Origin of the sequence: Bacillus ndiopicus, from assembly GCF_000612805.1 — a bacterium.
In the GTDB taxonomy this organism is placed as follows: domain Bacteria; phylum Bacillota; class Bacilli; order Bacillales_A; family Planococcaceae; genus Metasolibacillus; species Metasolibacillus ndiopicus.
On the sequence record NZ_HG964404.1, the window covers coordinates 1 to 57,671 of the forward strand.

The window sequence follows — 57,671 nt, forward strand, 5'->3', positions numbered from 1 at the left end:
CATGAGTGGCATGAAAACGGAAATGCACGGCATGAAAGTAGACATACAAGAACTAAAAATCGAACAGAAGAAAACGAATGAACGATTAGATGGTATAGAGGCGAAGCAGCATATTGTCTATGAACAAACTGGTAAATTGACAGAGTATTATACAGAAATTATGGCTCGCTTTGATCAACTAGCAACGAAGGAAGATTTAGATTACTTCGATCAAAAGATTGCAAAGCATGAACGTGAGATTTTTAAATTAAAAAATAGAGCTTAATTTGGTATAGTTAAAGGGTAATGATTCATAAAAAATTAGTTGTATTTCTACTGCTATTTTTCTCATTTTTAGTTTGGTTATTTTTGTCCATCTATTACTCGTCTGAATTAGATGGTGGACAGCTAGGACATATAGACAAACTAGTCATGATACGTTTGTAAGTAATGTATCAGCGTTAAAGGTGTTAATTGGGATTCTAGCCTTTAGTCTTATTGGGATTATTCTTTATAAATGGATTAGACAAAAATAAGTTCTATCGAACGAGCAATAACTACCTATACAGAGGTTGTTATTGCTCGTTTTTTTAATTCACTCATATTTGTAATTGTATAACTACGCCCTCGTTTTTCCAGCAAGCCTTGCTCGCAAAACTGTGCTAAGACATACAGTAAATGTCGATAGGAGACACCTAAATAATCACATACCTCTGTATGCTTTTCTTTATAAATATTGTTATGCGCTGAAAGTACGATAAATTCAGCAAGCCGATTTTCAAGTGGGTAGGCAAGGCTTTTTGAAAATTGGGCAGTCATTAAGGACGTTTTATTGCCTAGAAAGGTGCATAAATAGCGTAAAAAAACGACATCAGATAATAACTCTTCCTTACATTTCAATATAGGCAAGGCTAAACAAATGGTCGTTGTCATCGTTTGCACGCCTTTTGAATAATATTCCTCATCTAAAAGCTCTAATTCTCCAATAAAAGCATTTGGTTGGGCAAAGCTAATTAATGCCACTTTACCATTTTCCTGTGTCATATAAACCTTTGCTTTTCCCTCAATTAAAAAATATAAGTATTGTGGAAAGTTACCTTCTTTAATAATCCATTCACCGCGCTCAAAATGATGCACTTCCACTAAACTCATAATATCGAATGAAAATAAATGCTGAATTGGATAGAGCTCTAAATAATATTTTTTCTCTTCGTTTTGTAAATTTTGCATGGAAAACCACCTAAATATGAGATATCTCACATTATTTTAAAAGAAAGCATGCTATGATGCAAGACAGATGGAGGGGTTAATCATGAATAATCAACGATGGATGTCGCAAAACTTCTTTACTTTTTATATGACTTGGGGCATCTTTTTACCATATTGGACTGGATTTTTAATAGAGGCAAAGGGCTTAACTGTTGGTCAAGCAAGCTTAATTATGAGCTTTGGCTTAGCGGTAAGAGGGATATCGACAATGTTTGCCTTTCCTTATATTTCACGCAAAAGGAGCAGTAAGCGCGTATTAGATATATTGGCCATTGCGTCACTTATAACTGTTTTATTTTTTATTCCAGCAAGCTCCTTCAATAGCTTGTTCATAGTAACATTATTATTTAGCTTCTTTTTCCCTGCATTAATGCCAGCGCTAGATAGCGTTGCAGGTATATTAGTGCAGCACGGGCAATTGCATTACGGTAAAAGCCGATCTTACGGCTCGCTTGGCTTTGTTGTGATGGTATTGATTGTTAGTGTGATTACAGGGAAATTTGGCGATGTAACAATTGTTTGGTTGTTATTAGGCGGGTTAATTATGCTTGTAATATTAAATACAAGACCAGCACCAGCAATATTGCTAGAAAAGGCTAAAGAAAAACATTCTAATAAGTTCTCGTTGAAGCAACTATTGCAAACACCGAACTTTTTAATCGTCATAATTATCGCGGTTTTACTACAAGGTGCACATGCTTCTTACTATAACTATGGCTATATTTATTTGCAGGAGCTTGAAGTTCCGAAATATTATATAGGGCTAATTATAAATATAGGTGTATTTTTTGAAATTATATTCTTTGCTAAATCAGATCGATTAGTCGGTCACTTGAAGCCAGTCACTTTATTAATAATAGCAGCAATTGGCTCAACTATGCGTTGGTTAATGGTATCTCTTGTACCCACTATTCCAATATTTATCATATCGCAATCACTGCATGCAGTATCATTTGCGCTAGCACATTTTGCGGTTATCTTGTTTTTCACACAGCATTTGAAAAAGGAACAAATCCCAACTGCACAAGGGATGTACAATGCCTTTGCAATGAGCTGGAGTACGGCAGCGTTAACATTGCTTGGTGGCTATTTATACGAAATTGAACCGCGTTTTGCTTTTTTAGGTATGGTTATTTGTACAGTGCCAGCATTATTTCTGGCCCTTTATTTAAAAAAGCGCGATTATCAACAAAGTTTGGATTTGTAAATTAGTTGTTTTTTAGTTTAGAATATATTATAGTAGTTAAGATTATTAAAATTAGAAGGGAGGCAATCAGCGATGGAAACTGTATTCACAAATGTTGAGTTAACAAAAGAAGCGAAATCATATTTGCTACTTGGAGGAGTGCTTGTAACGGGACCAGTCTGTCCTTTTTTAAGCAAACTTCATATAGAAAACAGTGACCGGAAGCTATTGCATCCATAATTTGGGATATTATATTGAGATGATACTGTGAAATTTCATCACAGCTATATAATTATTAAGGCGCCGGCTCTGTTTGGCGTCTTTTTGTATATTTTACAAATTGTAAAGTATACCTTTATACTTTTTAAATTTAGCAGGAGTATTATGCACTTTTAGGCGCCAATTTTATTGGCGCCTTTTTTGTGTTTTAAAGGAGAGTGTTAAGATGAACATCTTTTTGTGGATTCCAGGTTAGCGGGATACATTGAAAATAAAAATAGATACGTAATTAAGGAAGGATGATTGACATGTTATTGCATGTAAATAATATTAGTAAAAGTTACGCAGGTGAACCTGTACTTTCAAATATATCATTGAAAATTGAAGCAGGTGAACGTATTGGATTAGTAGGTGTTAATGGCGCAGGAAAATCGACTCTATTACAAATTATCGCAGGAGATCTCCCTTCTGACAGTGGAACTATTTATGTAGGAAAAGAAAAGAAAATTGGTTATTTGCGTCAAAATAGTGGTTTGCAAATGAATAATACAATTCGCAATGAAATGTTAAGTGTTTTTTCGAACCTTCTACAAGTTGAAAAAGAACTTAGAGAGATTGAGAAAAAAATGGGGGATTCTTCTCTAATTGATAACCCAAGGGAATATGATAAAGTGTTAAATCGCTATGCAGAAAAATCTGACTGGTTCATGCAACATGGTGGTTATGAAATTGAATCAAAAATTCGTAGTATTCTTTACGGAATGGGGTTTAAAGAAATTCCAGAGGAAATGCTTATTGAGAATTTAAGTGGAGGGCAAAAAACTAGACTTGCTTTAGCGAAAATACTGCTTGAAGAACCAGATTTACTCATGCTAGACGAGCCTACAAACCATTTGGATTTTACTACATTATCTTGGTTAGAAAATTATTTAAGTTCATATTCTGGAGCAATTTTAGTTGTCTCTCATGATCGTTATTTTTTAGACTCACTAATCACAGGAATTTATGAAATTGAACGTACAGTGGCCCAGCGATATACAGGTAACTATTCAAAATATGTTGAGAGTAAAGAAAAAAATCGCGAGCTACATGCTAAAAAATATGTTATGCAACAAGCTCAAATTGCAAAAATGGAAGACTATATTCAGCGTAACATTACTATGGCAACATCTTCAAAAAGTGCTAAAAACAAACGGAAGCAGCTTGAGAGGATTGAACGTTTAGATAAACCACAACAAGATTTGAAGAGAACACAAATGGCATTTTCAATAGAAAAATCATCTCACAAAGAAGTATTGCAAGTTAAAGATATTAATATTGCTATAAACGAAGAAAATAATCAAAGGCTACTATTAAAAAATATTAATTTCCGTTTATATCGAGGTGAAAAGGTTGCGTTAATTGGCTCAAATGGTGTTGGTAAATCCACACTACTTAAGACCTTATTAGGAGATTATTCAATAGAGAGTGGTGTGGTTAATTGGGGAAACGATGTTACTATCGGTTATTACGATCAAGAACAGGCTACTTTACATCCCAATAACACGATATTAAATGAAGTATGGAATGCATTTCCACATATTGAGGAGGCTAGAATACGTGCTGTGCTTGGAAATTTCCTATTTACGGGTGAAGACGTATTGAAAAAGATTTCTTCACTTAGTGGTGGTGAAAAAGCACGTGTTGCCCTATCTAAGCTGATGTTACAAAAAGCTAACGTTTTAGTTATCGATGAACCTACAAATCACCTAGATTTATTTAGTAAAGAGGTGTTAGAAACGGCGCTTATAGATTATGAGGGTACAATCTTATTTATTTCTCATGACCGTTATTTTCTTAATAAGTTGGCCGACAGAATATTAGAGTTAACTCCAGCTGCAATGAATGTGTACACTGGTAACTATGCTGACTATATTGAAGCTAAATCAAAAGGAGCGAGCAACGCAGAGTAAATATAAAATATTAAAGCCTAATTCCCCAGTTTTAAAACCTGAGGAGTTAGGCTTTTCTTCAATTGTGGAACGTAGTAATATCTATAAAAATTCGCATGTTTGCATAAAGGATGGATATTACATGGAGGGAGGTCATCGTCAAATTTTTATTAATTATTACCACTCTTTTTTCGTGTTGTTATCACTGAAGGGTAAAAAAACTTAATAACTGGGGCTCAACCATATCATAGAAGCTTCGCATGAAAAAGTATGAAATAATAGAAAAGTCTGAATCAGGATGGATATTATCTCCAATGTACGTTACAATAGACTTGTTTGTTTTAAGTATAAATACACATAAAAGGAGCAGTACTATGAAAAATCTAATCAAAATTAGTACATTATTTATCTTTATCTTAGGTTTTGTTGTATCGTTCAATGCCTCATCTGTATTTGCGGCAAAAGAACTAGTTTCTGAAACATACAGCATAGGATCCGAATATAGGAAGTTCCCAATAAAGCTACCTAATGGATTAACAATTCAAGCGCTGAAGTATCCATCGTACATAGAGCTACCCGATAAAGAAATTGAATTAAATAATAATGGCTCAGGTTATATCCCGGCGGTATTTAAAGGACAGAAATTGATAATAGCCTTATTAAATACCGAAGTAGATGGAAATATACAATTTACGGTTACTAAAGATAACGATACATTTATATATTATAAGGATTTTGGTAACGGGATGAATGAACTAAACCTAGTTGGAATCCATCCGAATGGGGAAGTTTTTTTAAATAAGCACTTTGCTGGGGTTGGTGAAATAACATATCTTGGAAGTTTCTTTTCTGGACCTCATATTTATTCAGAATTTCATTCGGCTGATGTAATTGAGATAGGTATGGAAAGATATAGCTACGACGATATTGAATTTGAAGAAAAGCATTCAGAAATTTATAATTCGGTATTTTATTCACTTTCTAAAGATGGAAAAATGAAGGTTATAGATTATATTGATAAAGATTTTGCAAACCTAGCTAAAAAAGGGCAATTAAAATGGGTTCCTGGTAGCTTAGGAATGACTTTAGAATCTTTAAGAAAAAAAGCAGAAGGTGATTTTGAATCTGTTAAATTTGCAGAATTTTTATCAAAAACATCTTCGTATCTATTCTCTTCTGTAAATATCAATGACATTAATAAGAATAGCAAGGTTAACGCCATCTATAGAAAGAATCCAATAAGTGGATCAGAGAAAGAGTTAACTCAAAAAATGCAAACACACTTCGGCAATCCTGTAGCAAAAAACAAAACTAAAGACGGCTATGCTTATATGTATAAAGCTGGAGAATATTATGTAGTAATACAAGGGAAAGATGGAGTGGCTAATTTTTATATCGGTACAAAGTATGGCATAAATGCATTTTCTAAGAAAACTGGCGTAAGTATAAAATAGTATCGATTTATCTTGATTCAGTGCGTGGACAAACACGCACTGAAATAGAGGAACTCAGTCTAAATGCGCCACATCCTTGTGGTAACGACTTAGTGACCGACATCGGATGTCACAGATTTTGGAAGAGGAGCGCTCGAAAAAAATCTGGACGCAATTACGCCAAGGCGTAATTGATAAGATAAATACCTAAAGAGGAGAAGTAATTTGAAAAATATAATTAAGGTTATTATTTTGTTTGTTTTCATTGTTGCTTTTATTATGCCAGCTACTAGTTTATCAGCAAAGGCTGCCAAGGAAGAAGTATCCAAAATATATCATTTTAATGCTGAACATAAAAAATTCCCTATGAAGCTATCTAGCGGACTTACAATTGGAAAACATAATGTTGGAGATGAGTATATTCCGTTAGTATATAAAGGAAAAGCAACGACGAACAGTTATTATTGGTGTGCTAGTTCGGGTGGACAAATACAATTCACGATAACTAAGCACAATAGTACATTTATAAGCTGTATGGATGGAGCTAATAGTGGAGTCAGCCTGAGTGGAATCAGTCCCAATGGAACGGACTTTTTAGATGAATATATCAATAACGAACCTTCTAAAATAAAAGCAGATTTCCTTTCTCCTACTGTAATTGAAATAGAGATAGAGGAACTTGGTCGTAACTACACATCCAAGTCAAGCGACCATATCGGCAACTATAATTCAACATTTTTTCAGCTTTCTGGAGATGGAAAAAAGAAAGAGTTAGACTATATTGATAAGGATTTTGCTGATCTAGCTAAAAAAGGTCGATTAAAGTGGGTTCCTGGTAGTATAGGAATGAATGATAAAGGCTTAAGCGATAGAACTAAAGGGGAATTTGAGTTCATTGAAGTCCCGTTATATGATGCAACAAAGGCGCAGTATTACTTCAACGCTGACTTTTCGAAGGGGAAAGTTCATGCTATATCTAAGAAAAGTTTAATCATTGGAACAGAAAGTAATCTAACCAAAAAAATGAAGAAATATTTTGGTGATCCAATTAAAAAGACAAATTCAGGAAATAATTATGCATACATCTATAAAGCTGGAGAGTACTATGTATCAATCATCGGAAAAAACAAAACAGCGAAAGTTCAAATTGGAACAAAAGAGGGCATTGACACAGCAATTCTTTATGCGGAAATGATGCTGAAATAATAACAAGGTTTAAAAACATACTAAAACAAATGGGTTAACTAAAGGCTCAGAAGTTTTAGTGTGTTTTTCATTGCGCAGAAACTATTAAAATAGAAAAGAAGGGATTGGGGATGGGAAAGCTGCAATTAGAAAGGTTTAAAGGTTATTCGTTAGAGCGTTTTCGAAAAGATCTTTTATCTGGACTCATTGTAGGTATAGTCGCGATTCCGCTTGCAATGTCCTTTGCCATTGCGTCGGGAGTTAAGCCGGAATACGGTATTTACACAACATTTATTGCTGGTATTATTATTTCATTATTTGGGGGCTCTAAATATCAAATTGGCGGTCCAACGGGTGCATTTGTTCCTATTTTATTAGGGATTGTTATCACTTACGGCTATAAGGATTTATTGCTTGCTGGTTTGATGGCAGGACTACTTCTTTGTTTAATGGGCTTGTTTAAATTGGGCTCTTTAATACAATTTATTCCGCGCCCTGTTACAATCGGCTTTACCTCAGGTATTGCCGTTATTATTTTTACGGGGCAGATAGCAAGCTTTTTAGGATTAACAGATATCGAAAAGCATGAAAAATTTATAGCAAATATAAATGAGCTGTTCGCCAATATTGACTCGATAAACATGTATAATGTTGTGATTGCGTTACTTTGTTTGCTAATAATTTTAATAACGCCAAAAGTTTTACCGAAAGTACCTGGCTCATTAGCTGGTATCATTATTTCAACAATTGTAGCGATCATCTTTTTTTCGGGTCAAGTTCCTACAATTGGTTCGACATATGGCGCAATTCCGAATACGTTGCCTCAGTTTCAAATTCCAGAAATATCATGGGAACGCATAGAGCGATTAATTGGACCCGCTTTTGTTATTGCAATGCTTGGTGGAATTGAATCGCTTTTATCTGCCGTTGTAGCAGATGGGATGACAAATACTAGGCATAATAGCAATAAAGAATTGCTAGGGCAAGGGTTAGCAAATATTATAACGCCGTTGTTTGGTGGAATTCCAGCAACGGGAGCAATCGCTCGCACTGCTACAAATATTAAAAGTGGTGCTACCTCGCAAATGTCAGGTGTGATTCATGGCATTTTTGTTTTGCTAGTGCTTTTGTTATTTGCTCCTTACGCTTCGCATATTCCACTTGCCAGCATGGCACCAATTTTAATGGTTGTAGCCTGGAATATGAGTGAACGCCAGCATTTTGTGCATATTTTGAAATTAAAATCAGAGGATTCACTTGTTTTAATTGTAACATTTTTATTGACCGTATTTACTAGTTTGACGCTAGCTGTTGAAGTTGGGTTAGTGCTAGCTCTCGTCTTATTCACGAAACAAATGATAAATGCACCTGCGATTTTTAAAGTATTACCAGATCATTCGAGAAAAAATGCAAAAGTGCAGCCTTATATAGTGAATGTCAAACGTAATTGCCCGCAAATTAGTATTTATACAATAGAAGGGCCGTTATTTTTTGGTGCAGCACAAACTTTCGAACAAACGATTTTATCAGATATCACTTCAAAACCAAATGTGTTAATTTTGCGTATGAGTAAAGTGCCGTTTATTGATACAACTGGCGAGTCTTACTTCCTTAATGTTGTGCAGCAATTTAAAAAACAGGGTGGTACGATTCTTGTCACAGGTCTACAGCCTCGCCTAAAGTTAGCAATGAAGAAAAGTGGACTGTACAAAGAAATTGGCCCTGAAAATTTCTTTGAGCATACGGGACAAACAATCGATGTAGCTCTTAGCTATTTAGATAAAAATAAATGTCTTGGCTGCCAGCATTTTGCCTTTAGAGAATGTGCTACTTTCTCTCGAACAAAACAAGAGTATAATAGTGAATAAGGGGGAGAAGCTATGTACAAATGTATAATATTTGATGTTGATGGGACGATTTTAGATACGGAAATGGCTATGCTAAAATCACTGCAAAAAGTGCTTTTAGAGGAAATAGGACAAGAACATAAGCTAGAGAGTTTACGTTTTATTTTAGGTATTCCTGGTAGAGAATCATTAAAGCAATTAGAAATCAATGATGTCGAACGAATGCTTGATATTTGGTCACGAAAAGTGTTGGAATTTTCAGATGAGGTATCCGTATTTTCTGGCTTAGCTGAAGTAATTCAAAAACTGACGCAAAGCTCTGTTAAAATCGGAATTGTAACGTCTAAAACAAGACAACAAATGCTTGATGAATTTGATCATTTTGGGCTTAGTCATTTTTTCGAAGTAATCATTTGTGCTGATGATACAGAAAAACATAAGCCAAACCCAGAGCCTTTGTTAGCGTGTTTAGAAAAGCTTAGAATGAATCCGCAGCACACGATCTATATTGGTGATTCTATTTACGATATGCAATGTGCCAAAAATGCTGGCGCGCATTTTGGACTTGCACTTTGGGGCTCGAAAACAACTGAAGGATTTACGGCAGAGCATATTTTGACAAAGCCAACAGATATATTAAAGCTAATATAAATTGAATCGACTCTTCATAACGGAAGAGTCGATTTTCTGTTAGAAGATTTTTTTAAGCAGCTGATAAAATAAACCTTTATACACAATATCGAGCACTGCTGCAATTGATAAAATAATAGCAGCTATAGAAATTGTTCGCTTCCTCATGTTGAAAACTCCTTTCGATGCACAACTGTTTCTATTTTAGCATGAAAAAATAATATGTATCTTATAAAATATAGGATTATTTAATTTGAACAGGAGGTTAAAACATGTTAAAGGAGACAATCGTTATTTTTGTTGGCAATACTTATTTTATTGGGATGTAATTCGCCAAAAAGCTCAAATATTGAAACGAATAAATCGCTTCATAACTGTGATAATGAGATGCTTGTTATTGCTTTGAAGAAACATTCGGAATTCCCAAAGCTTAATCCTAATGAGACCGTTACTATTGAAAGTATTAATGAAACAGTGATCTACTCTTCACAAATAGAATATATCCCTAGTAAAACAGTGAATAATGAAAATACGGAAGTGGAAGCATCTAGCGCACAATATTTCATTACTTTAATTAAGGAATCGGAAGGAGATAAAGTTAAGAGTTATTGGAAGTATCAATATTTCCCTTTGACAAATAAAATTATTTTAATTGAAAGTGAAGGGGATTCTCTTGAATAGATGTTTTACATATTTGAATGATAAAATTAGGGAAAATCAACGTAATTGTCTATTTTTAAAAACGCTCTCAGACGAAGTGAGGTGTACCATTGTATATATATAAGATTTTCACTGCGTTAAAATGCGATTTTACAAATAAAGAACATATGTTCTTTTGGGGGGTGAGAGGAAAATGAAAATTATCGAACATCATTTTGATTTTATTGAGTTAATTCGTTCTTTGAGGTTTGTGGAGGAAAGTAAATTACGTAAGCCTATTGCTGAAGGAAAGTGGTCTGTTGTGGAAATTGTTGGTCATTTTATTGCGTGGGATCAATTTGTATTGCGCGATAGAATCCCGTATTTCTTTACTGAAAATATTTTTCCGGCGGGACCGAATGTGAATGTTTTGAATGAGCAAGCCGCTAGAAATGCTAGGGAAGAGGAAGTGTCTTTTGTGCTTGATGCCTTTTTAAGTACTCGGGGGCAAATAGTAGAGAAAATAATTGAAATACCAGAGGAGCTTTGGTTCGCTGAAATTAAAATCAATCAATCTGAGTTAACGTTGTACAGCTATTTTGAAGGGCTAATGGAACATGATTTGCATCATATTGAGCAAATAAAAGAAGCGATTAAATAATGAACTAAAAAAGTTCCCAAATTCATATTTGGGAACTTTTTAGAACCTCTTTTTAGAGAAAACAAAGATAGCTAATAACTATTTTCGTTACAGCATCGTTTAATTTTAAAAATATAAACAAGCATAACCCCGTTCTAATTTCGAACGGGGTTAAAATACAGATAATGAATTAATAAAGTCGTTTAAAAAACTAAGTTCTTTTAACAATCACACTTTGATCCCTGTTGTAACCATTTCTATTTTTGTCTAAAATGTTGATCGACAAGCTTTTCGTATTGAGTAATGGTAGCATGAGTTACATCCATTAAATTCTCCCCTAAGAGAATTTTAGGTTTTGATAATAAAGGTATCTCGATTACTCCAATATAGGCGTGAGAACCTCTATAAATCTTAAAGTTAAATTCTCTTGGCTCTGGGTAAAGGTCTTTATAATAATCTTTATTGAGTATTTCATTTAAAATACTCAATTCCTTTAAATTTGGTCGCCACGAAGATATGTACTCTGGATGAGACTCTCCATATTCATTAAGGCTTTTTCTTAAATTTTCATTTAGTCTTCTAGCAGCAGCTTTTTTACGGCTTTTCTTTTTTTTATCGTGTACAGAGTATTTGAAGTAACAACTTTCAACAGCTATATTGAATCCACTAAGCTTCATATCATCTTTGAGTTTCTTGAGATTATTACTATCGTTTTCTATTGTTATTCTCTTTTTTATTTTACGATAGCGAATAACATTAATGAGCGTTCGAAGCGGGAATGCGTCCCTTGTATACTGATAGCTAAAATTTGTAGCCATTTCATGTATTAATAGCTTATAAGGGTTAGCAGATGATGCTATAAATGAATTTCCTAAGTATGTAAACGCTCCAATGAGTAAAGCAAGTATAATTCCAATGATTAACCCCCATACATTTTCAGGCAGATAGTCTAATGAGAATATAAAAGCTATGACGCTGGACATTGCGATTATTAAATAAGAGAAAAGTGGAATAAAGCCATATAAGATACCTAATAAATAAGTAAGAATTAAAGTACCTAATAACATAAAATACCAAACGGGTTGTTCTATATCAACCAATGCTAGTATGTACTTGATAATTAAATAATTTTCGATTAATAAAGTTAATGGAATTAATAGCATTAACCAGTTTAGCCCTTCATGTTCAGTTCTGCTTCGTTCTCTAAGGTCTTCAGCTAATACTTCGTTTCCGTCTTTATCATTTAGTAAAACAAATCTTTTCAGGAAATTCACCTTCTTTAAATATATAATAAATAACTATTGAAAAAACATAGGGAGCAGCATTGTATAAGATTTTTTTCGCTAGTTTGATTTGATGATTATAGAAACTAGCATATTTAATGATTTTCTTTTTTAGAATAGAGATAACTCAAAGTTGTAGCACAGTTATCGGCTCATTATCGCAAAATTCGCCGTTGTCACGAAAACCGAAGCTTTCATATAGCTTTTTAGCAGCGACGTTATCAGTGCTATAAGGGATCCAGCAATAACGAGCAGGCCCTGCTGGAAAGGTGCGTATAAATTCCAAGATTTTCACCATGGCTTGTCGACCGTAGCCATGACCCTGGTATTGCTTGTCAATCATCAGTCGTAAAATGCAATAGCTATCATCCGCGATGGAGGGGAGCTCGTATCCCGTAATTCCATAAGTCAACATAACAAAACCGACTGGCTGCTCATCTGCATATATAGCAAAAGGAAACGGATGCCCTCCATTGGTTGCAAGAACATAGCTTGACGCTACACTTGACAAATTAGACGCAACAAAGCGGCGTTGTTCCTCTGAAACCTCTAGGTTAAATATAGCGCGGCGGTTGTCTAATGTAATTTTTCTAAGTGTAATCATGTGAAATTTCCCCCTCCATTACCTAAATCTTAAGATGCATTTTTCTGTTACCATATTACATTTTACTTGCTTTCCTTTATTTTAGCAAAATACATAATCACACCAAGCCTTAAATTTAAGATAATCATCTATTTAATTTCAATAAATTAATACTCTTTTGTTAAATATAAATCATCTGTAGAAGTTTATAGGAAAAGCTTGTGGACAATAGGAACGCAACTATGCTAGAATCAGTGAAATACAATGAAGAGAAGAGTAGGTTTAAGGAAGCCTTAACAGAGAGCTCGGGTAGGTGCAAGCGGGCAGGCGGATAAAAACTGAAGCAAGGCTTGGAGTAGCACATCGGATTATATATGATGATGTGACGGGATCTCCCGTTATAGAGAAACAGTATGTTTGTACTGATAGAGGCATATTTAGCGATAATTATGCGAAATAGGGTGGCAACACGTGTCGAAAAGTCGATTCCGTCCCTAAGATGAAAATCTTAGGAGGTGGAATTTTTTTATTTTAAAATAAGGAGGCGGCTTGATGACACGGATGAAAGTCTATTTACTAATCAGTTTATTTATTGCTAATATCGGGGAATGGGTTTATTTTATAGCATTAAATTTGATTGTCTTGGCAATTACAAATTCTCCAACGAGCATCACCATTCTTTATATGTTCGTTCCAATTGCTATGCTATTAACGAATAGTTGGGCAGGCTCTTTAGTTGACCGAGTAAATATAAGGCGGCTTCTTATTTATCTGCATCTTGCAAGGGCTGCGCTAATGCTTATTTTAGTAACAACTACTCATATGATGACAATCTATGTAATAACATTATTCATTCAAATATTTACAGCGATCTATTCAAATGCAGTATTTGTTTATTCAACGAAAATTATTTCTGAAAGTGAGCAGCAACGCTTTAATGCCTGGAGGAGTATGACACAATCCTCAGGCTTTATATTGGGCCCAATGATTGCTGGCTGGTTTTTCTTTATTGGCACAGCGAATCTAGCCATTATTGCGAATGTCATTTCGTTAATTATTGCTGTATTTTTACTTAGCAAATGCCCAAATACAATAACTAATAATAAAACGGGGCGTGAGCGAATAACGTTTAACACAGTTAAAGCTGATTGGAATGTTGTGTATTTATATGCCCAAAAGCATCTTTACATTAGTTTAATTTTCGTTATGAATGGCTTTTTTATTGTATGCTTAACTGCAATTGATTCACTGGAAGCAGCCTTTGCAACAAGAGCTTTACATTTATCAGAAAGTACCTATGGGTTGCTTGTTAGTTTGGCTGGAATAGGATTTATTGCTGGTTCGATTTGTAATATAAAGTGGTTACTAAAGCCAATATCAGCGATGTTTTATGGAGTTTTATTTTGTAGTACAGGCTACTTAATATACGGACTAGCAAATAATTGGTGGGTAGTGGGAGCTGGATTTTTCATTTTATCATTTGCTAACAGCTTTGTGAATGTTGGTTTTACTACATATATTCAAAAAGCGTTACCAACTGCTATTTTAGGAAGATTTACAGCCATTTTTAGTTTAATTGAAGCGATTGTTACAATTGCTGTATTGCTACTGTTTAGTATAGGTACACAGTTAGTATCATTACGCGCCTTAGTGTTAATTGGTATCTCCTTATTGTGGGGATTAACATTTTTCTATGGGGCTTATTACGTGAAGCATCGAAAGAATAAACTAAATCGAGTGATTAACTGAGCCAAGTATTCTCGGAGAATTTTGGTATACTAAAGTATGAGGTGAAAATTGTGCGAGTACAGTTACCAAAACTATTAAAAGATTTTTTAGTATATTTAACAACCATTACAGGAAAATCACAGCGAACGCGTAAAGAATATGAATACGACCTCATATTATTTTTTAGATTTTTAAAGGCAATCGAGCAGGATATTCCTATAGCGGATTTACAAAAAGTAGACATTTCTGATGTCACAGTTGAAACGATAAAGGAAATAACGCTTGAAGACTTATATTTATTTATGGAATATTGTGAAGTGCAACGAGGGAATTCGCCGGCTGCACGTGCACGTAAAGTGGCGACATTAAAATCCTTTTTCAAATATTTAAAAGGCAAGCGTCGTCTAATAGAAGATAACCCCGCAGATGAATTAGAAACACCGAAAATCGGTAAAAGAACACCTGTCTATTTGAATTTACAAGAGGCGCAGCAGCTAATTGCAGCAACGACAGCACAGCATTATAGCGAGCGAGATTACTGTATTGTGATGTTTTTCTTAAACCTAGGTATTCGAGTAACAGAGCTTTGTTCGTTGAATTTACAGTCTATTCAGGGGCAAAATATTACGGTTATTGGGAAGGGCAATAAGGAAAGAACAGTGTTTATGAATGAGCGTTGCTATGAAGCGCTTCAGCAATATTTACCGACACGCCATAAATATAAGGGAAATGATGCTGAGCCACTTTTTGTATCCCAGAAGGGGACACGCTTTGCAAGGCAATCTATCGCGAAAATAATTAAACAATTGAATGCAACAACATTGAATAAAGAAAAGCTTTCGCCGCATAAGCTGCGTCACACGTCCGCAACACTAATGTACCGCGCTGGAGCAGATATTCGTAGCTTGCAGCATATATTAGGACATTCAAGTGTAGCAACGACACAAATTTATACGCATATTGAGGACGAACAAATTCAAGAGGTTATGAAAAAACATCCATTAAATGATTTAAGCTAACAAAAAACAAACTTTATGAATCGGTCATAAAGTTTGTTTTATTTTTGCTCTAAGACGGCGGGATTATTCATATTAATTACCCGCTCGCACTGTGCGTGCCTGTTCCGCGAATGAAACTAACTGTTCTTGAGATAACTGCATTACGTAAAAATGAAAATTAACAGGTTCAATCCCAAATTGCTCACATTTCTCTAAGTAATGCTCATAACCTTCACGATACATTGACATAAATAACACTCCTTTGTATTATAACAGCGTAAACTTTATAAAATTAATATAGTACAGATAAATTACCTTGTCAACAAAAATTATCGGAAAATTCACAGGAATAAATAAGTTTACATAATATAATTATCGTAATATTAGTGCTCGATATTTTTTCGAACTCTATGTTTTGTAGGTTTATCACCAAAAGCATTGGCTGGTAGAATATAATGTTATTTAAAGAGAGAAATATGCTCATTTGCTCAGACTTTCTATAAAAAATGAAGCCTCAGTGAATTGCGTTGCGATTGACTCACTTTCCACGGGACATAGATTTGCGATAAGTAATCGCGGAAACACACGATTCATCTTCACTACAATCAACTGTAGAAAGCCTAATAATCAAGGAGTGTAACTAAAAAATACGCACATAAAACTTATTTTTTACCATGATCTATCTAAGAAAATTTATTTGATTAATAGTTAACATTACATATACCTCTCTTTTTGTTGAAGAGAGAAAGCCTTGTTTGTAGATTGTTCCACAATAAAAGAATTGAATTATTTCAAATCTTAAAAGGTTGAATCATGTATTTCGTTGCATAGAAGTTTTTTCTAGTTGATTGGAGTGGCGAATGCTCCTGCGATTACTCGTCGCAAAGCAAAGCCTTCCAGCAGGAACAGCACGAGCTAAAAATCCATTTATTTCGGCCGTAGCCGAAATAAATTAGTTGAAGCCGTGCCTGCGGAAAGCGTCCACCCGCCACGGAAATCAACGGCTTTTTTGCCTTTTCTATAAATAAAGAGGTAACGCCTCAAGATTGATTAAAATCAACTCAAAGTTACGATGTTGAACCATTTTGTATGCACAATCTACAATTTGTTACAAATATGAAAAGTCCAGTATTACAGTCGTGTTTTCCGTCTTGAAATCGCTATTGAATAGTAGAAAGGCAATAGATTATACTTATATATAGTGTATTTTGTCTTAATCTCGATTTTGGAGTAACTTATGAACGGGGAGAAACTTATAATGATGAATGACTCTCATATTTTAACGAATATGGAGCTTACTTATGAGGAGCTTAAAGATATAAAAGCGGCACTAGATCAATCAGCAATCCTTGCTGTTACAGATGGCAAAGGCATCATCACAAACGTGAATGAGCAATTTTGCCAAATTTCCAAATATAGTCGTTCTGAACTAATTGGACAAGATCACCGTATTTTAAATTCTGGACATCATTCGAAAGCTTTTTTTAAAGACTTATGGCGCACGATTGGCAAAGGGGAAACTTGGAGCGGGGAAGTTTGTAACCGTGCTAAAGACGGTACACTTTACTGGGTACAAACGACGATTGTGCCATTTTTAAACGACAAGGGGAAGCCGTATCAATATATTTCTATACGTACGGATATAACAGCTCAAAAAAACATAAAAAAATATACGCATTTTGCTTTCCATGATGATTTAACGGGGCTACCAAACCGCCGAAGTCTATTGAAAACTTTGGAAAAGGAAATGAAAATTGCTGAAAGAGATCAAACTCAATTCGCATTATTTTTTATTGATATAAATCGCTTTAAAAATATAAATGATGGGCTTGGACATAAAGTTGGAGACATGTTCTTACAAGCTTTTGCAAAGCGCTTAATAAATATTGATGAAGAAAAAGATGCTGTTTTTCGACTGAATGGTGATGAATTTGTCTACATTTTAAAAGATGTTTCACAAATTAAACAAACAGCACAAAAAATTGTGAATATTTGCAAAGAGAGCTTTAGTTTTTACGACTATGAGTTTTACATTAGTGTTAGCATGGGAATAAGTATATTCCCGGATCATGGTAACACAATCTCCAAACTGCTGCGCTGCGCAGATATTGCGATGTATGCTGCAAAGCAAAAGAGCAGAAATAGCTATGTGCTATTTGAAGCAAATATGAAGGGTATCGATGATCGGTGGCTGCATCTTGAAACAAAAATGCATCAAGCAATACGGGACGATGCCTTTGAGCTTCATTATCAACCGAAATATAATATTCAGGATAATTCAATGATAGGAATGGAAGCATTAATTCGCTGGAATGATGAAGAATTAGGCTTTATGCCACCAGATCAATTTATTCCATTTGCAGAGCATTGTGGTTTAATATCAGCTATTGGTGAATGGGTATTACGTCAAGCAACTGCTCAAATTAAAAAATGGAATGAAACATACAATAGCAATCTACGTGTTGCAGTTAATATTTCGCCAATTCATATTGCAGAAACAACTTTTATTTCACGATTAGAGGAAATATTAGAAGAAACACAAGCAAATCCACAGCATTTAGAAATCGAAATTACAGAAATGTCGATGATGGATTATACAGACGAGTTAATCGAAAAAATAAAAGAAATGAAAAAGATGGGCATTGAAATATCGCTTGATGATTTTGGGACAGGCTATGCATCATTAAGCTATTTGCGCCAATTCCCATTCGATGCATTAAAAATCGATCGTACATTTATTCAAAATATCCGAACAACTCAATCAGGTGAATCGATGGTAGCAGCAATCATTTCATTAGCACATGCATTGAATTTAAATGTTGTCGCTGAAGGTGTTGAACAGTCCGAAGAGTTAGCTGTACTTAAAAAACATAATTGTGAATCTGTCCAAGGTTATTATTTTAGCAAGCCGTTAACAGTAGAAAACTTAACGAAATTATTAGAAGCTATGCAATAAAATAAAAACGATGAGCACAGTGCTCATCGTTTTTTCTTATTCCATCAGTAATTTTTGAAGTTGCTGAAGTTCCTCTTCAGCAATAGAAGTACTGTATTCATGTAACAGTTGTAAATCTACTTTAATCGTGTCTTTATATGCTTCGTATAGAGGCACTGTTAAATGACGCAACACAAGTGGCACAGGATTTTTATGATTAAAGCGGTTCATATACTTCAACATGAAATCTTCAGACAACTGGCAGCTTGTATGCTCGCCAAGTGCTTCAAAATCAATAAATTTTATATGTGCTATTATAAAATCCTCTGCTAAATAAGGGTTGTATCGGCAAATTTTTGTCCAGTTTAATTTATTGCGATAGCGATGTAGCCAATGAGGCTCTAAAACAGCGCATAGCAAATCTAGTTGTTCCTGGCTTAATGAAGCGATTACGTCATCCATTTCTTTATTTGTTTTTCGTTTAAAGCCGTATTGATCATATTTTTGACAAGCTAATGATGGAATGCCTTTTACTAAATGCTCGCTGCCACTCCATTTATTTGGCCCAACATCATATTCGAAAAATTGTAAATCCATTTCTTCTTCAAACTCATCAAACTCGAAATAATTAACTTCTTCATGCAAATAGAAATTGTCATCTGTAATAAACTCTTCCACATTATGTGCAAAATCTTCATTTAACGGCACTTTACGTTGCTGTAAAAAATCAATCAAATATTGCTTAAAGGAGCTCGATAAACGATTTAACACAGGGTAATTATATTGCAATGTTGGCGCTAGCTGATCTAAATGTTCGATTAAATATTGCTCTGTTAAATATGGATTTGTTAAACAGAGATGCTCAAAGCTAATCGCATGTAAATAGGGTTCTAAATCATTTAAATGCATTTGTGCCGCGCGAGAACGCCATCCTATATACTGCCTAATAAAACGTTTGCTAAAGTGTGGATGCTGCTGCTGAATTTCAAGTACTTGCTTCATCGTTATTTGCTTGAGCGTAGGTTCAATAGTTGCCGGATTAAAATTTTCCGGAAAAGCTAATGCTTCAAATTCTTTTTGAATATCGTATTTTCGACGATTTACATGCGTAGGGAAGCTATACGAGCCAATCGAGCCACGTTCTTCTAATAATATATAAGCGAGCTCTTGTTTCTGATCACGCGTCAGTCGCACATGCTTTGGAAATTTCACTGAAGCAAAATACGTGACATTGGCCATATCATAAAAAAACTTATAATCACCTTCAGATGTATATTCATTATCCGAGGTATTGCGTCGCCAATATAACAATGCACCGTTTATAGGCTCATAATTTGAAAAAGTAATATTTGCGATAGAAAAAATATTATGTGACATCGAGTCATCATAAACAGCTTTTATAAAATCAATTTGTTTAATTTTTAGCATAACGAACCTCCTCTTCTTATTATATACATGAACTGTAAAAGGCATAGGGAAAAGCACTTATTTTTTATGAAAAAGGGCTACACTGAAAAAATAGATTTTTTACTGTAACTTAGGATTAGTTTAATAAAGCGCATGGTTTTTCAGCCTTTGTTTATATAAAAGACAAATAAGCCGTTGATTTCCGTTATGGGTGGACGCTTTCCGCAGGCACGGCTTCAACTAATTTATTTCGGCTACAGCCGAAATAAATGGATTTTCAGCTCGAGGCCAACACGATGTTGGTCATGGAGGCGTTGCCACAGGACGTGGCGACTTTAGCCTCCGTTCTTTTATTCATGGAGTCGCCACCCGCCACTCCAATCAACTAGAGATAGTTTTTATTCAATGAGATAGCTTAAAACACATCATTTAATAGCGGATACGTGAAAATAATAGCATCACATCTATCTCCTTTTAAGATTTGAAACAAATCAATCTTTTATTGTGGAATAATCTATATAGGAAATTTATCCTTTTCAATAAAAGGTGAACTATATGTAAGTTAACTATTGATATTGATTAAAAAGTTTTTCTTAGATAAGTCATGGTAAACAACTGATTTTTATATGCGTGTTTATAGTTAAATGCTTTGTTTACAAGATTTTTACCAGTTGATTGCAGTGAAGATGGCTCGAGTGCTCCTGCGGTTACTCGTCGCAAAGCAAAGCCTTCCTACGGAAAAGGCATAGCGGAAAATCCATTATTTTTCGGCGAGGAGCCGAAAAATAATTAGTTGGAGCTATGCCCCGTGGAAAGCGAGCCAATCGTAACGGAAATCAACTGGGTTTTAGCTTTATATAGAAAATCTAAGCAAATGAGCATTTAATCTCTTTAACCAAAATTGTATCAACCCGAACTTTTGGTATGTACTAAAAAAATAGATTAACAGGAAAAGCAAAAAAATATATGATAACATCATAGAATGAAAACCGATGATTAGTCAAAATTTCATTGTATAGTTTGCGTGCTAATAAGAACAAGGAGGAATGCGAGCGTGTTTAAACTATTTAAGTATTTAAAACCTAGAGAATGGACGCTTATTTCTATCAGTATCGTCTTAATCGTGGGACAAGTGTGGCTTGATTTGAAGCTACCAGATTACATGGCTAAAATTACAACACTTGTGCAAACACCAGGAAGTGCAACAAATGAAATATGGCGAGCTGGGGGCATGATGCTGTTATGTGCTCTGAGCAGTACAATACTAGCCATTATTGTCGGTTATTTTTCTGCGATGGTTGCTACATCTCTTTCAAAAACATTGAGAAAAACCTTGTTTGAAAAAACTTTATCCTTTTCAATGCAGGAAATAAATCGTTTTTCAACAGCAAGCTTGATTACACGCTCCACAAATGATATTGCACAAATCCAGCAAACGGTTGCTATTGGGCTGCAAGTCATGATAAAAGCACCTATTCTTGCAGCTTGGGCAATTGGTAAGATTGCCGGTAAGAATTGGCATTGGTCTATTGCAACAGCAGTAGCCGTGATTGTCCTACTAATTATGATTAGTACACTGATTATCTTCGTTTTACCGAAGTTTAAAATTGTCCAAAGATTAACGGATAATTTAAATCGTGTGACAAGGGAGAGCTTAATGGGCATCCATGTTGTGCGTGCTTATAATGCAAAGCAGTATCAGGGAGAAAAATTTGCTGCGGCTAACACACAATTAACGAATACCAACTTATTAGTAAACCGATTAATGGCGATTATGCAGCCTGGGATGGGACTGATTATGTCTGGGCTCACGCTGTCGATTTATTGGATTGGAGCGCATTTAATTATGGATGCGGCGCAAGGGGAGAGAATTGGTTTATTTAGTGATATGGTCGTTTTCTCAGCCTATGCCATGCAGGTTGTCATGGCCTTCATGATGCTTGCCATGACCTTTATTTTAATTCCGCGGGCCTCTGTATCTGCAGGACGTATAAATGAAGTGCTATTAACACCTTTCTCGATTACAGATGGCGATATGGAGACATCTCCTAACGGCCAAAAGGGAGAAATTGAGCTACGCAATGTTAGCTTTAAGTATCCAAACGCAGAGGACTATGTTTTAAAGGATATTAGCTTTACCATACATAAAGGGGAAACGGTTGCCTTTATAGGCTCTACAGGCAGTGGTAAAAGCACACTAATCAATTTGATTCCTCGTTTTTATGATGTAACAGATGGTGAAGTATTAATAGATGGAATCAATATTAAAAACTATACGCTTGAAGCGCTTCACAATAAGCTAGGCTATGTTTCTCAAAAGGCAGTCCTTTTCTCAGGGACAGTAAAATCTAATGTAGCATATGGCAGCACAGCTAGTAGTGAAGGTATCGAGAAGGCGATTGACATTGCGCAAGGGAAAGAATTCGTTGAAAAAATGGAAGGTACCTATGATGCATCGATAGCACAAGGGGGGACAAATCTTTCTGGTGGTCAAAAGCAACGTCTTTCTATTGCAAGGGCAGTAAATAGAAAGCCTGAAATTTTTATTTTTGATGATTCGTTTTCAGCACTAGATTATCGAACAGATCGTCAGCTACGCTCCACTTTAAAAAAGGAAACAGCAGGAGTGACAACGCTTATCGTTGCACAGCGTATCGGTACAATTAAAGACTGTGATAAAATTATCGTCTTGGATGAAGGGAAAATCGTTGGAATGGGCAAGCATGAAGAGCTATTACACTCTTGCAAAACATATCAGGAAATTGCCTATTCGCAGCTGTCGAAGGAGGAGCTAGAAAATGACTAAAAGAAAAGCGAAAAATAGTTCTGAAGAGCAGCAAAAGCATTTTAAGCAAGCTTGGGGTCAGTTAATTGCCTATTGTAAACCTTATTTACCTGCCATCTTCTTTGCACTTATTTTGGCGGTTATCGGTACGATTTTCACGATTATAGGTCCTGAGAAGCTAAGTGATATCACAGATTTAATCGTAGACGGAATGATGGGCAAGATGGATATTGAGGCCATCGGAAAAATTGGCGTTTTTCTTGCAATTTTGTATGGCCTAAGCTTTGTTTTTAATTATATTCAGTCCTTTATTATGGCGACAATTACACAGCGCATTTCGAAAAAATTGCGCAATGAAATTTCACATAAAATCGATAAATTGCCACTAAAATATTTTGACTCCACAACGTATGGTGATGTGTTAAGCCGTGTCACAAACGATGTGGATACGATTGGTCAAACATTAAATCAGAGCATCGGCTCATTAGTAACGGCCTCTGTAATGTTTTTTGGCACATTAATTATGATGTTTTCCATTAATGTGACGATGACCGTATCGGCCGTTTTAGCGACTATTGTAGGCTTTGTGCTGATGATTTTTATCATTTCTAAATCACAAAAATATTTTATGCGTCAACAGGAGGATTTGGGTAAAATTAATGGCCATATTGAAGAAATGTATTCTGGTCATGATGTAGTAAAGGTGTATAATGGCGAAAAAGAAGCAAAAGAAACATTTAACGAAATTAATGAAAGATTGTTTAACAGTGCTTGGAAATCGCAATTTATGTCAGGTATGATGATGCCACTCATGATGTTTATTGGAAATTTCGGCTATGTTGTTGTTTGTGTGGTAGGTGCTGCGCTCGTAGTAAAAGGCTCTATCACATTTGGCGTTATCGTTTCCTTTATGGTGTATATTCGCTTATTTACACAGCCTTTATCGCAATTGGCTCAAGCTGCCACAAGCTTACAAGCAACTGCCGCAGCAAGCAAGCGTGTTTTTGAGTTTTTAGGGGAGGCAGAGCTAGAGGATGAGAGTCACAAAAATGCTTACTTAGAAGCGAAGAATGTAAAAGGCAATGTGGAGTTTAAAAATGTTCAGTTTGGTTATAGCGCTGACAAGCTAGTAATTAAAGATTTTTCGATTGCTATTCAAGCAGGGCAAAAGGTCGCTATTGTAGGTCCGACAGGTGCTGGGAAAACAACCCTTGTGAATTTATTAATGCGCTTCTATGAAATCAATAGCGGAGCCATTATGATTGATGATGTACCAATACAATCCATTACACGCGAAAATGTACATGAGCTATTTTGTATGGTGCTACAGGATACATGGTTATTTGAAGGAACGATTAAAGAGAATATTATTTATAACAAGGAAAATGTTACAGATGAAGAGGTCATCGCAGCGTGTAAGGCAGTTGGCTTAAATCACTTTATTAAAACATTGCCTGATGGCTATGATACGGTATTAAACGATAAGGCAAGCCTATCTGTTGGACAAAAACAGCTACTGACTATTGCAAGAGCTATCGTCAAAAAAGCACCGTTACTAATTTTGGATGAAGCAACAAGCTCAGTAGACACACGCACAGAGGTGCTTATCCAAGAAGCGATGGATAAATTAATGGTTGGAAAAACCTCCTTTGTTATCGCACACCGACTTTCTACAATTAAAAATGCAGACTTAATTTTAGTGATGAAAGACGGCGACATTATTGAAAGTGGTAATCACGAAGAGCTACTAGCACAAAAAGGCTTCTATGCAGATTTGTACAATAGTCAGTTCGAGGATGCCTCATAACATGCTGTAGGGCTGTTCGAAATCTACATTTTCGGACAGCCGTTATATTTGAAGGAGTAGATTACTATGCAAGCAAAATATTTAGCATTCAGTGAATTTGGGGAGCCTAAAGAAGTATTGAAGATCCACAATACAATGATTGAGCCACCTGAAAGCAATGAAGTTTTAGTACGCATGTTAGCAAGACCGATTAATCCTTCCGATTTAATACCAATTAGAGGTTCTTATGCACATCGAATCCCTTTACCTTTTATTCCTGGCTATGAAGGTGTGGGTATCGTAGAGGCGGTAGGAGCTTCAGTATCTCAAAACCTTATCGGCAAGCGTGTTTTACCTTTAAGAGGAGAGGGAACTTGGCAAGAATATGTCAAAACTTCTGCAAATTTAGCCATTCCTATCCCAAGTACGATAGATGATTTTACAGCGGCACAAATGTATATAAATCCAGTAACCGCATGGGTGATTTGTACAGAAACTTTAAAGCTTAAATCGACAGATGTGTTATTAGTAAATGCTTGTGGCTCGGCCATTGGACATGTTTTTGCGCAATTATCGAAAGTATTAGGCTTTCGTTTAATTGCCATTACGCGTAATAATACATATACAAAGCAATTATTAAAATTAGGTGCTACATATGTGATTAACACTTCTGAAAACCGCTTACATGAAACGGTTATGGCTTTAACTAATGGTCGAGGGGCAGATGCGGCGATTGATTCAATTGGTGGCGTGCCTGGTACAGAATTAGCATTTTGCTTACGACCGGATGGACAATTTTTAACAATCGGGCTACTATCAGGCATTCAAGTAGACTGGGGAAAAATTGCGAAGGAAGCGCAAGCAACAGCTGCAATATTCCATTTACGTCATTGGAATAAAGGTATATCCATTAACCACTGGCAAAACACTTTCCAGCAGTTGATTTCATTAGTGGAAAGAGAACAATTATCTATGATGCCAGCAATCGCCACGTATGATTTGACACAAGTAAAAGAGGCTGTACATCATGTAGAAACTGCACAAAATCGTATGGGGAAAGTTTTTTTAGTTTAAGATAAATAAAACAAGACTGTTCAGAAAGTCGAAAATGTCTTTAAATATCGTGAAATCTCTTTTTAAAAGTGAATGCAAAGACGTTAAATCCAGTGTTTTCAACATACGCAAAAGAAATCATTACTTTTTTAAAGGGTGAGTATTTCAACAAAAAGCACAAAGTTGTCTGAAAAGTGGGGGGAGGCTACTTTTCAGACAACCTCATTTTAGTTGAATAATTTAACTCATTCTAAGCTTGAGAATTTGGCTAAATCATTGCTCTTTCCTATCGTAATTAGCAAATCTTCATTTTTTAATAATTCATTTGGGGAAGGGGGAACAACAATTTCACCATCTCTAATTATTGCAATAATACTTACATTGTATTTAGCTCGAATATCAAGGTCTTTTAGATTTTTCCCTATCATTTTTGAAGGAATCAAGATTTCTTCGATATTGTAATCCTTTGATAATTTAATGTAATCAAGTACATTGGGGGAAAGCAATTGATTGGCAACCCGTTCGCCCATATCTCTCTCAGGATAAATAATCCAATGTGTCCCAATTGCTTCTAATACTTGACCATGTCTTTTACTCACCGCTTTTGCTATGATTTTTTTTATACCTAGATTTTTAAGCAGCATAACTGTTAAAATACTCGCCTGCAAATCATTACCAATGGAAACAATCACACAGTCAAAATTTTTAATACCTAAAGAAGTTAGTGCTTTTTCTTCAGTAGAATCTGCAATCGCTCCATGTGTTACATAAGGCTCTGCATCTTCAACACTCTCTTCGTTAATGTCGATGCCTAACACTTCTTGTCCTGCTTCATGCAATCTTCTTGCTATACTTGTGCCGAATCTCCCTAAACCAATTACAGCATATTGTGTTGTAGCCATACTATATTCACTCCTAATTTAAAAATTAACCAATCATTATATTGCCCTTTGGACGTTTGAATGCATCCTTTCTTTGGTTTTTAGAGATAGCAAATCCGAGAGTTAAAGGACCTAATCTGCCTATAAACATTGTCAAAATAATAAAAATACGGCCTATAGGGGAAAGCTCAGGTGTTAGTCCCATTGAGAGGCCAACTGTCCCAAATGCTGAAGTTGCTTCAAACAGATACATTATAAATGCATGACCATGTTCTGTTATGCTTAGTAAAAATGTCACTATTACAACAATCATTAAGCCACTTATAACAACTGTTAACGCTTTTAATATCGTTGCTATGACAATGCGATGTCTAAATATCACCACTTCTTCTTTCCCTTGTAGTTGCGAAAGGGCCGTTACCATTAAAACTGCAAAAGTAGAAAGCTTAATACCGCCAGCAGTTGAACCTGAGCCACCACCAATAAACATAAGGAAGATGGTTAAGAACAATGTTGCGTGTGTTAAATCAGAAATCGATAATGTATTAGCGCCTGCTGTTCTTGGTGATACACTATGAAACAATGCACCAAGGGCTTTTCCTACAGCAGATAAAGGTCCTAATGTTTTGTCATTTCCGTACTCAAATAAGAAAATTAAAAAGGATGCACCGACTACAAGAATAAGCGTTGTACTCAATATAATTTTTGTGTGGACAGATAGCCTTTTAGTCTGACGATATTCATATAGTTCATTTACGACAATAAAGCCTAGTCCACCTAATAGTATAAGCACACATATAGTCAGTACTACTATTGGATCATCCACGTAATTCGTAAGACTTTTGAATTCGCCCATTAAATCGAAGCCTGCATTATTAAAAACTGAAATAGCATGGAAAATGCCATAATAAATTGCTTGTTTCACAGGCATATCAAATGAGAAACGAACCGCTAAAAGGGTAGCACCAATTGATTCAGTTAATGCAGTAAAAATCAAAATTCTCTTCACTAGTGTTGCCAAATCTTCCGTGGAAGTGGTATTAAAAGCCTCTTTCAGTAACAGTCTATCTTTTAAAGAAATTTTCTTACCTAAAATGATAAATATAAATGTTGCAAAGGTCATAAAACCTAAACCACCAAGTTGAATTAGTGATAAAATCACAATCTCCCCAAATGTGGAAAATGTATCTCCAGTATCCACAACGACAAGCCCGGTAACACACGTAGCAGAAGTAGCTGTAAATAATGCATCTAAAAATGGAAGACTTTCCCCCGTCTCTGTTGCGATAGGTAATGTTAATAAAATAGTGCCAATTAAAATTAATACGGCGAAGCCTATAACAAGAATTTTTGATGGATTAGGACTTTTATTACGATTTTTCATCATGTTCTCCTTTGTGTTCAATAAAGCTGATTTTCCAATGCTGTATTTATCCTGTATTAACAGGCTGTACTTTTGCGACGAGTAACCGCAGGAGCAGATATTTTTTGCGACGAGTAACCGCAGGAGCACCAGACCTCAACTCTAAAGCATCACATAAAATCAAGATATTTAAGTAAGGGATCGACAGCCTGTAAAAATCCGATTGGTAGTTTCACTTTATTTGATTATTCCCCCTGAATTCTCTGCTTATCCTTTTTACAGTGATAATCTAAATAAAAAACACTAAGGCAAGCATTACTCAACAACAATAGCAATGCTTGCCTTAGTGGTCTTTAGGATAACATCCCCTCTACGTATATAGAATTAATCCAAAAAAAATGGTTCCTCCGTTCTCAGACAACTGAGATTAGATATTAAATTTCTGAAATACAGGAGTTATTCTATTTCACTCATTTTCATTAATAAAAATAGTAATTTCTTCAAGGCAAAATCCACAAATACTTTATATTCCCTCTTGATACATGGTCAAAATTTCTTCAGCCTGCTTGCGCAAGCCATCTATTAATTCCCTCGGTTCTATAATTCGTGCATGACCACCGAGTCTAAAAAATAGTGGTGTTATAAATCCAAGTTCGCCCTCATCAATAATAGTATCGATATATCCTGTTTCATCTTTTTGTGTGATGACGAAACCGTCAAAATACGGAACGCTTTTACATTGGCGCACGCCTTCCATTGTTAAGTGTACATGTAAGCGAATAGGCTTTTTTATTTCACGATAATCAAACCATTCCTCTAAATTCATGAATTCCTCTTCGCTATTTTCAGTTGATAGAATTGCATGAATGCGATCTACCCGATGCAATAGTATTTTGTTCTTATCATAATCGTAAGCAGGCAAATACCATAATCCATCATGAGCATAGACACCGATAGGGCGAATATGCTTTGTTTTCAAACCCGATTTCGATTCATATTGAATGTGTAAAGTTCTATTCTTGATGGAATGCTCTAAAATATCTTTTAATAATGGCGCATCAAGTGTTCTTTTAGGGTTCCAAAAAGCAATATAGGAGCGAATTTTATCTACTTTTACTTTAGCTTCACTTGGAAGTGAGCTATATAATTTATGTGCAACTGAGGCAGCTTCAGTATCAAAGGGCAAATTGCGATAGTACTTTAAAGATTGAAAGGCAAAGAAGATGGAAACAGCTTCTTCCTCCGTAAATAAAATAGGCGGGAGAAGTCTGCTTGTTAATACCGTATAGCCCCCGTTTCGCCCCTGCTCAGCATAAATAGGCAATCCCATATCACATAAATCTAAAATATATCTGTGTACGGTACGCACAGATATACGAAATTCATCTGCTATTTCCTGTGCTGTAAATTTTCTTTTAGCAGAAGCAAATATAAGGATATCTAAGAGACGTTTTGCTTTTGACATTTTTCTCACCTTTTTTATTTAATCATGACATTACTTGTCATGTTTTATAGTTAGTATAGTTTATACCTTATAATATTATCAATAAGGAAATTTATAAAAGGAGATGGACGTATGGCGCGTGAAATTATTTTATATATTGCTGCGAGCTTAGATGGGTTTATTGCAAAAGAAAATGATGATTTACAATGGCTAGAGGAGACACAAGGGGAAGGTGACGCAGGTTATGCAGAAATGTATCAATCCATTGATACGGTCATTATGGGGAAAAGAACTTATGATTACGTATTGGAACATATAGATGTCTTTCCATATTCAGATAAAAAATGCTATGTCTTCTCCACTTCTGAAGAAGGTTCTAATGAATATGTAGATTTTGTCAATGAAGACATAATAGAGTTTACAAAAAAGCTTAAAGAACAAGAAGGCTCTAAAATATGGATGGTTGGTGGTTCAAATATACTTGATTCGTTTATTAAAGAAAATTTAATTGATGAGTATATTATTACTGTTACACCACATATACTAGGCTCTGGCATTCCTATGTTTAAAGAAAAAAACCCTGAAATAAATTTAGTTTTACTAGAAACTAAGCGTTATGGGCAGTTTGTGCAAATGCATTATAAAAGAACCTAAAAAATGTAGAGCTGAAATAAATAGATAAAAGACTTTATGAAGATATCCTCATAAAGTCTTTTGGTTTTTCTGGATTAATATGTGATTTAGGTCTACATCAGTGCTCAAATAAAAAGCTCAAAGTTCATATTATTTGATGCTTTGAAGAAGAGCACGGCTATTATTCTGACATGATAAATTTATGTTGCAAATGCAACAAAATTAAATTATAGTGACTATATAGTATTTTGTTGCATTTACAACAAAAAATCATAAGGGAGGTTGACGATGGCAGAAATTCTTCGTGAAATTGGCATGATTGCTAGAGCATTAGATTCCATCAGCAATATCGAATTCAAAGAATATAACTTAACTAAAGGCCAGTATTTATACCTTGTGAGAATATGTGAAAACTCGGGCATCATTCAGGAGAAGCTAGCTGAGATGATTAAGGTAGACCGAACAACAGCAGCCCGTGCTATTCAAAAATTAGAAATGAATGGCTTTATAGAAAAAAGAAACGATGAGCAAAACAAAAAAATAAAAAGGCTTTTTCCAACCGACAAAGGAAAATCGGTTTTTCCTATCATTAAAAGAGAAAATGATTATTCAAACAGTGTAGCATTAACAGATTTTTCTGAGGAGGAAGCAGCACTTATTTTCCAGCTCCTTAAAAGGGTACGAAAAAACATAGAGGTTGACTGGGAACTTGTCAAGAAGGGCTATAAGAGAAACTACTAACGATAAAGGGGAAGCATTATGACAATCAAAATTGAAAAGTGCAAACAAGATGATTTAAAAAAGCTACAGAGCGTGAGTATTGAAACGTTTTATGAAACATTTAAAGATCAAAATAGCGCTGAAAATATGGAGGCATATTTAGCAAAAGCGTTTAACGAGGAGCAGCTAAAAAAGGAGTTGGCTAACCAATTATCAACGTTTTACTTCATTTATGTTGATGGAGAAGTTGCAGGATATTTAAAGGTTAATATCAATGAAGCACAGTCGGAACAAATGGGCGATGCATTTCTTGAAGTTGAACGAATCTATATTCAGAATCGCTATCAGGGGCAAGGTCTCGGCAAATCATTGATGGATAAAGTAATAGAGCTGGCTACAACACAAAATAAAAAAAGTATTTGGCTAGGTGTTTGGGAAAAAAATGAGCCTGCAATTAGCTTTTACAAAAAAATAGGCTTCGTTCAGACCGGCGCACATTCCTTTTATATGGGCGACGATAAGCAGACAGATTGGATTATGACTAAAGTGCTTGAATAGAGCAAAGAAAAGGGATTTTCTTATTAAGAATAGTGATGTGAGTAATCACAAAAATAGCTGTAATCATGATTGTTCCACTAAAAAATAATCACCTAATAGCTAAAATAGGTGATTACTCTTTTCACTTCTAATCATTCTTTTTTTGAAAAGTACTTGGCATTAGGACAAGTACTATTGTACCTTTTGCACAAAGAGTATCCTCTGCGTAAACTTCTGTATCAACCTTCCACCTTTTCGGATGAATTTCCTCAACTGTCCCAACAGCTTTTAATGGAACTTGCTGCGGTGTTGGTTTCAGAAAATCTACATTGAGGCTAGCCGTTACAAAACGTGGTGCTGCTGTACCATCACCAATTTCATGCCCATTTTTACGATGCAGGGCAAGTGCAGCGGAGCCTGTACCATGGCAATCTATTAAGGATGCGATTAACCCACCATATATAAAGCCAGGAATACCCATGTATTTTGATTCAGGTGTAAAGATTGTCACCGTCTTTTCCCCTTGCCAGCCAGTTCGCAGGTGGTGCCCGTCTTCATTTAGTCGCCCACAGCCATAACACCAAGCGAAGTCATCCGGATAAATATCTTGAATTGCTTTTTCTACTACAAACTCTTCCATTCTTCCTTTTCCTCCTAAACAATCATGTTACGTTCTCTAATTAATTATTCTCTGTTTATCAGTAAAAGTCAAAATATTCTTTTAATCAATTATCACAACTATATTCAGGTTGTTGAAATACAAATTAATGTGAAACTGCAACAAGGAAAATAACGCCCGAGAAAATATAAAGTATCACTGATTTAAAAGGCTTTAGATTTTTACTTTTCATTCAAAAACATGTTGTGCTACATGCAGAAATTCCTTTACTGCGGGAGAAGCATTTTCAATGGATGGGCATGCGAGTGCAACTTCGCGGTTGTTTCGGATATTTAGCTGGCTAATTTTGATGTTTTGCTGCGTCTTTAAAAATAGTTCTGGTCCAATAGTGACACCAAGTCCTTCCTGTACCATATTGGCAATTGTAGTACAATCATGCACCTCAAAACGGATAGACGGCTTCATTTGTGCTTCTTCGAATAACGCTTCTACATGAGATTGATACATTCCCGTTGGCATAATAAAAGATTCCTCTAGTAAATCATCCATATCTACCGTTTCTTTGACACAAAATCGATGCTCTGGATGGTAAGCTACCACCATATTGTCTTTTATTAAAGGAACCAAATCGAAGTCTGGATTTGATTTTCCTACTACGACAAACTCAATATCGATAATTCCTGAGCTAAGCCATTCTGTAATTTCTTCGTAAGTTCCTTCGTAAAACTTAAATTCTATTTTAGGATGCTTCTTTTGAAATCTAGCAAGTAACTTAGGTAATAAGCAGGATGAGGCACTGGCAAACGTACCAATTCGGATGACACCACTTTCTAAATTGGTTGCCAATGCAATTTCTTGATTGATGCTTTCCATTCTTTTTAATATTTCTCTAATATGCGGCAGGACTTTTTGCCCCACTTCTGTAAGGGCTATCCCTTTTTTGCGGTCGCGTATTAATAGTGGCACATCTAATTCAGATTCTAAACTTGCCACAGCATGACTTACTGCCGATTGCGTCATATTTAATTTTTCAGCTGTTTTTGTAAAGCTTCCAAGTTCAACTACTTTCGTGATAATTTCAAAACGCACAAAGCTCATGAGTAATTACTCATCTCCTTAATTAAAAATATCAATTTTACTTATGTTAACACGGGTCTTACAATAAATACAATGTTCGGTTAAGGAGAGGGGAAACAAAATGAAAAACAATATAAATCAACTTACGATAATACTTTTAGCTCTCGGGGCTTTTGTAACAGGAACAGCGGAGTTTGTTGTTTCGGGAATTTTAGAACTAATCTCTTTTGAATTGGATGTCTCTATTTCAATAGCTGGTCAGTTAATCACGATTTATTCTCTATCTTACGCGATTGGCGCACTGGTACTAGTTTTGTTAACATCTAAATTCAATCGCAAGAAAGTAATTTTATATGCTATCTTCACATTTATTTTAGGCAATTTAGTTGCATTTTTCAGCTATAATTTTGCTGTTCTTATGTTATCGAGAGTTATTATGGCTATGAGTGGGGGACTGTATATTGTTGTTGCCACTAACTATGCTGCTCAAATTGCAGCTCCAGAAAAAAGGGGTGGTGCTATGGCAACTGTTATTACAGGTTTTACTGTTTCATTAGTACTTGGTGTGCCTATCGGGACATTTTTAGCTAGCTATTTTGACTGGTATTACATTTTCCTTATTATTGCACTCGGTACAGCGCTGTTGTTAGTAGGGCTTTATAAATTATTACCAGCTATTGATAGCAATGAGTCACTGCCATTTAAACAACAGCTACAAATGATAAAAGATAAACGAGTTCTTGCTGGTTTAATGACAACGATTTTTTGGATTTTAGGATATACTATGGTATTTGCCTACATTGCTCCATTATTAAGTACTACTGCTGATTTTTCTATAAAGATGACGAGTATCGCATTGTTTGTTTTAGGTTCATTTGCTTTTATTGGTTCACGCTTTGGGGGTTATGCAGTAGATAAATGGGGACCAAATCGAACGATATCTATTAGCCTGTCTGTTCACATCGCTGCTTTACTTTTACTAACATTCACGCAGTACTCAACCTTAGGTGTATTTATCACATTGGCTATTTGGGGAATAGCAACATGGACAACGACACCAGCAAAGCAATTTTATTTAATATCATTAAAGCCGCAGTCATCTGAAACGGTGTTGAGCTTTAATACCGCATTAATGAATGTTGGAATGATGTTGGGGTCAGCTTTGGGAGGAATTATTATCCAATATATGAACATTGTTCACTTAAGCTGGATTGCTGGAATATTTGTAGCAATCGCGCTTATCTTTATCAGATACTCATTCTACTTGAATAGTATTCGAAATTAATTGTTGACTGTTTGGTACAAAAAATATATTCTATTAATGAAAGGAGGGGGGAAGATTGAGTAAACGTGGTAGACCAAGGGAGTTTAATTATTCCTCCATTGTTGATGTTGCAATGAAAACGTTTTGGATAAAAGGGTATGAAGCTTGCTCTACACAAGATTTGTGCAGTGATACAGGGCTTGGGAAAGGAAGTTTATACAATACTTTCGGCAGTAAGCATGAACTGTATCAACAAGTATTAGAGCGCTACCATGAAATTGGGATTAGGGAACAAACGGAATTATTAGAAGCCCCAACTCCAGTGAAAGAACGGTTAAGTAATTTTTTTCAATGGGCATTGAAAGAGGACTTTGAGAATATTGACCAAAAAGGGTGTTTATTAATCAATGCTGGCGTGGAGCGAGCAAATAACGATTCAATGGTTCAAGAAGTTTTTTCTAGACATGTTGAATTCCTTAACCAAGCTATAAAAAAAGTAATGGAGGAAGGATTGGAAACTGGTGAAATTGCTAAAAAGCAACCAGCCGAGGAATTAGCTAGTTTATTTTTAAGCAGTTATTATGGTTTCCGTGTGCTGAATACTTCGATGCAAAATCGGATGCTGGCTGAACAAATTATGAACGGAACGTTAGAATCTATTTTCGGCGCTTAATGCGCTCTTTTTTAGAAAGGTTTTTGTACCGATTGTTACAATAATAAATTTAGGAGATTTTTTATGCCATCAATTATTTATTTACTAGCTTTAGCGATTTTTTCTATGACTACTTCAGAGTTTATGGTTGCAGGTATGATGAACGAGCTTGCCCTTGCATTTCAGGTTTCTGTTTCATCTATTGGCTATTTAATTACAGCTTATGCAGGGGCAATGGTGATAGGAGGACCTATTTTAACTGCCATTCTCTTACGAATACGCAGTAAACAAGCATTATTGCTTTTAATATTTGTATTTTTAATTGGTCAATCACTTGGGGCTATTGCTTGGAATTATGATATTATGATGATTTCACGTATTATAACGGGTATCGCTTCATCTTCAGCTTTTGGGGTTGCGATTTCCTATTCTGCATCATTGGTGCCTCCTAATTCAGGGGGGAAAGCGGCATCGATTGTACTTGCAGGTTTAATGATCGCAACTGTAATAGGTTTACCTATAACAACTGTTATTTCGCAATATTTTGGCTGGCGGACGAGTTTTTGGGCTGTTGCTATTTTAGTTCTTGTTTCAGGGATTATGATTCAATGGTTGCTACCATCATCATCCATTAAAGAGCAACTTAATTGGAAAGACGAGCTGATACATTTTAAGAATAGACATCTTTGGGCAGCGTACATAACAAGTATGTTTATCATTGGCGCTACATTTGCAGCATTTAGTTATTTCACGCCTATTTTTACAAATGTCACGGGCTTTTCAAGTGCGAGTATTCCATATTTACTTGCCCTCTATGGGAGTGCCACGGTAATTGGCAATATAGTAATTGGTAAGTTTGCAGATAAATTTACAATGAAAATACTGACGGGTGGATTGACCATATTAATAATAGCTATGTCTTTATTTGCTTTAGGTGCAGAAAATAAATATATTGCGGTTATTTCTACTGTTTTTATTGGTTTAACTGGAGTAGCATTGAATCCAGCCATGATTGCCCGAGTTATGAAAACAGTTAAAAACGGAGCGATGATAAATACTGTTCATAGTTCTTTTATTACGCTTGGTGTTGTTATTGGCTCGTCACTAGGTGGACTAGGAATTAGTAAAGGATACGGCTTTGTATCTCCACTATGGATTGGCGTTTGTTTAGCTATCCTAGGGTTAATTTCATTAATTCCATATTTACGCAAAGAAAAGGCATGATAAGAGATTTAAATAAGGGGAGAGAAGGTCGCTCTATATAATTTTCGAGTGACAATTTCGACCTTTTTTCATGTAGAAACGATGGTTGATTGGGATAGCTTTTTAGTCGAAGTTCATTATCATTACTTTTTCAAATATGAAATAATTAAAGTATAATAGGTGAAGGTTGCGCAAAGATTATTTCAAATGGTTTAGATGAAGGATGATTTTAAACATGTATATTACTAGAGAGAAGTTAGAAAATCGGCAAATTTGGCTATACGCTATTTCTCTATTATTTGGAGGAGTTTTAGGTATTACAAATAAGGAATTTGGATCAAGCTTAGATTGGATTATTTCGCCACTTATAGCCATTCTTATGTATGCGATGTTTGCTCAAATACCATTTTTAAAACTGCGTGAGGCAATGAAAAATTTCAGATTTATGATGGCATTGCTAATAGGGAATTTTATCGCCGTCCCTATCATTGTCTGGATTTTGACGATGATATTCCCGCAATCTCCAGCCATTTTATTAGGTGTTTGTTTAGTTTTACTTACACCATGTATTGATTATGTCATCGTCTTTACTCAACTTGGTAAAGGTAACGAAAAATTAATGTTAGCCTCTACACCTATTTTGTTCGTCGTACAAATGATTTTACTTCCATTGTATTTATGGCTATTTATCGGTGAGGAAATGGTAGCGATTGTTCATATAGGGCCATTCTTAGAAGCTTTTTTATTATTAATCGTTATGCCACTAATAGTAGCTTTGCTTACTCAATTATGGGCTAACAAGAAAGCAATAGGTGAGAAGGTACTGGATTTCACTACATGGTTACCCGTTCCATTTATGGCTATCGTGTTAATTGTGGTAGTTGCTTCTCAAATTGGTAAAGTATATCGCGATTTCGAGATAATTGTTGGTGTAATTCCAATCTATATTTTATTTTTAATTATTACTCCGTTTGTATCACGTTTTATCGCATATGCGTTCAAATTAGATACGGGTGCAGGCAGGGCATTAATTTTTAGTACAGGAACAAGAAATTCCCTTGTCGTTCTTCCTTTAGCGCTAGCTTTACCAGAAGGGTGGGCAATGCTTGCCGCAGCGGTCATCGTCACGCAAACCATTGTGGAGCTGATAGGAGAGCTATTCTATATCAAGGTTATACCTGGGCTACTAATGAAAGGGTAAAAGAAGGATTATTTCTCCTTATTAGAGAATTAATAGGGTGAGGAGAGTGAATAAAGTGGAATTACATATTGAAAAGATAAATAGAGAGATGGCTAGCGACATACTTAGTTGGGCGTATGAAAAGCCCTATGATTTTTACAATAACGAAGTAACGGATGAAGGGTTAGAGGAGCTACTCGATGGTTCTTACTATGCGCTTGTTGATGAATCGAAGGAATTAATTGGATTCTTTTGCATCGGAAAGGGTGCCCAAGTGCCTGCTGGGAATCGCTTTGGTGTTTACGCAGATGATTTTGTCGATATGGGGCTGGGTATGAATCCCAATCTTGTAGGTAAAGGAAATGGCTTTGAGTTTTGCTCATATATTGTTAAATATATTGAACAACATTATAATGGCATCCCCATCCGATTAACTGTAGCAACATTCAATCAAAGAGCCATCCATCTATATGAAAAGCTCGGTTTTGTGTTAGCAGGTGAATTTAGTAGCGATATTGGGGAATTTATAACAATGATTAAAAAAGTCTAAAAAAATCACCTAACTGTTTTCTAGTCAGTTGGGTGATTTTTTAGATTCGATTTAAACAGCTTACGCGTCTTCTTTTCCTACTAACCCAGAAGCAGCCATATCTTTGTCAGCGTGTCCTACATTAAGTGCACGTTGGAATCTTTGTAGTCCAGCATTTGTTATATCTACTTGTAATCCTTGCTGTTCTGCGGCTGTTACAACCAATTTTGCATCTTTTACTGCATTTGCAATTGAAAAACTGGTTGTATAATCATTTGTCAAAATAGCTTGTGCTTTTTGCTGAAAGAATGGGCTATCCATTGGTCCACCTGTTACTACATCTATAACTAATGCTGGATCAATTCCTAATTCTTTGGCAAGGCTTAAGCTCTCGGCAACGCCATTTGTCAAAGCGAAAACCCAACTATTTAATGCTAATTTCAAGCGACTGCTGGCTCCTGGTTCTTCAGAAACCCATACAGTGCGTTTTCCAATAGCATCAAAGATTGGTTCAATCAATTTTCTGTGTTGCGTTGAACCCGAAGCCAAAATAACAAGCTGACCTTGTTCTGCTGGCTGTTTTGTTCCTTGAACTGGGGCATCATAGAAAATTAACTCCTGATGATGGGCAAATGATGCTAATTCATCAATATTCACTCCAACTGTACTCATCTGAATCCAGATGGTCCCTTTTGATAAACTTTCCTTTACAGATTGCATTACTTCTAATACTACGGGGCCGTCTTTCAAAAGACTTATAATTACATCCGTGTCTTGAACTGCTTCCTGTGGAGAATCACATACAGTAACACCCATGGATTGGAGCTTATCAGATTTTGAACGTGTCCGATTCCAGACTCGTACATCAAACGCCTGCTTTTGTAAATTTGCGGCGACAGGAGCACCGATAATTCCTGTACCAAGCACAGCGATTGTTTTTGTTTCTTTACGATTAACCATTTGTATACCTCCTATGCGCTAGGTACGCTTTTTACATTGACTAAAACAACGCCTAAAATAATAATGATTGCACCAATGATATGAAAATAATAGAATGGCTCGTTTAAAATTAGCACGCCAGAAAGAATGGTAATCAAAGTGGCCACATTATTAAACACGCTTACTTGAATAACTGGTAATTTGGATACGGCATAAATAGACAGTAAAGAAGTGCCGAATGTAGATAGAACACCTAAAAATAAAATCGACAGTAGGTAGGGAACCTCTGTCAGAGAATCCACATATTCGCTTGCAGACCCACCGTTGATAAAATACACAGCGTTAAAGAACAAGAAGCCAATAAACATGGTATATAGCGTGATTTGGATTGGCGCCACCGTTTTTGTTGCACTTCTTGAGAGTATTTGCCAGATGGCAGTTGCGAGAATAGATACGATAATCAACAAGTTGCCAATTAGATGAAATTCATAGCCTCCCGAGCTATTCATTAGCTGTAAGAAAACAACACCAATAATACTTAAAGTGATTCCTATCCCTTGTATTTTTTGAATTTTTTCTTTCAGGAATATGCTTGCTAGTAGAACCGTTATAGCAGGAGCGATTGCTTGAATAATTCCTGCGTCTGTCACGGTTATTTGATTAAGTCCAAGTATCTGACTACTGAAAAAAAGAAGTGGATAAAATAGCGAGATAATCAAAACTAACATCACTTCTTTTCTATTTAACCTTAAGCTAACTGGTCTTATTGCTAGAAATAGAAGCAATCCGAGAAAGGCGAATGTAAATCGTTGTGCCAATATAAGTAATTGCCCTTCATATGTTAAAGAAATTTTAACAAACATAAAAGACAGTCCAATAATGATGGAAAAAGCTACGGCTGCTAATAAAGCGCTATGTTTTTTCATGCGTTCCCCCTCCTTCTTTTTTAGAATAAAGAAAGAATATCATAAATAATGAATTATTTTTTATTTGTGTATCGATACACATCAAATAAAGTGAAGCGTGGCTAGAATGGATTCATGGTAATCTATAGTTAGAGGAGGGATGACATGAGGAAGCATCAATTGGTTGCCAATAAAATTCTAGAAAATATCGAACGAGGGGAATATACGGAGCGCCTCCCATCTGTAAGAAAAATGATGGATGTCTTTGCGGTAAGTCAAGCTACAATGACGCAGGCACTGCAACATCTTGTTGATATGAATAAGATATACGCTCAGCCCAATGTAGGCTATTTTATTATTTCGAGAAAAACAGAGTCACCTGTTTTTAATGGGGTCTATGATTTTTCCACTGCCTCTACTTCATGGACAGATTTCCCGTTAGATAGCTATTCACAATGTTTGGAAACCGCTATTCACAATGAAAAAACAGAATTATTCACCTATGGACCAACAACTGGTAATGAGGAACTGAAAAGCTTATTTCAAAAATTATTAGCAGAAGATCAGATTTTCACTAAAAAAGAACAAATCATGGTAACAAGCGGTACACAGCAGGCTTTGCATATTCTTGCTTTAATGATAATGACTAAAAAGGAATCCATTCTAATAGAACAGCCAACCTATCATCAAATAATAAATTTGATTGAACGACTTCATTTGGATTATGTCACTTGCTATCGGGATTTAGACAGGATAGATTTAGGGGAAATGGAGGAAACCATTAAAAGTAAGCGTCCTAACTATGTTTATTTGATGCCACGGCTTCATAATCCGCTTGGTACTACTTTGGGAGAAGAGGAAAAATATATACTTTTAAACTATGCGAAAACGTACGATTTTTATATTATAGAAGATGATTATTTAGGTGATTTTGAAGGAAGCAATAGTTACAAGACGCTTTATGAAATGGATATGAATCAGCGGGTTATTTATTTAAAGAGCTTTTCTAAAATTATGTTCCCCGGTCAGCGATTAGGTATTGCAGTCTTGCCAGAAAAATTGATTGAGCCTTTTCACAGCTTTAAAGAAATTATTGATATTCATACAAATTCTTTAAGTCAAGTGATTATGCAGACGTTTATGGAAAGCGGACTATACGCACACCATAAAGATAAAATCGTGTTTAGGCATCAACAGAAAGCCAAAATGCTACGTAACGCACTAAAAACTTACTTTTCTAATTACCAATTTAACGATAATCACCAAATGCATACAGTAATCAAGCTTCCGAAACAAATAAATATGAATAAACTTCAGGAAGAACTAGCTAAGCGACATGTTTTAGTAGACGATTACAAAACAAATTATGTAGTCGGATATAAACAAAACCATAAGTTTCTCAAATTAAACACAACAAGTATCCCTGAGAATAAGATTAATGAAGGCGTTCAATTAATTCAGGAAGCGATAGAAGCAAGTAAAATACTTTGATATTGCATTAAAAAGCGAGGGGTTTTATGTCTATGCCAGTATTTGGAGAAAAGAAAAAGGCACAAGAGTACGTAAAAAGAAGCGCTGTATATTCAATAATATTTGATAAGTTAAAAGAGAATATTGCTATTATTGTGATAAACAGAGAGGATTATTTCCTTCCAGGTGGTGGAATTGAAGACAAGGAAGATCATCGCATGTGTATAAAACGGGAAGCTTTAGAAGAAATGGGAATGACAATTGAGCCCGTTAAGTATTTAGGGGATGCACACCAATATTTTTATTCCCAAAACGACTCAGAATATTACCTGAATGAAGGGCATTTTTATCTATGCGAGCAAGGCCATTATATTAGTGAACCTTTAGAAAAGGATCATGCTCTAATATGGATAAAGCCTTCTCTAACTATAGCAAAAATGGTTCATGAACATCAGGCTTGGGCGATAAAGAAAGCTATTGACGCATTAAATCTTGAAGCAAATCGAGCATTTAAAAAGACCACCTAGTATAATAGGCAGTCTACAGTCTGAGGTTGAGAAATTATTTTCTCAACCTTTTTATTCGGTGTTTTTTTTATTTTCACTCAATATTTTCTACATTTAAACACTTAGTTTCACAGTAATAGCCTTTGCCGCCAACATAAACTTTTTCTATTTCATTCTTGCTATTGGTTGCTAATTTAACTAATATTTCGGAAGGCGAATGTAAAGAATAACCTTGTTCAAATACATAGACTTCTTTTTGCGAGTAGTGCTGTTCATAAAGGTAGCAAGCTAATGCAGCGTTTGAAGTTCCAGTCGCTGCTTCTTCATTGATGTCATACAGTGGAGCAAAATTTCTGCATATAATTCGATTGTCATTAAAGGTATATAGATGCACCCCGATAACATTATAGTAATTGCTTATTTCTTTAATTTTTTCAAAATTAGGTTGCAGTGCATGTAATTGTGTTTCGCTTTTTATAGGAATTAAAATATCTTTTAAGCCCGTGGAGACAATTTGAATTGGGTATTTATTGTCTATAGCTTTAATGTCAAAACAGTCGATGAATTCGTTTGGAGATACAACTTCATAGAATATCGGTTTGTTTTGTTCCATGAATATGATGTCATCTTTTATGGTAATAGTAAGAACACCACTGTTCGTTTCTATCGTATAGCGATTCTTGAAAAGTTTATTTAAATGCATCAGTATCGCGAAAGAGCCAATTGTGGCATGACCACATAAATCAACTTCTTCTTTTGGTGTAAAATACTCAAATTTATAATCAGCAATTTCAGATTCAGATATAAATGCAGTTTCTGCATAGCCAAGTTGTTTGGCTATTTCCATTTTTTGAGTAGTGGTCAATGCATTCTCAATAAATACCACTCCTGCTTTATTTCCGCCCTTAAGATCCTTGCTAAATGCACTTGCAACATAAACGGATATTTTCATAAGACACCTTCCTTCCTCACTTATAGTAAATTGTAGCATAGAAAGCACTACGTATAAATGTTGTTGGATAAATTTTCCACAAAGCAAGAGACAAACTATTTTTTAGCATCTGAACTCTTCAAAAATAGTTTGTCTACAGTCTAAGACCACCTAATAGAATAGGTGGTCTATAGAAGCTTTGCATAAAGAAATTAATTCATCAACTAGAGCGTCTCATCCAATTTCTGAATCTTTGAGTGGGAAATTAAATATACATTGCCTATAATATCGATTTTGTCTCCCTTTACACGTACAGCGCAATCTTTGTTTGACGCGTAAATATTTATTTCTTCCGATAGGGGAGACAGTTCGTCTTGAACCAATGCAATGTTATTTTCAAGATCAAAATGAGAAAGGACGGAAAAATTGTCAAGACCGATTCCGTCGTAGACAGAGCTCGTTTCAACTTGATAACCAAAGTTTTTCGAGCATAACCATTTGGCGGACATGTTGATTGCACCAGCGCTTGCCCCCATCACAATGGCTGCACTTTTTTTAATCAAATCCGAAAATTCGTATTCAATTAAAAATCCATTTTGTTTAACAGTATTCCCACCCAACAAGAAAATGACTGAGGCATTTTGAATTAAAGCTTGGGCATCTTCCTTCTGTACGCGATAATTAATTAAATGATATTCATCAAACATAATGCCCACCTGGTCAAGCCACGAGCGTTCAATAGCACCATCATCTTCATCAAAAGATGGATTTGAGCTAATCATCACAAGCGATTTTCTATCAGTTATATCCTCCTGTAACGCCCTGCCTAGATTCTCTGGAAAAAAGTTGTTAAACCAACCTAAATAATAGTGAGTTTTCATAAGTCCCCCGTAGTAATGTGTATGTTCTGTTTGCTGTGTCCAATGTAATGGTTTGTGACACAATTTCATCCAAACTATCCGATTTGTATAAATTTATTTAAAAGGTATGATTTTATCCTGTATTAACAGGCTGTAAGACCCCCACTGATTGAAGGTTCACTTTATTTCAAATCTACAATTTCCCCTTATTTTTTCTATCTCAAGTATAGCATCTTATTTTTGGAAAAATAAGACTCGAATTTTCGGAAATTATAAAATATTATTAAATGGCATTAGAAAGGGAGGGTATTCGAGGAGAAATACATGCCTTATAAGTCGTCCTATCGTAATCCATATTTGGAAAGAGGGAACTTCTGGCATAGGCAGACTCATTTATTTACATTGCTATTTTATTATATTGACTATGCCCTTGCCCAAATTAGTGCGTTACAAATACGGACGATTGCTCAAAAAAATTCAAATGAAGCATGGAGCGTTTATATGAAAATTGCTGATGAGGGTGGTAATCTCTCTTTCCTTGATTTAGTGAATCTCTGAATTTTAATTCAGTTATTTTTAAGCTAATCCCATTGACTTTAATCAGAGTTCAGTCTTATTATATTTATATTGACTTAATTCATTATAAATAGTCATTAAAGGAGAAGAGCGTATGCCAAAGATCGTAAGTGAACAGGAGAAGGAGAATATCAAAAATGCAATGTATATTAAAGGAATAGAGCTCATTCGTAAGAAAGGCATGAAGCGAGTTACAGTTGACGATATTGCAGCAGCTGTGCAAATTGCCAAAGGTTCCTTCTATACTTATTATCATTCCAAGGAAGAATTTCTTTACCACATAATGAAGCAAAATGAGCAAGCTTTATTTGACCGAATTCTTGAAATCGGATCTAGCTCTGGGCACTTTAAGGAAAAGATTACGAATGCACTTCATGAAATTTACTTGGCTCCAGATAGTCTTGCACTCTATGTTCAGCCATCGGACATGGAATATTTGCTGCGCAAGCTACCAGAGCCTATTAGCAGAGAGGAACAGGATAAATCCAAAACTAATTTTCAGCGTACAATGAACGTCTTAGGAATAGGGGATGCTCAATGTGATTATAGCGTACTTGCGAATTTAATGGATGGTTTGCATTTTATCGCTTCTAATCAGAACCAATACGGTGAACAAGGAAGGGCAAAAGCATTAAGCATTCTTGTTGAAGCAATTGCTGAATATCTAAGCAAGTGCAAGCAGAATTCAATCAAAAATGGCTAGAGGAGGCATTCACATGAATCAATCTTTGATTATTTTCATAGCGGCTATTGCCTGCATCAGTATGGCGATTTATTGGTTTCTCTACACAAAGAAGCGTGCAGCAGCTTGTAAAATCCATACACCAAATGGAATAGATGAGGGCGAGTATGTGACGATTGGAGGAATCCAGCAGTTTTTATATCATCGTGGTAAAAATAAGGATCATCCCGTCCTCTTATTCCTGCATGGAGGTCCTGGCAGTCCGATGCTTCCTTTTGCCCAAGACTTTCAGTTTCCTTGGGAAGATAAAGTAACTGTCGTTCACTGGGAACAGCGAAACAGCGGTAAAACCTTCTTTGCGAATGATCCCCTGAAAGTCACGCCGACAACAACGATTGAACAAGCATTACAGGATACATATGAAGTTGTGAGCTATTTACAAAAAAAATATAACAAAGAGCGAGTCCTTCTGCTTGGTCATTCATGGGGTTCTATCTTAGGCAGTCTATTCACCTTGCAAAATCCGCAGATGGTTCAAGCCTATATTGGAGTTGGACAAGTAGTAAATATGTTTGAAAACGAACGAATTGGCTATGAGAAAGCATTGGAATGCAGCAGACAAGTTAAAAATCAGAAAGATATTAGCATCTTGCAGGCTTTAAGCCCTTATCCCGAGCCCCAATTTAGTGATGCCATGATCAAGAAGCTTATGAAACTCCGTAAATTGCAAGGTAAGTATAAGCTTGCGATGCAACCATCGCCTCAACTAGTCATGAGCGTACTATGTTCTCCATTTTATTCGTTCAAAGATATTAAATACATGTTAATGAGCGATGTACTAGAAATAAAACAGCGTGCTATTTTGGAATCTTTGTTTAGGTCCTATGATTTGAACATGGTAACATCAGACTATCAAGTTCCAGTATTCTATATCCATGGGGAGGATGACTGGCAAACTCCTTATTCACTTGCTCGCACATACTTTGATCAACTCAAGGCGCCAATGAAACAATTTTACTCCATACCAAATGCTGGACATGTGACGATGCTCGATCAGAAGGAGCTATTCAACGATGCTTTATTCGACATTATTGATCAAATCAAACATTACGAACAAAATTAAAATGAAAAATCTATATTAGATAATGAATTTTTAGGTAACTATATATCGAATTACGATAAATTAGCATGGGGAACTAAAGGAATTTTATTTAATCGAGATAAAGATGTAATTCAATTAATTGAACAGAGCAGTATACAATTTTATGCATTAGAGTTGACAAAGGGAGGGCATCCACAACACCCTCTCTATGTTAAATCGAATAAAGCCCCAGAGATATACAAAATTAACAAGGAAGAATAAGTGTATTGCACTAGCTCTAATTACCTCAGACTCAAGCTAGATTATTAAGAAAAGAATATGCATCGCAGCAATGTTTTCTGAAATTTCTGGGAGGATATAAATACTGTGCACACAGTTTTTTTAGAATTTAATTTACCTATAATAAAATAAGCGCGCTAAATTAAATTGAAAGGTGCAAAAACATGATTACAAATCAACAATTAGTAATAAACAACTTTGAAGAAAAATTAAAAGCATTTACTCATGTAGTTAGTGGAGAACTTATAAAGGAAGAAGATTACGTCATAGCAAATACAGAAGTTCCTACTAATACATTCAATATATTATTGCCGAAATCTCCAAATATCAAAAATACAGTTAAGATTAGACATGGAATCGATAATTTTTCTTATAAAGAATACCCCTTTAGTATTTGGATTGATGCTCAGTATTTAAACGATGATTGGAAAAATCTTATACAAGAATATGGCCTAAAAGAAGCGGAACGTAATGTAATGATGAAACTTGAAAACACGCTTTATGTTGGTCAAAGAAATTCCCTTCAGCTTGTGATTACTAATGTAAAAAATAATGAAGATCTTTTAAAGTATATAGAGGTATTTCTGAGTTTATTTGAAGGTACACCAGAAAAAGAGGCATTAGAAAGTTATTTTAATAAGTTTTCACAAATAAAATTAGGTTCAGAAGTTCAAATGTTTATTGGATGCATAGACGAAATGGCTGTAACTACTGGTTTATTAATAGAAAGCAAAGATAGTTATGGTATTTATGATGTGATGACAAAAGAAACATTTAGAGGTAAAGGATATGGCAGTGAAATGTTTCAATTTCTTCTAAATCAAACAAAGGATAAACAAAAACCAGTTGTATTACAGGCTTCAGATGATGGGAAAAATATCTATAAGCGCTTTGGATTTGTAGATGTTGGAGAAATGGTTGTTTTTGAATAAGAAGGTTTTCTTGCTTAAGCTAAAGAGCGTGTTTTGATTAATCTTTTTTCAAAACGCGCGCTCTCTCTTTTTTGTCCGTTTATCTAATGTTATTAGCATTAGAATAAGCTTTATTCTAAAACATCTTTATATATTTAATCAACTCATCATGATAAAAGTTACCAAAAGGGGGAATCTCAATATGGTAATCACTTAAACATAGTAGGCATAAGCTAATAATATATGTCGATTTGAAAGGGTGGATTGTACATGTTTCCACATGATTATTTTCAGTATTCTGAAGCAACACAGCAACAGCTTACATTCATACTTATACATGGTTCCTGGGCTGATGCTCACTTTTGGGACGGCGTAGCGGAGGTGCTGCGTAGTCAAGGGCATACCGTCTATACGCCAGAATACGCAGGGCATGGCAAAGATTCGAATAAAAATGTCACGCATGCGATGATTACGAAGTCAGTTGTTGATTTTATAACAAAACTGGACTTATGCGACTTTGTACTTGTTGGGCACAGTTTTGGGGGCACTATCATCCAAAAAGTTGCAGAACAAGTACCGGATCGGATAAAACGACTTGTTTTCTGGAATGCGTTTGTATTGAATGATGGTGAATCCGTTGTGGACGAGTTTTCGCCTCAAATGAGACAAGGCTTCGAACAACTCAGAGCCGGCTCGAAGGACGATACAATCATGCTGCCATTTCCGCTATTTCGGGATTCGTTCGTTAATACCGCCACGTTGGAGGAAGCCCAGCGTATATATGTAAGCATCACTCCTGAACCAGCTAAACCACTTTTTGAGAAACTTGATCTTAAAGCGTTCTACACATTGGCTACGCCCAAAAGCTATATCTTTTTCTCCAAAGACAACGCATTGCCACTAGAAGAGGGCTTCGGCTGGCATCCGCATATGTCCAAAAGGCTTGGTCAGTTCCGCCTAATTGTCGGGGATGGTGACCACTTTACAGACGCATATACAAGGCCAGCTATGGTGGCACATAAATTTTACGAGGCGGGTCGGGATTGAGCAATAAATTAAGCGAGATGCATTGGTGGGCATGAATAAGATTATTTTTTTAGCTATCGTTTTGATTCAGAGCGATAGCTTTTCTATTTATTGAAGGGATAAATTCCGCAGTGTAGGATACTTAGATAACACCGCATTGGAGGTAGAAAATGTGAAGGCAGCTATTAATAACACTATAGAACAAATGATTGTTAAAAATACGGGACTAGAGACTACAGTTGAGATAAGTAATTTAGAAATAAACGATGATGGTTTTAATAACGATATACCAATGTTTCATCTTAATTTTTTTAATGGAACAGAGAATTTTTCTAAGCCAGTTGTTCTGAAAAAATTCAGTCATAATATGAAGTTTAATAAAGAATTATCTATTTTAAAGAGCTTATCTATAAATAAGTACATTAATATTCCAAATTTTTATTTCGAAGATAAAGAAAACGGACTTTTGTTAATGGAACAAATAGAGGGAGTTACTTTGGACAAATACTTCATGGCCAGTGCTAATAATAGGGTGACAGCGTTTGAAATATTTGGTTCTACACTAGCGCATATTCATTCAATTGATATTCATGGGCTAAGTGATGGAGATTTTAAGGATGTATTTCCTATTAATCACTACATAGAGAATTTAAGAAATCGAATTGTGGAATTTGAAGATCCAATCTATATAAAGATACTGGCAAATATCGAGAAATCGTTCGAGGATGTAAAATTTACTAAGGTCCTAAATCATGGAGATTATCATTTTCAAAATACTATAATCACCAATGACAATACATTGTATATTTTAGATTGGGAAAAAGCCTTCCTGGGAGACCATCGTTTTGATATAGCTAATGCGCTTATTTCAGGGTACTCTTGGTTCGGAATAGACTTCAAAAAGCCTATGTTAAATGCCTATCAAAATAGCTATAACAAGAAAATTGAACACTTACAATGCTTCGAAGCATTATTATGTTTTGATTCATTTACAAGGGCAGCTTCATTAATATACGGAGCTGACGACTCACATATTCGAGATAGAACATTTGAATGGCTAAAGAGGCGCTATGAATTATTTGTAAAACATACAGGAGAAAGAATTGAAAAAGCTGAAGAATATTTATTTTCTAAGGGACTTACATTAAAAATGAAGTATATGCATCAGATGATGAATTTAGATAACATGGTAAAAGTAGAACTTCTAATGCGGTTGCCTAGAGTCTAGTTCAATTTTGTGCTCAAGTTCAATACTATTTGAGGCATAATAGTTTATCTGCGAATTTAGCAAAACCGTGAGGCTATATTCGCAGATATATTAAAGTGCTGTATACAATTACATCCAGGTAGCCCTACGTTTTTAACCTTTTAATGGCTTCTTCTGTTTGAAAAACTTCCTCATCTGTGTCAAGGCGTAATTGATTAAATATAGGCTCTTTACATTTCATAGCCTAGTTGCACGTGATGGTCAAGCTCCTTATTTACAATAAAAACTGCATCTCAATTGGAGATGCAGTTTTTTTGTGGAAAATTGGATTTTTAGTTTGTAATAGGTTAATCTGCTGGTCTTGGACCTCTATTGCCCTCTGTATTTTCTGAGGTTAAAATAGGCCGAACAGTAATATCCCCAATAACACGAATTTGACAAGATAGCCGCAAACAGTCTTCATATAAATTTTCATCAATATTTTTAATAGCAAAGGCATTTTTTTCTATGGTAGAAATATCTTTATATTCACCAGCTAACACTTCAACTCTACAAGTAGTGCATTTCGCCTTTCCACCACACTGATGAAAAATATTTATATCATTATCTTCAAGAGCTAATACTAATTTTTTGCCTTCCTCAACTTCAAAAGTTTTCCCTCCAAATACGGTGACAAATGGCATTTCTAAATACTCCCTTCATAATTTTAATGTTAAACGAAAGCAATCGTTACTATCATTTTGTATTGATTCGGTAAGTCTCATACTTAGAACATTTATGGCTTTGACAGACAGCAGAAAAGAGGCTATACGGAATTTCATTACAATGTATTATATCAAATAGCACATTCCTAGTTATAAAATGCTATGGGGAGTCTTGATAATAAGCTGTAAAAATTTTTACCGAAAATAAGGAAAGACCATTGCATTTACTTCCCAGCCAGCATAATATAAGTATATAGCTATATACAAATGTAATCACCTAGATTATTAGGTGATTTTATTTAAGATTATATATAAGTGAATGCTTATATAAGGAGTGCAGATACGATGGAAAACACACTAATTGAAAAACAGTTAAAAGCAGTAGCTGACTTAAATCGCATCAAATTGCTTGCATGTATGAAAAATGGGGAGGTATGTGTTTGTGATTTTGTAGATGTTTTAGGTATATCTCAACCAGCAGTTAGTCAGCATTTAAAAAAATTAAAGGAGGCAGGCATTATTACAGAGCGAAAAGTAGGAACTTGGAAACATTATCGTCTAGTGGAGGAGCAAACGCCATTGATGAAAGGGATTTTACAACAAATTCAACCTTTAACCAAATGCAATTGTGTTACGGATTGCTGCCATGTAGGAGGAAATGAAGATGAAGAATGAGTCTTTAACAAAGCAGCTTTCTTTTTTGGATCGTTACCTTACGCTTTGGATATTTGTGGCGATGGGAATAGGCGTTTTATTAAGTGTGACAATGCCCAGTATTGGGGAAACATTAGAATCGATGTCAGTTGGCACAACATCGATTCCGATTGCCATAGGATTAATTGTCATGATGTATCCACCGCTTGCCAAAGTTAAATATGAGGAAATGTGGCGTGTATTTAAAGACTGGAAGGTACTTTTACTATCGCTTTTTCAGAACTGGTTACTTGGCCCATTCTTAATGTTCTTTTTAGCAATCATCTTCTTGCATGATTACCCAGAATACATGGCTGGACTCATCATGATTGGCTTGGCTCGCTGTATAGCTATGGTCATTGTCTGGAATGATTTAGCACGCGGAGACCGCGAATACGTTGCTGGCTTAGTTGCTTTTAACTCCATCTTTCAAATTTTGACCTATTCGATTTTCGCATACTTTTTCTTAAATGTCTTACCCAGTTGGTTCGGTTTAGAAAACTTTCATGTATCGATCTCCATGTGGGAAATAACGAAAAGTGTTTTGATTTATTTAGGGATTCCATTTGCGGCAGGCTTCCTTACACGTTGGATAGGGATTAAAGCAAAAGGGAAAGAGTGGTATGAGGAAAAGTTCTTACCAAAGATTTCACCGCTTACTTTAATCGCACTTTTATTCACAATTGTGATGATGTTCGCTTTAAAGGGTGAGCAATTAGTTGAATTACCCCTCGATGTTGTACGAATTGCCGTCCCATTATTTATTTACTTTGTCATTATGTTTATTGTGTCATTCTTCTCTTCACGGAAAGCTGGCGCATCCTATCCTGTTACAGCAGCGCTTTCATTTACAGCTGCAAGTAACAACTTTGAACTAGCGATTGCCGTAGCTGTAGGTGTGTTTGGACTTCATAGTGGCGTGGCTTTTGCTGCTGTTATTGGACCACTGGTAGAAGTGCCTGTACTCATCGGACTTGTATGGGTTGCTTTACGTTGGAAAAAGAAATACTTTAAGGTTATTTAAGATTATTCAGGGTGAAATTAATCTAGCTGATAAATCAAATTTATGCTATTAATCAATGGACTGTTAGCGAAAGCTGGCAGTCCTTGGATCATGATGAAATAAATGAAGCCACATCTTGATTTGTTGGATTAAGAGGGAAATTAAGATGAGTTAAGACAAAGCTTTCAAAAACCATAGTAAAAAGATAACGTGAAGTAAATAAATAAGCCATTCCAAACTTTGGGGTGGCTTTACTTTTAAAGCTACTCTTAATTAAATGGATGACTTAAAAGCTTTGATATAAGAGCGTGTTTTGATCAATCTTTTTCAAAACATGCTCTTTAGATTTTTTTTATTTATACAGATAAATTTGCAAATTATTATTTTGATCGATTGTAGCTAAAATAACCTCACGAATGTTTACATTATATGTTGACGTAAGCTCATTCATTAACCAATCTTCCGTTAGCTTAGCTTTGTTTAACTCATGGCAATCAATTTTACCTTCTTTAATGAGGATAAGTGGGAGAAAAAAGGATTCTGGTACTATCTTTAGATCTGTTCGTGTTGGAGTTTGATGTTGCGGGTATAAGAAACTTGAAATAGATCCGTCTGGTTCCCATAATGCAAGAGCAACTTTTTGAATATCTTCCACCTTTTCTTTTCTTAACTCTGACAAGAGAAAATCAACAGAAATCCTTGCTTTTCGTAAGTTCGCAGGAACAATTTGTCCATTTTTAATAAGTGGAATTGGCGGTGGGTCTACAAAATGTCGAAACGTAATCGATTTCATACTTAATAATACACTGAGTAAATATAAAATAACTAAGGCTGACATGGTAATTATGGAACCTTTCATTCCTAATTCTTCATCAGACAGGGGATGAGCGATGATATTACCAATAGTTATTGCCATAACAAAGTCGAGTAATCTCAATTGTGAAATAGAACGTTGCCCCATAATTTTTGTCGAAAAAAGTAAAAAGAAAAAAGCAACCATCGCTCTTATAATCCATTGAATAACTGTAAGCGATTCTTGTCCATGAAAAAAATCCACCATGACCCGTCCTTTCTTTAAGTTTTCAATGTCTCCTTATTATGTGTTTGTCACAAATAATTATTAGTGATAAATGCTATTGAACCATTTTTAGTACTAATCCAAAAAATGTTCAGTATTGTTTCAAGGCAATTTCGGATACTAAAGCTGTTTCAAAATAAATTGATTAAGAAGGGAGGCAATATTAGTGAAATTCTTTACATGGGGTATAATTGGGGCTGTTATTTTAGGTGTAGCTACAAGTTTAAAAAAAGGGAATTTTCAACAATTCACAAAAAACATGCCAAATAAATTAAATTCACAGAACGCACAACAAATGGCGCAGCCTTTACAAGCTGTAGCTAATAGTTTATCTGAGAATATAGTAAAGCAGTAATGCTGTTTTGTTGAAATTTTTTACTATAGACCAGCATGATTTTGTTGGTCTATAGCTTTTACATAAAATTATCTAAAAGGCGACCTACCATAATAAAATTTTTAAAGTTGCTTAACAAAATAATTAAAGAGATGGAAGAATTTCTGATAGAGGAATTGGGACATATAAAATAGTTAACTTGTACTGTTTAAGTAAGTATAATAAAATATTATGTGTAAAAATCAGGTAAAAAACTCTTAACATACAAATGGAGCCATATGATAAAACCAGATATTGGTATGCAGGGGCTTTACAAGATTGTTTCAATATAGTCACAAAGTAATGGGGGAAGTAGTATGTTTATAGTTAAAACAGTTATTTTATGGATCATTATTTCAACTATGATTAATGCATATTTAATGACATTACCAATACCTGTTTTACGAAAAAGAGATTATCCAGCTAACTATCTTATTCGACAAAACAATCGAATAGATTTTCAAAATAATACGGAATGTGCAGCATTTTCAACAGCGTATTTGTTGCGTCATTTTGGTATGGAGGCTGAGGGGGAAGCGCTATATAAGCATTTTCCTAGTAAAACGAGGGCGGGCAATGTATATCCAAAGGGAATTCGTACGATGTTAAGAAAAAAGGGCTTTAAAACAAACTATTATAAAGGAACTATAAGTACATTAAAGTATGAAGTTAGTAAAGGAACACCCGTAATTGTTTTTATTAAAGTGCAGAAGGATCGTAATTATTTGCATTTTGTCCCTGTCGTAGGCTATGACGAGGAGTATATTTACCTTTCAGAATCATTAAAGCATCTGGTGAATTGTGAAGATGAACACAAGAGCTATAATCGAAAGATTCCGATTAATGAATTTAAAAAACTGTGGGATGTAAAGAGGGTTGATATGATTCTTTATAGTAATACTTACATAACCGTAGATGTCATACAGAACTAATATTAATGGCGAAGAAAAAACACCAATAAACTAGAATTATATGATTCAAATTATAGAAGAGTGCAATCCGCGCCGAAAAAGCTGCATAGGAAAACAAACTACGAGGAGAGATTGGATTTGAGACATTATCTTGTTCCATATAACCGAAACGAAGAAGATGATCCACTTTTTGATGAATTTACATATGGTCATCAAGAAAGCAGATTAAATAAAGTTCAAGTAGGAGAATATTTGTTTTTTCATACAAAGGTGTTAGAAAAGAGATATATTACTGCATACTATCAAGTTTTTGAAAAAAAGAGTGTTAAAGAGATTAGACAAGATCCTTACATCAATAAAAAATACCGTAATCATCATATTTTTAATGGGAACGAAACAGATATCGTTATATTTGGGCATCCAGTATATTCATATATCTTGGAGAAACCGTTGCTGTTAAGTCCAGAATTACTTTATAAGTTAGTTGGTGATAAGAAAGTTAATCAAGGAAAATTGATAATGAACTTTGGAGCAGAAGAGGAACTATTAAAGTTAATCGATGATCATCAGCAGATGCCTTTGCATGAGGTTTCTTTGACCACAGAAGATATTTATCACCTAAGGGAGAAAGACATCGAAGACTTATTATGTAACAATCCAAAATTATTAGGAGAAAATTTAACATATCTCCAAAGACAAAAAAGCTTCGATGATAAGTCTATTTTAGATGTTTTATTAACGGATGATAAAGACCTTGTTATCGTAGAAATAAAAAAAGGATTAATAAATCAAGATGTTTATTCACAAATAAAAGGGTATATAAATAACTTGAAAATTGAAAAACCAAACCAAAATGTTCGAGGAATTATCGTATGTAGAGGGTTTGATTCTGAACAATCTAAAAATTTTTATACAGAAAAAATTAGTAAAGGTAAAATTGAGGTATTTGTGCATGCTTGGAAATTTGATTTAAAAATGATAAGCGCCTTAGATTTATTGAATGTTTAAAATCAATCCTTACACGTTGGATTGGAATCGAAAAGGTCTTATCGAAGATTGTACTGTAAAACTAGCAATAGTTTGTACAACAAGATTGGGTTTCAACAGAAGACAAAATCGTTCATATGGATATTTTATAAAGTGAATACTTTGAGATACAAAGAAATTCTCCAAAAATAATTAAATAGAAATTTGGGTAGCAAAAGTTTAATAAGCAAAACATTTTATCGAAACCATGGAAAATCTAAATTAGATAGTTCCATGGTTTTCTTTTTAAATATATAAAAATGGTCATTAATTAATAGAAATGGAAACTAATATGATATAAACTTAAAATAAGGGGGAATATACAGTGGATTTTTACGTTAGAAACTATCAAGAACAAGATTGGGATTCAGCAGTGCGATTATATAAAAAATTAATCAAATGCGAAGAGAATGTTATCTACTGGTGGCCGGGTCCTGAAAACACATGGGAAGATGTACACTGCGTTTTTCACAACGGAGCAATGATTGCAAAAGGGCAAGTGGAAGTGATTAATATGGTTTCGAAAGATTACCTAGGAGATGCCAACCATTTAATCTATGTAAATATCAAAGTTGATCCAGATTGGGAAAGTTTTGAAGCGGTTATGGATATTCTTTACGACCGTTTACTGCAAAGGGCTAAGTTACTCAAGAATAAACTACCATCAAAGTTTCCTACAAAATTATGTGTGGGTAACTATGCAACTGAAATAATAGATAATTCTTATTTTGAATCAAAAGGATTTAAACATTTCGAGAGTCTTTATTGGATGAGTATGGAAAAATATAAGGATTTATCTCCAATAAACTTTAAGCTAACCAATGTAAATATAAAACATTGGGATATGAACACCCATGAAGAAGAAATAAAATATTTGCAGGTGGAAAACACAATTTGGCCAGAGAACCCTACAGGATTAGGGAAACTCCATGAATATAAAAGAAATCCATATTGGACTTCCATTACAGCTTTTTACAACGATGAAATCATTGGCAGTGTTATGGCTTGGAAGGAACAAGATCAGAATATAGGCATAATAGAAAATGTTTTTGTTAAGCCCGATTGGAGAGGTCATGGTCTTGCGAAACATTTAATAATAGAAGGAATCCGTCATTTACAAAAATGTGATCTTGATTACATAGAGCTTCTTGTTGAAACTAAAAATGAATCTGCGTTAAAGCTTTATCAATCCATTGGATTTAAAATTAAAAAAGAAGAAAAAAGATTTTGGATTAATATATAAGGGGGATACCCAAGAGAATGAAATCTGTAAGCGATTTTGAAAAAATAATAAAAAAAGACAAAATTGATAGTGTCATTGTACAGAAGAATAATACCGTGATTTTTGAATACTATCGAAACAATAGAATGAAAGACAAACAACATAAAATATATTCTGTTACAAAAAGCGTCTTATCCGCATTGATGGGAATTGCGATTGACAAAGGTTTTATCGAAAATGTAAACACGCCAATAATTCATTATTTTCCGGAATTTGATAAAGATAATGAAAATGAGAGAATTACAATTAAGCATCTGCTGACAATGACTTCAGGATTACACTATCCAGGTAATAATGCTATGATTCCCAGCAAAAATTGGGTCAATTTTGTACTGCAGCAGGACATTGCCCATCCTCCTGGAAAGGAAATGGTCTACAGTTGTGGTTCTTCACAATTATTAAGTGCAATCTTACAAAAGACTACTGGATTAAATACAGAAGCCTTCGCTAAAAAGCATTTATTTACACCTCTAGGAATAACAGATTATAAGTGGAACAGTGATGCTCAAGGTATCACCATTGGTGGATTCGGATTAATGATGAAAACGGCTGATATGTTAAAAATCGGTACACTTTATTTAAATAATGGCGTATGGAAATCCAAACAAATCGTGCCATATCAGTGGATTGAGGAATCGACAAGTCCAAAGATCAAAACTGATGATAATTATGCATACGCATACCATTGGTGGAACATATCATACGACAATCAAGTAGGTAGAATTTTTTTTGCGTTTGGATATGAAGGACAGTATATTATTGTCGCACCAGACTATCAATTGGTAACCATCTTCACAAGTAATTTTAAAGATGGCGCAGCAAAACCTTTACAATATTTTAAGGACTATATATTAGATGAGTAGATTAGAAATCAATTTTGAAAAACTGTATCAAAAATGAATTTAAATGGACGGTAGGAACATAAAAACAATATGTGTCGTTTTATTAAAAATCCTGTGTTGATATACAGGATTTTTCTTATTCTACCAACAGACTATTTTATTTGCTGTGAAAAAGTATATGAAATAAAGTTTAACATTCCCACTACTTGAGCGTATTTCAATGTCGCTTTGCATTAATTCCTTTCCATTAACAATACCAGAAGATCCTTTATTTACGACGACTTCTTCCGCCTCTGTTGAACAGCCTACAAGCAAAATTAGTAATTCCTCACTCCATAAACTTGATGATAGTAGATAGCGTAAGTCAAGTTTTAAATTTTTTGCAATAGGATGTTTAAATTACTTGAAAGTGACCTTGCGTCATCTTTTATACTGTTATTTCAATCTGCTCCGCCATCTTTTTTCCCATTATAAACAAAATTCCCCAATGAGATAGACTTTTTTCAAAGTGTCTATCTCATTGGGGACAGTTTATTTTTTTTTATGAAAATACTTTAATATACGAATGATATATGTTATATTACAACTATAACATATATCATATAGAGAGGAGGAGGGATTCCTTTGATTATTCATTTGGAGTTTGAGTCTAAAACACCAATTTATATACAGCTTATCCATTGTATTATTGCAGGTATTGCAAAGCAGGAGCTTCTTCCAGGGGAGCGATTACCATCTGTTCGTTCA

At 35.0% G+C, this 57,671-nt stretch carries 57 protein-coding genes and 1 other annotated feature (1 of these 58 running past the window's edge); of the genes, 41 read left to right on the forward strand and 16 right to left on the reverse strand.

Annotated elements, in window-relative coordinates; all coding sequences use genetic code 11:
• The coding region (locus TY13_RS20830) for a hypothetical protein (RefSeq protein WP_042472495.1) at positions 1-265 on the forward strand (265 nt) is incomplete at its 5' end.
• Between the two features lie 275 nt (positions 266-540).
• Here the strand turns inward: TY13_RS20830 and yeiL are convergent.
• On the reverse strand, positions 541-1,209 hold the full coding sequence (yeiL, locus tag TY13_RS04720; protein WP_042472496.1) for a transcriptional regulator YeiL: 669 nt from the start codon (positions 1,207-1,209) through the stop codon (positions 541-543).
• Positions 1,210-1,291: 82 nt separating this feature from the next.
• Between yeiL and TY13_RS04725 the strand changes: the two genes are divergently transcribed.
• The 9 genes from TY13_RS04725 to TY13_RS04760 all read left to right on the forward strand — a co-directional run bounded on the left by TY13_RS04725 (position 1,292) and on the right by TY13_RS04760 (position 10,979).
• Positions 1,292-2,455 (forward strand): 3-phenylpropionate MFS transporter, encoded by a 1,164-nt coding sequence (locus tag TY13_RS04725; RefSeq protein WP_042472499.1) that lies wholly within the window; start codon positions 1,292-1,294, stop codon positions 2,453-2,455.
• Between the two features lie 72 nt (positions 2,456-2,527).
• Positions 2,528-2,674, forward strand: a complete 147-nt coding sequence (locus tag TY13_RS20835; RefSeq protein WP_195891664.1) for a hypothetical protein — start codon at positions 2,528-2,530, stop codon at positions 2,672-2,674.
• 287 nt (positions 2,675-2,961) lie between these two features.
• On the forward strand, positions 2,962-4,605 hold the full coding sequence (locus tag TY13_RS04730) for an ABC-F family ATP-binding cassette domain-containing protein (protein WP_042472502.1): 1,644 nt from the start codon (positions 2,962-2,964) through the stop codon (positions 4,603-4,605).
• Positions 4,606-4,844: 239 nt separating this feature from the next.
• A complete protein-coding gene (locus TY13_RS04735; protein ID WP_154661525.1) occupies positions 4,845-6,038 on the forward strand; it encodes a hypothetical protein in 1,194 nt (397 codons plus the stop codon).
• A gap of 204 nt (positions 6,039-6,242) precedes the next feature.
• The gene (locus tag TY13_RS04740; protein WP_042472508.1) at positions 6,243-7,223 is read left to right on the forward strand and encodes a hypothetical protein; all 981 of its coding nucleotides are present in this window, start codon (positions 6,243-6,245) and stop codon (positions 7,221-7,223) included.
• 110 nt (positions 7,224-7,333) lie between these two features.
• Positions 7,334-9,070, forward strand: a complete 1,737-nt coding sequence (locus TY13_RS04745) for a SulP family inorganic anion transporter (protein WP_042472511.1) — start codon at positions 7,334-7,336, stop codon at positions 9,068-9,070.
• 12 nt (positions 9,071-9,082) lie between these two features.
• Positions 9,083-9,700, forward strand: coding sequence for an HAD family hydrolase (locus tag TY13_RS04750; protein ID WP_042472514.1), 618 nt, complete (start codon positions 9,083-9,085; stop codon positions 9,698-9,700).
• Positions 9,701-9,976: 276 nt separating this feature from the next.
• The gene (locus tag TY13_RS04755) at positions 9,977-10,360 is read left to right on the forward strand and encodes a hypothetical protein (protein ID WP_042472516.1); all 384 of its coding nucleotides are present in this window, start codon (positions 9,977-9,979) and stop codon (positions 10,358-10,360) included.
• A gap of 172 nt (positions 10,361-10,532) precedes the next feature.
• Complete coding sequence (locus tag TY13_RS04760) at positions 10,533-10,979, forward strand: DinB family protein (RefSeq protein WP_042472518.1); 447 nt, start codon at positions 10,533-10,535, stop codon at positions 10,977-10,979.
• A gap of 236 nt (positions 10,980-11,215) precedes the next feature.
• Here the strand turns inward: TY13_RS04760 and TY13_RS04765 are convergent, their stop codons facing one another.
• Entirely contained in the window at positions 11,216-12,232 is a 1,017-nt protein-coding gene (locus TY13_RS04765; RefSeq protein WP_042472521.1) for a hypothetical protein, read from the reverse strand.
• Between the two features lie 136 nt (positions 12,233-12,368).
• The gene (locus TY13_RS04770; protein ID WP_042472525.1) at positions 12,369-12,845 is read right to left on the reverse strand and encodes a GNAT family N-acetyltransferase; all 477 of its coding nucleotides are present in this window, start codon (positions 12,843-12,845) and stop codon (positions 12,369-12,371) included.
• A gap of 234 nt (positions 12,846-13,079) precedes the next feature.
• Positions 13,080-13,323: a binding site (T-box leader), on the forward strand.
• Between the two features lie 53 nt (positions 13,324-13,376).
• On the opposite strand from TY13_RS04770, the gene TY13_RS04775 reads away from it, so the two are divergent.
• Both TY13_RS04775 and TY13_RS04780 read left to right on the forward strand, forming a co-directional pair.
• Positions 13,377-14,573: an MFS transporter gene (locus tag TY13_RS04775; RefSeq protein WP_052344222.1), complete on the forward strand. Its 1,197-nt coding sequence runs from the start codon at positions 13,377-13,379 to the stop codon at positions 14,571-14,573.
• A gap of 50 nt (positions 14,574-14,623) precedes the next feature.
• Positions 14,624-15,571, forward strand: coding sequence for a tyrosine recombinase XerC (locus tag TY13_RS04780; protein ID WP_407637705.1), 948 nt, complete (start codon positions 14,624-14,626; stop codon positions 15,569-15,571).
• A 72-nt stretch (positions 15,572-15,643) separates the two neighbouring features.
• Here the strand turns inward: TY13_RS04780 and TY13_RS04785 are convergent, their stop codons facing one another.
• Positions 15,644-15,799, reverse strand: coding sequence for a transcriptional regulator (locus TY13_RS04785; RefSeq protein ID WP_042472527.1), 156 nt, complete (start codon positions 15,797-15,799; stop codon positions 15,644-15,646).
• A 1,009-nt stretch (positions 15,800-16,808) separates the two neighbouring features.
• Here TY13_RS04785 and TY13_RS04790 point away from each other — a divergent pair.
• Positions 16,809-18,506 (forward strand): putative bifunctional diguanylate cyclase/phosphodiesterase, encoded by a 1,698-nt coding sequence (locus TY13_RS04790; protein ID WP_081796921.1) that lies wholly within the window; start codon positions 16,809-16,811, stop codon positions 18,504-18,506.
• Positions 18,507-18,542: 36 nt separating this feature from the next.
• On the opposite strand, the gene TY13_RS20840 is transcribed toward TY13_RS04790, so the two are convergent.
• Entirely contained in the window at positions 18,543-19,913 is a 1,371-nt protein-coding gene (locus tag TY13_RS20840) for a hypothetical protein (protein ID WP_042472533.1), read from the reverse strand.
• Between the two features lie 1,033 nt (positions 19,914-20,946).
• Here TY13_RS20840 and TY13_RS04800 point away from each other — a divergent pair.
• From TY13_RS04800 to TY13_RS04810, 3 genes are all read left to right on the forward strand, one after another.
• A complete protein-coding gene (locus TY13_RS04800) occupies positions 20,947-22,698 on the forward strand; it encodes an ABC transporter ATP-binding protein (protein ID WP_042472536.1) in 1,752 nt (583 codons plus the stop codon).
• Complete coding sequence (locus tag TY13_RS04805; protein WP_042472539.1) at positions 22,691-24,484, forward strand: ABC transporter ATP-binding protein; 1,794 nt, start codon at positions 22,691-22,693, stop codon at positions 24,482-24,484. Before TY13_RS04800 ends, TY13_RS04805 begins: the two co-directional genes overlap by 8 nt.
• 66 nt (positions 24,485-24,550) lie before the next feature.
• On the forward strand, positions 24,551-25,537 hold the full coding sequence (locus tag TY13_RS04810; protein ID WP_042472542.1) for a zinc-dependent alcohol dehydrogenase family protein: 987 nt from the start codon (positions 24,551-24,553) through the stop codon (positions 25,535-25,537).
• Positions 25,538-25,761: 224 nt separating this feature from the next.
• Here the strand turns inward: TY13_RS04810 and TY13_RS04815 are convergent, their stop codons facing one another.
• The 3 genes from TY13_RS04815 to TY13_RS04825 all read right to left on the reverse strand — a co-directional run bounded on the left by TY13_RS04815 (position 25,762) and on the right by TY13_RS04825 (position 29,225).
• Positions 25,762-26,418, reverse strand: coding sequence for a potassium channel family protein (locus TY13_RS04815; RefSeq protein WP_042472545.1), 657 nt, complete (start codon positions 26,416-26,418; stop codon positions 25,762-25,764).
• A 25-nt stretch (positions 26,419-26,443) separates the two neighbouring features.
• Positions 26,444-27,820 carry a TrkH family potassium uptake protein gene (locus TY13_RS04820; RefSeq protein ID WP_407637710.1) on the reverse strand — a complete coding sequence of 459 codons (1,377 nt, stop codon included), beginning with the start codon at positions 27,818-27,820 and terminating at the stop codon, positions 26,444-26,446.
• A 463-nt stretch (positions 27,821-28,283) separates the two neighbouring features.
• Positions 28,284-29,225: a helix-turn-helix transcriptional regulator gene (locus TY13_RS04825; protein ID WP_042472551.1), complete on the reverse strand. Its 942-nt coding sequence runs from the start codon at positions 29,223-29,225 to the stop codon at positions 28,284-28,286.
• Positions 29,226-29,336: 111 nt separating this feature from the next.
• On the opposite strand from TY13_RS04825, the gene TY13_RS04830 reads away from it, so the two are divergent.
• The 3 genes from TY13_RS04830 to TY13_RS04840 all read left to right on the forward strand — a co-directional run bounded on the left by TY13_RS04830 (position 29,337) and on the right by TY13_RS04840 (position 31,115).
• A complete protein-coding gene (locus TY13_RS04830) occupies positions 29,337-29,858 on the forward strand; it encodes a dihydrofolate reductase family protein (RefSeq protein WP_042472553.1) in 522 nt (173 codons plus the stop codon).
• A 267-nt stretch (positions 29,859-30,125) separates the two neighbouring features.
• On the forward strand, positions 30,126-30,578 hold the full coding sequence (locus TY13_RS04835; protein ID WP_042472556.1) for a MarR family winged helix-turn-helix transcriptional regulator: 453 nt from the start codon (positions 30,126-30,128) through the stop codon (positions 30,576-30,578).
• Between the two features lie 18 nt (positions 30,579-30,596).
• Positions 30,597-31,115 (forward strand): GNAT family N-acetyltransferase, encoded by a 519-nt coding sequence (locus tag TY13_RS04840; RefSeq protein WP_042472559.1) that lies wholly within the window; start codon positions 30,597-30,599, stop codon positions 31,113-31,115.
• A 127-nt stretch (positions 31,116-31,242) separates the two neighbouring features.
• Here TY13_RS04840 and TY13_RS04845 read toward each other — a convergent pair whose 3' ends face one another.
• Both TY13_RS04845 and TY13_RS04850 read right to left on the reverse strand, forming a co-directional pair.
• Positions 31,243-31,734, reverse strand: a complete 492-nt coding sequence (locus tag TY13_RS04845) for a PaaI family thioesterase (RefSeq protein WP_042472562.1) — start codon at positions 31,732-31,734, stop codon at positions 31,243-31,245.
• A 207-nt stretch (positions 31,735-31,941) separates the two neighbouring features.
• On the reverse strand, positions 31,942-32,811 hold the full coding sequence (locus tag TY13_RS04850) for a LysR family transcriptional regulator (RefSeq protein WP_042472565.1): 870 nt from the start codon (positions 32,809-32,811) through the stop codon (positions 31,942-31,944).
• 100 nt (positions 32,812-32,911) lie between these two features.
• Here TY13_RS04850 and TY13_RS04855 point away from each other — a divergent pair, with 100 nt between their 5' ends.
• From TY13_RS04855 to TY13_RS04875, 5 genes are all read left to right on the forward strand, one after another.
• On the forward strand, positions 32,912-34,075 hold the full coding sequence (locus tag TY13_RS04855; RefSeq protein ID WP_042472568.1) for an MFS transporter: 1,164 nt from the start codon (positions 32,912-32,914) through the stop codon (positions 34,073-34,075).
• Positions 34,076-34,130: 55 nt separating this feature from the next.
• Positions 34,131-34,727: a TetR/AcrR family transcriptional regulator gene (locus TY13_RS04860; RefSeq protein WP_042472571.1), complete on the forward strand. Its 597-nt coding sequence runs from the start codon at positions 34,131-34,133 to the stop codon at positions 34,725-34,727.
• Positions 34,728-34,790: 63 nt separating this feature from the next.
• Positions 34,791-35,930 carry an MFS transporter gene (locus TY13_RS04865; protein WP_042472575.1) on the forward strand — a complete coding sequence of 380 codons (1,140 nt, stop codon included), beginning with the start codon at positions 34,791-34,793 and terminating at the stop codon, positions 35,928-35,930.
• Positions 35,931-36,144: 214 nt separating this feature from the next.
• The gene (locus TY13_RS04870) at positions 36,145-37,110 is read left to right on the forward strand and encodes an arsenic resistance protein (protein ID WP_042472578.1); all 966 of its coding nucleotides are present in this window, start codon (positions 36,145-36,147) and stop codon (positions 37,108-37,110) included.
• A gap of 55 nt (positions 37,111-37,165) precedes the next feature.
• A complete protein-coding gene (locus TY13_RS04875; protein ID WP_042472581.1) occupies positions 37,166-37,639 on the forward strand; it encodes a GNAT family N-acetyltransferase in 474 nt (157 codons plus the stop codon).
• 60 nt (positions 37,640-37,699) lie between these two features.
• On the opposite strand, the gene TY13_RS04880 is transcribed toward TY13_RS04875, so the two are convergent.
• Complete coding sequence (locus TY13_RS04880; protein WP_042472584.1) at positions 37,700-38,578, reverse strand: NAD(P)-dependent oxidoreductase; 879 nt, start codon at positions 38,576-38,578, stop codon at positions 37,700-37,702.
• An 11-nt stretch (positions 38,579-38,589) separates the two neighbouring features.
• Positions 38,590-39,483, reverse strand: coding sequence for a DMT family transporter (locus tag TY13_RS04885; RefSeq protein ID WP_042472587.1), 894 nt, complete (start codon positions 39,481-39,483; stop codon positions 38,590-38,592).
• A gap of 144 nt (positions 39,484-39,627) precedes the next feature.
• Here TY13_RS04885 and TY13_RS04890 point away from each other — a divergent pair, with 144 nt between their 5' ends.
• Positions 39,628-40,953, forward strand: coding sequence for an aminotransferase-like domain-containing protein (locus TY13_RS04890; protein WP_042472590.1), 1,326 nt, complete (start codon positions 39,628-39,630; stop codon positions 40,951-40,953).
• Positions 40,954-40,985: 32 nt separating this feature from the next.
• Positions 40,986-41,459, forward strand: a complete 474-nt coding sequence (locus TY13_RS04895) for an NUDIX hydrolase (RefSeq protein ID WP_052344223.1) — start codon at positions 40,986-40,988, stop codon at positions 41,457-41,459.
• Positions 41,460-41,532: 73 nt separating this feature from the next.
• Here the strand turns inward: TY13_RS04895 and TY13_RS04900 are convergent, their stop codons facing one another.
• A complete protein-coding gene (locus TY13_RS04900) occupies positions 41,533-42,390 on the reverse strand; it encodes a PhzF family phenazine biosynthesis protein (protein ID WP_042472595.1) in 858 nt (285 codons plus the stop codon).
• A 203-nt stretch (positions 42,391-42,593) separates the two neighbouring features.
• A complete protein-coding gene (locus TY13_RS04905) occupies positions 42,594-43,250 on the reverse strand; it encodes a Type 1 glutamine amidotransferase-like domain-containing protein (RefSeq protein ID WP_042472597.1) in 657 nt (218 codons plus the stop codon).
• 303 nt (positions 43,251-43,553) lie between these two features.
• Here TY13_RS04905 and TY13_RS04910 point away from each other — a divergent pair, with 303 nt between their 5' ends.
• The 7 genes from TY13_RS04910 (at position 43,554) to TY13_RS04935 (ending at position 49,033) form a co-directional block, all read left to right on the forward strand.
• Positions 43,554-43,787, forward strand: coding sequence for a hypothetical protein (locus tag TY13_RS04910; protein WP_042472599.1), 234 nt, complete (start codon positions 43,554-43,556; stop codon positions 43,785-43,787).
• A 112-nt stretch (positions 43,788-43,899) separates the two neighbouring features.
• Entirely contained in the window at positions 43,900-44,508 is a 609-nt protein-coding gene (locus TY13_RS19675) for a TetR/AcrR family transcriptional regulator (RefSeq protein WP_052344224.1), read from the forward strand.
• Positions 44,509-44,521: 13 nt separating this feature from the next.
• Positions 44,522-45,610: an alpha/beta fold hydrolase gene (locus TY13_RS04920; protein ID WP_081796922.1), complete on the forward strand. Its 1,089-nt coding sequence runs from the start codon at positions 44,522-44,524 to the stop codon at positions 45,608-45,610.
• 42 nt (positions 45,611-45,652) lie between these two features.
• Positions 45,653-45,850 carry a DUF1643 domain-containing protein gene (locus tag TY13_RS21105; RefSeq protein ID WP_268258005.1) on the forward strand — a complete coding sequence of 66 codons (198 nt, stop codon included), beginning with the start codon at positions 45,653-45,655 and terminating at the stop codon, positions 45,848-45,850.
• Between the two features lie 182 nt (positions 45,851-46,032).
• The gene (locus tag TY13_RS04925; RefSeq protein ID WP_042472602.1) at positions 46,033-46,800 is read left to right on the forward strand and encodes a GNAT family N-acetyltransferase; all 768 of its coding nucleotides are present in this window, start codon (positions 46,033-46,035) and stop codon (positions 46,798-46,800) included.
• Between the two features lie 249 nt (positions 46,801-47,049).
• Positions 47,050-47,826 carry an alpha/beta hydrolase gene (locus TY13_RS04930; RefSeq protein ID WP_042472605.1) on the forward strand — a complete coding sequence of 259 codons (777 nt, stop codon included), beginning with the start codon at positions 47,050-47,052 and terminating at the stop codon, positions 47,824-47,826.
• 151 nt (positions 47,827-47,977) lie between these two features.
• Complete coding sequence (locus TY13_RS04935; protein WP_042472606.1) at positions 47,978-49,033, forward strand: phosphotransferase family protein; 1,056 nt, start codon at positions 47,978-47,980, stop codon at positions 49,031-49,033.
• Positions 49,034-49,359: 326 nt separating this feature from the next.
• Here TY13_RS04935 and TY13_RS04940 read toward each other — a convergent pair whose 3' ends face one another.
• Positions 49,360-49,695: a 2Fe-2S iron-sulfur cluster-binding protein gene (locus TY13_RS04940; protein WP_042472609.1), complete on the reverse strand. Its 336-nt coding sequence runs from the start codon at positions 49,693-49,695 to the stop codon at positions 49,360-49,362.
• Positions 49,696-50,061: 366 nt separating this feature from the next.
• Here TY13_RS04940 and TY13_RS04945 point away from each other — a divergent pair, with 366 nt between their 5' ends.
• Both TY13_RS04945 and arsB read left to right on the forward strand, forming a co-directional pair.
• On the forward strand, positions 50,062-50,391 hold the full coding sequence (locus TY13_RS04945) for an ArsR/SmtB family transcription factor (protein WP_042472612.1): 330 nt from the start codon (positions 50,062-50,064) through the stop codon (positions 50,389-50,391).
• Entirely contained in the window at positions 50,381-51,433 is a 1,053-nt protein-coding gene (gene arsB, locus TY13_RS04950) for an ACR3 family arsenite efflux transporter (RefSeq protein WP_042472614.1), read from the forward strand. The genes TY13_RS04945 and arsB overlap by 11 nt, the downstream gene beginning before the upstream one ends.
• Before the next feature lie 331 nt (positions 51,434-51,764).
• On the opposite strand, the gene TY13_RS04955 is transcribed toward arsB, so the two are convergent.
• Entirely contained in the window at positions 51,765-52,469 is a 705-nt protein-coding gene (locus TY13_RS04955; protein ID WP_042474090.1) for a DUF421 domain-containing protein, read from the reverse strand.
• A gap of 187 nt (positions 52,470-52,656) precedes the next feature.
• Between TY13_RS04955 and TY13_RS04960 the strand changes: the two genes are divergently transcribed.
• From TY13_RS04960 to TY13_RS04985, 6 genes are all read left to right on the forward strand, one after another.
• Entirely contained in the window at positions 52,657-52,845 is a 189-nt protein-coding gene (locus TY13_RS04960) for a hypothetical protein (protein WP_042472616.1), read from the forward strand.
• A 335-nt stretch (positions 52,846-53,180) separates the two neighbouring features.
• Positions 53,181-53,795 (forward strand): cysteine peptidase family C39 domain-containing protein, encoded by a 615-nt coding sequence (locus tag TY13_RS04965; protein ID WP_042472619.1) that lies wholly within the window; start codon positions 53,181-53,183, stop codon positions 53,793-53,795.
• A gap of 117 nt (positions 53,796-53,912) precedes the next feature.
• Positions 53,913-54,782 carry an endonuclease NucS domain-containing protein gene (locus TY13_RS19680; protein ID WP_052344225.1) on the forward strand — a complete coding sequence of 290 codons (870 nt, stop codon included), beginning with the start codon at positions 53,913-53,915 and terminating at the stop codon, positions 54,780-54,782.
• A 343-nt stretch (positions 54,783-55,125) separates the two neighbouring features.
• Positions 55,126-56,043 (forward strand): GNAT family N-acetyltransferase, encoded by a 918-nt coding sequence (locus TY13_RS04975; RefSeq protein WP_042472620.1) that lies wholly within the window; start codon positions 55,126-55,128, stop codon positions 56,041-56,043.
• A 17-nt stretch (positions 56,044-56,060) separates the two neighbouring features.
• On the forward strand, positions 56,061-56,945 hold the full coding sequence (locus TY13_RS04980) for a serine hydrolase domain-containing protein (RefSeq protein ID WP_042472623.1): 885 nt from the start codon (positions 56,061-56,063) through the stop codon (positions 56,943-56,945).
• Positions 56,946-57,548: 603 nt separating this feature from the next.
• Positions 57,549-57,671, forward strand: the 5' end (the start) of a protein-coding gene (locus TY13_RS04985; RefSeq protein WP_042472624.1) for a GntR family transcriptional regulator. The gene runs 270 nt beyond the window's last position; 123 of the gene's 393 nt are visible here — the first part of the coding sequence; the start codon lies at positions 57,549-57,551; its stop codon lies beyond the right edge, outside the window.

Excerpts from the sequence above, each read along its gene's own strand:
- TY13_RS04810 (WP_042472542.1), top strand. The coding sequence starts at position 24,551 with ATGCAAGCAAAATATTTAGCATTCAGTGAATTTGGGGAGCCTAAAGAA.
- TY13_RS04945 (WP_042472612.1), top strand. The coding sequence starts at position 50,062 with ATGGAAAACACACTAATTGAAAAACAGTTAAAAGCAGTAGCTGACTTA.
- TY13_RS04825 (WP_042472551.1), bottom strand. The coding sequence starts at position 29,225 with ATGTCAAAAGCAAAACGTCTCTTAGATATCCTTATATTTGCTTCTGCT.
- TY13_RS04840 (WP_042472559.1), top strand. The coding sequence starts at position 30,597 with ATGACAATCAAAATTGAAAAGTGCAAACAAGATGATTTAAAAAAGCTA.
- TY13_RS04790 (WP_081796921.1), top strand. The coding sequence starts at position 16,809 with ATGATGAATGACTCTCATATTTTAACGAATATGGAGCTTACTTATGAG.
- TY13_RS04830 (WP_042472553.1), top strand. The coding sequence starts at position 29,337 with ATGGCGCGTGAAATTATTTTATATATTGCTGCGAGCTTAGATGGGTTT.
- TY13_RS19675 (WP_052344224.1), top strand. The coding sequence starts at position 43,900 with ATGCCAAAGATCGTAAGTGAACAGGAGAAGGAGAATATCAAAAATGCA.
- TY13_RS20840 (WP_042472533.1), bottom strand. The coding sequence starts at position 19,913 with ATGCTAAAAATTAAACAAATTGATTTTATAAAAGCTGTTTATGATGAC.
- TY13_RS04725 (WP_042472499.1), top strand. The coding sequence starts at position 1,292 with ATGAATAATCAACGATGGATGTCGCAAAACTTCTTTACTTTTTATATG.
- TY13_RS20835 (WP_195891664.1), top strand. The coding sequence starts at position 2,528 with ATGGAAACTGTATTCACAAATGTTGAGTTAACAAAAGAAGCGAAATCA.
- TY13_RS04760 (WP_042472518.1), top strand. The coding sequence starts at position 10,533 with ATGAAAATTATCGAACATCATTTTGATTTTATTGAGTTAATTCGTTCT.
- TY13_RS04980 (WP_042472623.1), top strand. The coding sequence starts at position 56,061 with ATGAAATCTGTAAGCGATTTTGAAAAAATAATAAAAAAAGACAAAATT.
- TY13_RS04920 (WP_081796922.1), top strand. The coding sequence starts at position 44,522 with ATGAATCAATCTTTGATTATTTTCATAGCGGCTATTGCCTGCATCAGT.
- TY13_RS04890 (WP_042472590.1), top strand. The coding sequence starts at position 39,628 with ATGAGGAAGCATCAATTGGTTGCCAATAAAATTCTAGAAAATATCGAA.
- TY13_RS04965 (WP_042472619.1), top strand. The coding sequence starts at position 53,181 with ATGTTTATAGTTAAAACAGTTATTTTATGGATCATTATTTCAACTATG.
- TY13_RS04900 (WP_042472595.1), bottom strand. The coding sequence starts at position 42,390 with ATGAAAATATCCGTTTATGTTGCAAGTGCATTTAGCAAGGATCTTAAG.
- TY13_RS04770 (WP_042472525.1), bottom strand. The coding sequence starts at position 12,845 with ATGATTACACTTAGAAAAATTACATTAGACAACCGCCGCGCTATATTT.
- TY13_RS04735 (WP_154661525.1), top strand. The coding sequence starts at position 4,845 with ATGAAAAAGTATGAAATAATAGAAAAGTCTGAATCAGGATGGATATTA.
- TY13_RS04745 (WP_042472511.1), top strand. The coding sequence starts at position 7,334 with ATGGGAAAGCTGCAATTAGAAAGGTTTAAAGGTTATTCGTTAGAGCGT.
- TY13_RS04730 (WP_042472502.1), top strand. The coding sequence starts at position 2,962 with ATGTTATTGCATGTAAATAATATTAGTAAAAGTTACGCAGGTGAACCT.
- TY13_RS04940 (WP_042472609.1), bottom strand. The coding sequence starts at position 49,695 with ATGCCATTTGTCACCGTATTTGGAGGGAAAACTTTTGAAGTTGAGGAA.
- TY13_RS04895 (WP_052344223.1), top strand. The coding sequence starts at position 40,986 with ATGCCAGTATTTGGAGAAAAGAAAAAGGCACAAGAGTACGTAAAAAGA.
- TY13_RS04905 (WP_042472597.1), bottom strand. The coding sequence starts at position 43,250 with ATGAAAACTCACTATTATTTAGGTTGGTTTAACAACTTTTTTCCAGAG.
- TY13_RS04845 (WP_042472562.1), bottom strand. The coding sequence starts at position 31,734 with ATGGAAGAGTTTGTAGTAGAAAAAGCAATTCAAGATATTTATCCGGAT.
- TY13_RS04880 (WP_042472584.1), bottom strand. The coding sequence starts at position 38,578 with ATGGTTAATCGTAAAGAAACAAAAACAATCGCTGTGCTTGGTACAGGA.
- TY13_RS04930 (WP_042472605.1), top strand. The coding sequence starts at position 47,050 with ATGTTTCCACATGATTATTTTCAGTATTCTGAAGCAACACAGCAACAG.
- TY13_RS04775 (WP_052344222.1), top strand. The coding sequence starts at position 13,377 with ATGACACGGATGAAAGTCTATTTACTAATCAGTTTATTTATTGCTAAT.
- TY13_RS04785 (WP_042472527.1), bottom strand. The coding sequence starts at position 15,799 with ATGTCAATGTATCGTGAAGGTTATGAGCATTACTTAGAGAAATGTGAG.
- TY13_RS04910 (WP_042472599.1), top strand. The coding sequence starts at position 43,554 with ATGCCTTATAAGTCGTCCTATCGTAATCCATATTTGGAAAGAGGGAAC.
- TY13_RS04835 (WP_042472556.1), top strand. The coding sequence starts at position 30,126 with ATGGCAGAAATTCTTCGTGAAATTGGCATGATTGCTAGAGCATTAGAT.
- TY13_RS04865 (WP_042472575.1), top strand. The coding sequence starts at position 34,791 with ATGCCATCAATTATTTATTTACTAGCTTTAGCGATTTTTTCTATGACT.
- TY13_RS04855 (WP_042472568.1), top strand. The coding sequence starts at position 32,912 with ATGAAAAACAATATAAATCAACTTACGATAATACTTTTAGCTCTCGGG.
- TY13_RS04750 (WP_042472514.1), top strand. The coding sequence starts at position 9,083 with ATGTACAAATGTATAATATTTGATGTTGATGGGACGATTTTAGATACG.
- yeiL (WP_042472496.1), bottom strand. The coding sequence starts at position 1,209 with ATGCAAAATTTACAAAACGAAGAGAAAAAATATTATTTAGAGCTCTAT.
- TY13_RS04805 (WP_042472539.1), top strand. The coding sequence starts at position 22,691 with ATGACTAAAAGAAAAGCGAAAAATAGTTCTGAAGAGCAGCAAAAGCAT.
- TY13_RS04815 (WP_042472545.1), bottom strand. The coding sequence starts at position 26,418 with ATGGCTACAACACAATATGCTGTAATTGGTTTAGGGAGATTCGGCACA.
- arsB (WP_042472614.1), top strand. The coding sequence starts at position 50,381 with ATGAAGAATGAGTCTTTAACAAAGCAGCTTTCTTTTTTGGATCGTTAC.
- TY13_RS04885 (WP_042472587.1), bottom strand. The coding sequence starts at position 39,483 with ATGAAAAAACATAGCGCTTTATTAGCAGCCGTAGCTTTTTCCATCATT.
- TY13_RS04870 (WP_042472578.1), top strand. The coding sequence starts at position 36,145 with ATGTATATTACTAGAGAGAAGTTAGAAAATCGGCAAATTTGGCTATAC.
- TY13_RS04925 (WP_042472602.1), top strand. The coding sequence starts at position 46,033 with ATGATTACAAATCAACAATTAGTAATAAACAACTTTGAAGAAAAATTA.
- TY13_RS04850 (WP_042472565.1), bottom strand. The coding sequence starts at position 32,811 with ATGAGCTTTGTGCGTTTTGAAATTATCACGAAAGTAGTTGAACTTGGA.